The sequence below is a fragment of the Enterobacter sp. 118C5 genome, assembly GCF_034107645.1.
GTDB lineage: Bacteria > Pseudomonadota > Gammaproteobacteria > Enterobacterales > Enterobacteriaceae > Enterobacter > Enterobacter nematophilus.
On the sequence record NZ_JAWNEU010000001.1, the window covers coordinates 57,672 to 113,772 of the forward strand.

Annotated in this window: 56 protein-coding genes, 3 tRNA genes and 1 pseudogene (2 of these 60 only partly in view); 29 read left to right on the forward strand and 31 right to left on the reverse strand. The window is 55.1% G+C overall.

Going from position 1 to position 56,101, the window contains the following annotated elements; all coding sequences use genetic code 11:
- Both UTO39_RS00265 and UTO39_RS00270 read right to left on the reverse strand, forming a co-directional pair.
- Window positions 1-191, reverse strand: the start of a protein-coding gene (locus UTO39_RS00265) for an MFS transporter (RefSeq protein WP_151413380.1). 1,123 nt of this gene lie to the left of the window's left edge; the window shows 191 of its 1,314 coding nt (coding positions 1-191); it begins with the start codon at window positions 189-191; the stop codon falls past the left edge of the window.
- Between the two features lie 282 nt (window positions 192-473).
- Window positions 474-1,772 (reverse strand): serine hydrolase, encoded by a 1,299-nt coding sequence (locus UTO39_RS00270; protein WP_320726166.1) that lies wholly within the window; start codon window positions 1,770-1,772, stop codon window positions 474-476.
- 106 nt (window positions 1,773-1,878) lie between these two features.
- Here UTO39_RS00270 and UTO39_RS00275 point away from each other — a divergent pair, with 106 nt between their 5' ends.
- Window positions 1,879-2,772 carry a LysR family transcriptional regulator gene (locus UTO39_RS00275; protein ID WP_061097738.1) on the forward strand — a complete coding sequence of 298 codons (894 nt, stop codon included), beginning with the start codon at window positions 1,879-1,881 and terminating at the stop codon, window positions 2,770-2,772.
- Here the strand turns inward: UTO39_RS00275 and fumA are convergent.
- Both fumA and UTO39_RS00285 read right to left on the reverse strand, forming a co-directional pair.
- Window positions 2,761-4,410 (reverse strand): class I fumarate hydratase FumA, encoded by a 1,650-nt coding sequence (gene fumA / locus UTO39_RS00280; protein WP_320726167.1) that lies wholly within the window; start codon window positions 4,408-4,410, stop codon window positions 2,761-2,763. The two genes, UTO39_RS00275 and fumA, sit on opposite strands and share 12 nt — an antisense overlap.
- A 53-nt stretch (window positions 4,411-4,463) precedes the next feature.
- Window positions 4,464-5,972, reverse strand: a complete 1,509-nt coding sequence (locus UTO39_RS00285; protein ID WP_023312327.1) for an anion permease — start codon at window positions 5,970-5,972, stop codon at window positions 4,464-4,466.
- Between the two features lie 609 nt (window positions 5,973-6,581).
- Between UTO39_RS00285 and UTO39_RS00290 the strand changes: the two genes are divergently transcribed.
- Entirely contained in the window at window positions 6,582-9,362 is a 2,781-nt protein-coding gene (locus tag UTO39_RS00290) for a flavocytochrome c (RefSeq protein ID WP_320726168.1), read from the forward strand.
- A 58-nt stretch (window positions 9,363-9,420) separates the two neighbouring features.
- Complete coding sequence (locus UTO39_RS00295; RefSeq protein ID WP_320726169.1) at window positions 9,421-10,383, forward strand: FAD:protein FMN transferase; 963 nt, start codon at window positions 9,421-9,423, stop codon at window positions 10,381-10,383.
- Here UTO39_RS00295 and dcuR read toward each other — a convergent pair.
- Both dcuR and UTO39_RS00305 read right to left on the reverse strand, forming a co-directional pair.
- Window positions 10,364-11,083: a two-component system response regulator DcuR gene (gene dcuR / locus UTO39_RS00300; RefSeq protein WP_151413384.1), complete on the reverse strand. Its 720-nt coding sequence runs from the start codon at window positions 11,081-11,083 to the stop codon at window positions 10,364-10,366. The two genes, UTO39_RS00295 and dcuR, sit on opposite strands and share 20 nt — an antisense overlap.
- Complete coding sequence (locus tag UTO39_RS00305) at window positions 11,080-12,696, reverse strand: sensor histidine kinase (RefSeq protein WP_320726170.1); 1,617 nt, start codon at window positions 12,694-12,696, stop codon at window positions 11,080-11,082. Before UTO39_RS00305 ends, dcuR begins: the two co-directional genes overlap by 4 nt.
- A 165-nt stretch (window positions 12,697-12,861) precedes the next feature.
- Between UTO39_RS00305 and UTO39_RS00310 the strand changes: the two genes are divergently transcribed.
- On the forward strand, window positions 12,862-13,725 hold the full coding sequence (locus UTO39_RS00310) for an N-acetylmuramic acid 6-phosphate etherase (protein WP_320726171.1): 864 nt from the start codon (window positions 12,862-12,864) through the stop codon (window positions 13,723-13,725).
- A 55-nt stretch (window positions 13,726-13,780) separates the two neighbouring features.
- Here UTO39_RS00310 and ompC read toward each other — a convergent pair whose 3' ends face one another.
- On the reverse strand, window positions 13,781-14,941 hold the full coding sequence (ompC, locus tag UTO39_RS00315; RefSeq protein WP_320726172.1) for a porin OmpC: 1,161 nt from the start codon (window positions 14,939-14,941) through the stop codon (window positions 13,781-13,783).
- A gap of 285 nt (window positions 14,942-15,226) precedes the next feature.
- Between ompC and UTO39_RS00320 the strand changes: the two genes are divergently transcribed.
- The 3 genes from UTO39_RS00320 to UTO39_RS00330 all read left to right on the forward strand — a co-directional run bounded on the left by UTO39_RS00320 (window position 15,227) and on the right by UTO39_RS00330 (window position 17,877).
- On the forward strand, window positions 15,227-15,928 hold the full coding sequence (locus UTO39_RS00320) for a phosphohydrolase (RefSeq protein ID WP_320726645.1): 702 nt from the start codon (window positions 15,227-15,229) through the stop codon (window positions 15,926-15,928).
- Window positions 15,929-15,989: 61 nt separating this feature from the next.
- The gene (locus tag UTO39_RS00325) at window positions 15,990-17,405 is read left to right on the forward strand and encodes a DNA cytosine methyltransferase (protein WP_320726173.1); all 1,416 of its coding nucleotides are present in this window, start codon (window positions 15,990-15,992) and stop codon (window positions 17,403-17,405) included.
- On the forward strand, window positions 17,386-17,877 hold the full coding sequence (locus UTO39_RS00330; RefSeq protein WP_253542648.1) for a very short patch repair endonuclease: 492 nt from the start codon (window positions 17,386-17,388) through the stop codon (window positions 17,875-17,877). The genes UTO39_RS00325 and UTO39_RS00330 overlap by 20 nt, the downstream gene beginning before the upstream one ends.
- Here the strand turns inward: UTO39_RS00330 and yedA are convergent.
- Complete coding sequence (yedA, locus tag UTO39_RS00335) at window positions 17,849-18,763, reverse strand: drug/metabolite exporter YedA (protein ID WP_061097749.1); 915 nt, start codon at window positions 18,761-18,763, stop codon at window positions 17,849-17,851. The genes UTO39_RS00330 and yedA overlap by 29 nt on opposite strands.
- A gap of 174 nt (window positions 18,764-18,937) precedes the next feature.
- Between yedA and UTO39_RS00340 the strand changes: the two genes are divergently transcribed.
- The 3 genes from UTO39_RS00340 to dgcQ all read left to right on the forward strand — a co-directional run bounded on the left by UTO39_RS00340 (window position 18,938) and on the right by dgcQ (window position 21,887).
- On the forward strand, window positions 18,938-19,852 hold the full coding sequence (locus UTO39_RS00340) for a DUF808 domain-containing protein (RefSeq protein WP_320726646.1): 915 nt from the start codon (window positions 18,938-18,940) through the stop codon (window positions 19,850-19,852).
- A gap of 78 nt (window positions 19,853-19,930) precedes the next feature.
- Window positions 19,931-20,113, forward strand: a complete 183-nt coding sequence (locus tag UTO39_RS00345) for a YodC family protein (RefSeq protein WP_061097751.1) — start codon at window positions 19,931-19,933, stop codon at window positions 20,111-20,113.
- A gap of 73 nt (window positions 20,114-20,186) precedes the next feature.
- Window positions 20,187-21,887 carry a cellulose biosynthesis regulator diguanylate cyclase DgcQ gene (dgcQ, locus tag UTO39_RS00350; protein WP_320726174.1) on the forward strand — a complete coding sequence of 567 codons (1,701 nt, stop codon included), beginning with the start codon at window positions 20,187-20,189 and terminating at the stop codon, window positions 21,885-21,887.
- Here dgcQ and UTO39_RS00355 read toward each other — a convergent pair.
- Complete coding sequence (locus UTO39_RS00355; protein ID WP_320726175.1) at window positions 21,872-22,672, reverse strand: mannosyl-3-phosphoglycerate phosphatase-related protein; 801 nt, start codon at window positions 22,670-22,672, stop codon at window positions 21,872-21,874. The genes dgcQ and UTO39_RS00355 overlap by 16 nt on opposite strands.
- Before the next feature lie 301 nt (window positions 22,673-22,973).
- Window positions 22,974-23,201 (reverse strand): YodD family peroxide/acid resistance protein, encoded by a 228-nt coding sequence (yodD, locus tag UTO39_RS00360; protein ID WP_048959254.1) that lies wholly within the window; start codon window positions 23,199-23,201, stop codon window positions 22,974-22,976.
- Window positions 23,202-23,337: 136 nt separating this feature from the next.
- Here yodD and dsrB point away from each other — a divergent pair, with 136 nt between their 5' ends.
- Complete coding sequence (dsrB, locus tag UTO39_RS00365) at window positions 23,338-23,526, forward strand: protein DsrB (RefSeq protein WP_013097741.1); 189 nt, start codon at window positions 23,338-23,340, stop codon at window positions 23,524-23,526.
- Window positions 23,527-23,628: 102 nt separating this feature from the next.
- Here the strand turns inward: dsrB and rcsA are convergent, their stop codons facing one another.
- The 14 genes and pseudogenes from rcsA to fliF form a co-directional block, all read right to left on the reverse strand.
- Window positions 23,629-24,252: a transcriptional regulator RcsA gene (gene rcsA / locus UTO39_RS00370; RefSeq protein ID WP_013097740.1), complete on the reverse strand. Its 624-nt coding sequence runs from the start codon at window positions 24,250-24,252 to the stop codon at window positions 23,629-23,631.
- Between the two features lie 287 nt (window positions 24,253-24,539).
- Window positions 24,540-25,332, reverse strand: a pseudogene (gene fliR, locus UTO39_RS00375) (flagellar biosynthetic protein FliR); the annotation flags it as partial.
- A gap of 7 nt (window positions 25,333-25,339) precedes the next feature.
- Entirely contained in the window at window positions 25,340-25,609 is a 270-nt protein-coding gene (fliQ, locus tag UTO39_RS00380; protein ID WP_008500315.1) for a flagellar biosynthesis protein FliQ, read from the reverse strand.
- A 9-nt stretch (window positions 25,610-25,618) separates the two neighbouring features.
- The gene (gene fliP, locus UTO39_RS00385; protein WP_061097755.1) at window positions 25,619-26,356 is read right to left on the reverse strand and encodes a flagellar type III secretion system pore protein FliP; all 738 of its coding nucleotides are present in this window, start codon (window positions 26,354-26,356) and stop codon (window positions 25,619-25,621) included.
- Window positions 26,356-26,730, reverse strand: coding sequence for a flagellar biosynthetic protein FliO (gene fliO / locus UTO39_RS00390; protein WP_059355662.1), 375 nt, complete (start codon window positions 26,728-26,730; stop codon window positions 26,356-26,358). The genes fliP and fliO overlap by 1 nt, the downstream gene beginning before the upstream one ends.
- Before the next feature lie 2 nt (window positions 26,731-26,732).
- Window positions 26,733-27,146 (reverse strand): flagellar motor switch protein FliN, encoded by a 414-nt coding sequence (gene fliN, locus UTO39_RS00395; protein ID WP_003859592.1) that lies wholly within the window; start codon window positions 27,144-27,146, stop codon window positions 26,733-26,735.
- Entirely contained in the window at window positions 27,143-28,147 is a 1,005-nt protein-coding gene (gene fliM / locus UTO39_RS00400) for a flagellar motor switch protein FliM (protein WP_028013703.1), read from the reverse strand. Before fliM ends, fliN begins: the two co-directional genes overlap by 4 nt.
- Before the next feature lie 4 nt (window positions 28,148-28,151).
- Entirely contained in the window at window positions 28,152-28,622 is a 471-nt protein-coding gene (fliL, locus tag UTO39_RS00405) for a flagellar basal body-associated protein FliL (RefSeq protein ID WP_021241388.1), read from the reverse strand.
- 106 nt (window positions 28,623-28,728) lie between these two features.
- Window positions 28,729-29,958, reverse strand: coding sequence for a flagellar hook length control protein FliK (gene fliK, locus UTO39_RS00410; RefSeq protein WP_151412563.1), 1,230 nt, complete (start codon window positions 29,956-29,958; stop codon window positions 28,729-28,731).
- The gene (gene fliJ, locus UTO39_RS00415) at window positions 29,955-30,398 is read right to left on the reverse strand and encodes a flagellar export protein FliJ (protein ID WP_045631642.1); all 444 of its coding nucleotides are present in this window, start codon (window positions 30,396-30,398) and stop codon (window positions 29,955-29,957) included. The genes fliK and fliJ overlap by 4 nt, the downstream gene beginning before the upstream one ends.
- A gap of 21 nt (window positions 30,399-30,419) precedes the next feature.
- Entirely contained in the window at window positions 30,420-31,790 is a 1,371-nt protein-coding gene (gene fliI, locus UTO39_RS00420) for a flagellar protein export ATPase FliI (protein WP_023330814.1), read from the reverse strand.
- Complete coding sequence (gene fliH / locus UTO39_RS00425; protein WP_061097759.1) at window positions 31,790-32,497, reverse strand: flagellar assembly protein FliH; 708 nt, start codon at window positions 32,495-32,497, stop codon at window positions 31,790-31,792. The genes fliI and fliH overlap by 1 nt, the downstream gene beginning before the upstream one ends.
- Window positions 32,490-33,488, reverse strand: coding sequence for a flagellar motor switch protein FliG (gene fliG / locus UTO39_RS00430; RefSeq protein WP_008500327.1), 999 nt, complete (start codon window positions 33,486-33,488; stop codon window positions 32,490-32,492). Before fliG ends, fliH begins: the two co-directional genes overlap by 8 nt.
- On the reverse strand, window positions 33,481-35,160 hold the full coding sequence (gene fliF / locus UTO39_RS00435; RefSeq protein WP_151412564.1) for a flagellar basal-body MS-ring/collar protein FliF: 1,680 nt from the start codon (window positions 35,158-35,160) through the stop codon (window positions 33,481-33,483). Before fliF ends, fliG begins: the two co-directional genes overlap by 8 nt.
- A gap of 228 nt (window positions 35,161-35,388) precedes the next feature.
- Between fliF and fliE the strand changes: the two genes are divergently transcribed.
- From fliE to yedD, 3 genes are all read left to right on the forward strand, one after another.
- Complete coding sequence (gene fliE, locus UTO39_RS00440; protein ID WP_028013699.1) at window positions 35,389-35,703, forward strand: flagellar hook-basal body complex protein FliE; 315 nt, start codon at window positions 35,389-35,391, stop codon at window positions 35,701-35,703.
- A gap of 242 nt (window positions 35,704-35,945) precedes the next feature.
- On the forward strand, window positions 35,946-36,458 hold the full coding sequence (locus UTO39_RS00445; protein ID WP_320726176.1) for a DUF4823 domain-containing protein: 513 nt from the start codon (window positions 35,946-35,948) through the stop codon (window positions 36,456-36,458).
- A 154-nt stretch (window positions 36,459-36,612) separates the two neighbouring features.
- Complete coding sequence (gene yedD / locus UTO39_RS00450) at window positions 36,613-37,026, forward strand: lipoprotein YedD (RefSeq protein ID WP_320726177.1); 414 nt, start codon at window positions 36,613-36,615, stop codon at window positions 37,024-37,026.
- A 540-nt stretch (window positions 37,027-37,566) separates the two neighbouring features.
- Here yedD and amyA read toward each other — a convergent pair.
- From amyA to fliD, 4 genes are read right to left on the reverse strand one after another with little or no spacing between them, the layout of a single operon-like run.
- On the reverse strand, window positions 37,567-39,054 hold the full coding sequence (amyA, locus tag UTO39_RS00455; protein ID WP_320726178.1) for an alpha-amylase: 1,488 nt from the start codon (window positions 39,052-39,054) through the stop codon (window positions 37,567-37,569).
- 52 nt (window positions 39,055-39,106) lie between these two features.
- On the reverse strand, window positions 39,107-39,481 hold the full coding sequence (gene fliT, locus UTO39_RS00460) for a flagella biosynthesis regulatory protein FliT (RefSeq protein WP_045260347.1): 375 nt from the start codon (window positions 39,479-39,481) through the stop codon (window positions 39,107-39,109).
- Between the two features lie 5 nt (window positions 39,482-39,486).
- Window positions 39,487-39,891, reverse strand: coding sequence for a flagellar export chaperone FliS (gene fliS / locus UTO39_RS00465; RefSeq protein WP_045260346.1), 405 nt, complete (start codon window positions 39,889-39,891; stop codon window positions 39,487-39,489).
- A gap of 21 nt (window positions 39,892-39,912) precedes the next feature.
- The gene (gene fliD / locus UTO39_RS00470) at window positions 39,913-41,337 is read right to left on the reverse strand and encodes a flagellar filament capping protein FliD (RefSeq protein ID WP_320726179.1); all 1,425 of its coding nucleotides are present in this window, start codon (window positions 41,335-41,337) and stop codon (window positions 39,913-39,915) included.
- Window positions 41,338-41,735: 398 nt separating this feature from the next.
- Here fliD and UTO39_RS00475 point away from each other — a divergent pair, with 398 nt between their 5' ends.
- The 9 genes from UTO39_RS00475 (at window position 41,736) to sdiA (ending at window position 49,647) form a co-directional block, all read left to right on the forward strand.
- Window positions 41,736-42,560, forward strand: a complete 825-nt coding sequence (locus UTO39_RS00475; protein WP_151412571.1) for a flagellin — start codon at window positions 41,736-41,738, stop codon at window positions 42,558-42,560.
- Window positions 42,561-42,622: 62 nt separating this feature from the next.
- The gene (gene fliB / locus UTO39_RS00480; protein WP_320726180.1) at window positions 42,623-43,828 is read left to right on the forward strand and encodes a flagellin lysine-N-methylase; all 1,206 of its coding nucleotides are present in this window, start codon (window positions 42,623-42,625) and stop codon (window positions 43,826-43,828) included.
- 129 nt (window positions 43,829-43,957) lie between these two features.
- A complete protein-coding gene (locus tag UTO39_RS00485; protein ID WP_014170714.1) occupies window positions 43,958-44,677 on the forward strand; it encodes an RNA polymerase sigma factor FliA in 720 nt (239 codons plus the stop codon).
- Between the two features lie 54 nt (window positions 44,678-44,731).
- Entirely contained in the window at window positions 44,732-45,283 is a 552-nt protein-coding gene (fliZ, locus tag UTO39_RS00490) for a flagella biosynthesis regulatory protein FliZ (RefSeq protein WP_061097767.1), read from the forward strand.
- 86 nt (window positions 45,284-45,369) lie between these two features.
- Window positions 45,370-46,170: a cystine ABC transporter substrate-binding protein gene (gene tcyJ, locus UTO39_RS00495; RefSeq protein WP_047652374.1), complete on the forward strand. Its 801-nt coding sequence runs from the start codon at window positions 45,370-45,372 to the stop codon at window positions 46,168-46,170.
- Window positions 46,171-46,277: 107 nt separating this feature from the next.
- On the forward strand, window positions 46,278-47,264 hold the full coding sequence (gene dcyD, locus UTO39_RS00500) for a D-cysteine desulfhydrase (protein WP_320726181.1): 987 nt from the start codon (window positions 46,278-46,280) through the stop codon (window positions 47,262-47,264).
- 21 nt (window positions 47,265-47,285) lie between these two features.
- Window positions 47,286-47,954 (forward strand): cystine ABC transporter permease, encoded by a 669-nt coding sequence (tcyL, locus tag UTO39_RS00505; protein WP_028013677.1) that lies wholly within the window; start codon window positions 47,286-47,288, stop codon window positions 47,952-47,954.
- Window positions 47,951-48,703 (forward strand): L-cystine ABC transporter ATP-binding protein TcyN, encoded by a 753-nt coding sequence (gene tcyN, locus UTO39_RS00510; protein WP_041909387.1) that lies wholly within the window; start codon window positions 47,951-47,953, stop codon window positions 48,701-48,703. Before tcyL ends, tcyN begins: the two co-directional genes overlap by 4 nt.
- 221 nt (window positions 48,704-48,924) lie before the next feature.
- Entirely contained in the window at window positions 48,925-49,647 is a 723-nt protein-coding gene (gene sdiA, locus UTO39_RS00515; protein ID WP_320726182.1) for a transcriptional regulator SdiA, read from the forward strand.
- A gap of 66 nt (window positions 49,648-49,713) precedes the next feature.
- Here the strand turns inward: sdiA and UTO39_RS00520 are convergent, their stop codons facing one another.
- Window positions 49,714-49,938, reverse strand: coding sequence for a DUF2594 family protein (locus UTO39_RS00520; RefSeq protein ID WP_014832453.1), 225 nt, complete (start codon window positions 49,936-49,938; stop codon window positions 49,714-49,716).
- Window positions 49,939-50,403: 465 nt separating this feature from the next.
- Here UTO39_RS00520 and uvrY point away from each other — a divergent pair, with 465 nt between their 5' ends.
- The 6 genes from uvrY to UTO39_RS00550 all read left to right on the forward strand — a co-directional run bounded on the left by uvrY (window position 50,404) and on the right by UTO39_RS00550 (window position 53,941).
- Complete coding sequence (gene uvrY, locus UTO39_RS00525; protein WP_013096026.1) at window positions 50,404-51,060, forward strand: UvrY/SirA/GacA family response regulator transcription factor; 657 nt, start codon at window positions 50,404-50,406, stop codon at window positions 51,058-51,060.
- Window positions 51,057-52,889 (forward strand): excinuclease ABC subunit UvrC, encoded by a 1,833-nt coding sequence (gene uvrC, locus UTO39_RS00530; RefSeq protein WP_320726183.1) that lies wholly within the window; start codon window positions 51,057-51,059, stop codon window positions 52,887-52,889. The genes uvrY and uvrC overlap by 4 nt, the downstream gene beginning before the upstream one ends.
- 56 nt (window positions 52,890-52,945) lie before the next feature.
- Window positions 52,946-53,494 (forward strand): CDP-diacylglycerol--glycerol-3-phosphate 3-phosphatidyltransferase, encoded by a 549-nt coding sequence (pgsA, locus tag UTO39_RS00535; protein ID WP_041909393.1) that lies wholly within the window; start codon window positions 52,946-52,948, stop codon window positions 53,492-53,494.
- A 152-nt stretch (window positions 53,495-53,646) separates the two neighbouring features.
- Window positions 53,647-53,722 (forward strand) — tRNA-Gly (locus UTO39_RS00540).
- Window positions 53,723-53,768: 46 nt separating this feature from the next.
- A tRNA-Cys gene (locus tag UTO39_RS00545) sits at window positions 53,769-53,842 on the forward strand.
- A gap of 12 nt (window positions 53,843-53,854) precedes the next feature.
- A tRNA-Leu gene (locus UTO39_RS00550) sits at window positions 53,855-53,941 on the forward strand.
- Between the two features lie 212 nt (window positions 53,942-54,153).
- Here the strand turns inward: UTO39_RS00550 and UTO39_RS00555 are convergent.
- Complete coding sequence (locus UTO39_RS00555; RefSeq protein ID WP_320726184.1) at window positions 54,154-55,113, reverse strand: glycosyltransferase; 960 nt, start codon at window positions 55,111-55,113, stop codon at window positions 54,154-54,156.
- 285 nt (window positions 55,114-55,398) lie between these two features.
- Window positions 55,399-56,101: the 3' portion of an ABC transporter ATP-binding protein gene (locus UTO39_RS00560; protein WP_266178834.1), read on the reverse strand. 14 nt of this gene lie beyond the right edge of the window; 703 of the gene's 717 nt are visible here — the last part of the coding sequence; its start codon lies off the right edge, out of view; the stop codon is at window positions 55,399-55,401.

Below are 56,101 nucleotides of genomic sequence, written 5' to 3' on the forward strand. Positions count from 1 at the left end.
GCGCCGAAGACGGCGAAGGTCATCATCAGCGACGCAAATTCACTGCTCGCCGGGAAGAACGTGTGGGCGATATAGGTGGCGTAGAAGCCGAAAAGAAAGAAATCGAATTGCTCAAGAAAGTTGCCGGACGTCACGCGAAGTATTGCGCCCGCCTTAGAGCGTACGGTTGCAGGTGAGGTTGAGGAAAACATGGTTATCTCCAGTTTATTGTTGACGTTTTACGCGTCTGTTTCTGAAAACTGGATCAGGATGGCGAAATAGATAAGCGCAATTAACGCATTGATTGATGCGCGTTACGCATCAATAGTGAGGCGGTAATGATGAGCACTATAAGCAACAATAACTTAACAAAATATTGGCTTTTTATTCACCAATGTCATCTAAGTCTCTGATATTGCGATTTTGTGATGTGGCGCAGAGAGAGGTTCCTGAGAAAGGGCCGGGCAAGCGCTTCGTTACCCGGCGGGTGCAATTTAGCGTAGCGCCCTGGCAATCGCGCTAAACATCAGAGAGGCTTCCAGCGGCTGGGCGCTGAAGGATGGTTCCGCCTGCGGCCAGGTAGACCACTGGACGATGACCAGATTTTCCTTCGGGTTCACCATAATCATCTGCCCGAAAATGCCCAGCGCCCAGAGCGAACCTTTCAGCGAATCCTGTGACGTCGGCTCTACGCCCGTGGCGTTGGCGGGCACTTCGTTGTTCCACCACTGATAGCCGTACAGCCCCTCGGGATGGGCTTCTGAGACCGAGCCTTTGGCCTTCGTCCAGTCTGACGACTGCCGGATCCAGTTTTCAGGCAGGATGGTCTTACCGTTCGGCAGCGTACCGTTGTTCAGGATAAATTGCCCGAAGCGACCCCAGTCCTCCAGCGTGGCGTTAAAGCCGTGCGCGCCGACGTCGTGCTGCCCTTTGCTGTAGGCATGCCACACGCCGTCGCTTGCCATGCCGTAAGGCTGCCAGATGCTTTTCTCAAGATAGGCGGCGAGCGTCATGCCGGTGGCACGCTCCAGCACGTCACCCAGCAGCCAGGCGCCGCCGGAGGAGTAAGACCAGCTCTCTCCGGCCGGGTGAACCCTGCGTAATCCCTTCACCAGCTTGCGCACGCAGTCGTAGGTACCCGGCTTCGCCTCGCACTCGGTGAGCTGCGCGAAGTCGGAGATCGGGTTGGTGTAATCCTCGTTCCACGCCACGCCGGAGGTATGGGTGATAAGCTGTTTGAGCGTCACGCCGTCCCACGCGGTGCCTTTCAGGTCGGGTTCATACCGCGTGACCAGGTCGTCGAGCGAGTGAATTTTTCCCTCTTTGAGGGCCACGCCCACCAGCGCCGATACCACCGATTTCCCAACCGAGCGCGAGGTCCAGAGCGTGGAGTCGGTATTGCCCTGGGCGAGATATTTCCAGGCGATTTTGCCGTCCTTCAGCACCAGCATGCCGCTAACGTTCTGGCGTTTAAGGTACTCCTTAAGGCCGTAGCGCCTGCCGTTGACCTGATACCAGGCGTCAGTGAGCGGCTTATCCGATATTTCCAGCGCCACGGCGTTACCGTGGCGGAAAACATCCCCGTCGTAGTTGCGGTAGTCATTGCGAAAGCCCACCACGCGGTCGGCCTGACTCCAGGTGAGCATCTTATGGGTGTCCGGCAGCGCGGCGTCAAAGGGGGCAGGGCAGGCGCTAAGGTCGGTGCCTTTGCAGGCGGCCATTGCCGCAGGGGACAACAGGCTGCTGAAGACAAGGCCCGCCAGCAGGGCATGGTTTACTTTTCTGTTTTTCATATCCGTCTCTTTCAGGTTAAGAACGGCTTCAGTTTAAAAACCCCGGGGCTATAATAAAAAACGCGTAGTGGGGGAAAATCCCCCTGTAAAACAGAGGGAGCGTAGCGTGGCGGGACTGATTTACTCTTTTGCACAGCTCGAGGCATTTACCGCCGTGGCCGAGAACGGGGGCCTGAGTAAAGCCGCGGTGGCGCTGAAGAAGGACCGCACGACGCTACGCGATCTGGTTGATTTTCTTGAGGATGGCTTGGGCTACGCGCTGTTTATTCGCGACGGCCGCACCCTACGGCTCACGCCGGAAGGCGAGCAGCTTCAGCGCCAGGCGCACCTGCTGATGCGGCAGGTTAAAGCCTTTGAGGCGTTTGCCAGAGAGGTGCCGCACGGTGCCACGCAGGACCTGACGCTGGCCTACGATCCTTTTACGCCCAGAGCCTTTCTGCACGGGGTGATTGCTGAAATGGTGGCGCGAAAAGTCCGGCTGAGCCTTATCTGCACCTCTCGGGATGAATCGGAACGGCTGCTGGCGAACAACGACGCGGACCTGGCCATCTGCCAGGCGCGCAACCGCAGCGTGGGCAATGACATGGAGTGGCGCGCCCTCGGCGCCATTGATATGGATTTTTATGCCGCCAGCGGGCTGTTTGCTGACAGTGCTTCCCCTCTGTCGCTGCTCGATCTCTCCCTGGTGCCCCAGGTCGTCATGCACCCCGCCTCGGACGAGCCGGTGGCGCGCCGCCTGCAGATCTCCGGGCATACCCTCTTTACCAACGAACCTGAGATGCTGCGCGGTCTGCTGGAACGCGGCTGCGGCTGGGGATTCTTACCAACGCATTTTCATGCCGGTCAGTGGCAAAATGTAAAAAGGCTGCACACTGAAGTGGGCAGCCAGGGAATTGGTCAGACGATGGTCACCATCTGGAAGCCGGGGAGCGACAAGCGCAGCACGATCGCTGAAACGCTGTCGCTCTTGCCGGACGTATGGAAGCACTCAGCGCTGTGAACAGCCTTTGCACTGCTGGTTCTGGATCTGCTGGAAGAAATCGTTGCCTTTATCATCCACCAGAATAAACGCCGGGAAGTTTTCGACTTCGATTTTCCAGATGGCTTCCATTCCCAGCTCAGGATAGGCCACGCACTCCAGGCTCTTAATGCTGTTTTGCGCCAGCACCGCCGCCGGGCCGCCGATGCTGCCCAGGTAGAAGCCGCCGTGCTTATGGCAGGCGTCGGTCACCTGCTGGCTGCGGTTGCCTTTCGCCAGCATGATCATGCTCGCGCCGTGGGATTGCAGCAGGTCCACATAGGAGTCCATACGCCCCGCGGTGGTCGGGCCGAGTGAGCCAGACGCATAGCCCTCCGGGGTTTTGGCCGGACCCGCGTAGTAGATCGGGTGATCTTTGACGTACTGCGGCAACGCTTCGCCGTTATCCAGCAGCTCTTTTAGCTTCGCATGGGCGATGTCGCGCGCCACGATAATGGTGCCGTTCAGCGAAAGGCGGGTAGAGACCGGGTGCGCGGAAAGCTGCGCCAGGATCTCGTTCATCGGCTTGTTCAGGTTGATGCTTACCACGTCGCCTTCGCCCTGCTGGCGCAGTGATTCAGGAATATACTGGCCCGGGTTGTGCTCCAGCTTCTCAATCCAGATCCCGTCGCGGTTGATCTTCGCCTTGATGTTGCGGTCAGCGGAGCAGGAGACCCCCATGCCGATTGGGCAGGAGGCGCCGTGGCGCGGCAGGCGGATCACGCGGATGTCGTGGGCGAAGTATTTTCCGCCAAACTGCGCGCCGAGGCCGAGGTTCTGCGCTTCCTGGAGCAGCTCCTGTTCCAGCTGAACGTCGCGGAACGCCTGGCCGTGCTCGTTGCCTTCGGTTGGCAGCGCGTCGTAGTAGCGGGTGGAGGCCAGCTTCACGGTTTTCAGCGTGGCTTCCGCTGAGGTCCCGCCAATCACAAACGCGATATGGTACGGCGGGCAGGCCGCGGTACCCAGGGCGCGCATCTTCTCAACCAGGTAGTTTTTCAGCTTCGCCGGGGTGATTAGCGCTTTGGTTTCCTGATAGAGGTAGGTTTTGTTAGCAGAGCCGCCGCCTTTTGCCATGCACAGGAATTTGTATTCGTCCCCGTCCACGCTGTAGAGATCGATCTGCGCGGGCAGGTTGGTGCCGGTATTCACCTCTTTATACATGTCCAGCGCCGCATTCTGCGAGTAGCGCAGGTTATCTTCAATGTAGGTGTTATACACGCCCTGGCTCAGGGCCGCTTCGTCACCGCCGCCGGTCCAGACGCGCTGGCCTTTTTTGCCCATGATGATCGCCGTGCCGGTATCCTGGCAGGTTGGCAGCACGCCTTTTGCGGCAATTTCAGAGTTACGCAGAAACTGCAGGGCAACGTACTTATCGTTCTGGCTGGCTTCCGGGTCATTCAGGATCGCGGCAACCTGCTTCTGATGGGAAGGACGCAGCATAAACGCGGCGTCGTGGAAGGCCTGCTGCGCCAGCAGGGTCAGCGCTTCCGGCTCCACTTTCAGCACTTCCTGGCCGTCGAATTCGGCTACGGAGACGTGCTCTTTGGTCAGCAGGTAGTATTCGGTGTCGTCATGGGAAAGAGGGAAGGGGTTCTGATAAAAAAACGGTTTATTCGACATAGTATTGCTCCACAAAAATAAAACCGCCGGAGGAAACGTCCGGCGGTCAGGAATCAGAACATCATGGACATCCACGGATAGCCAATCAGCAGCAGGGCCGCCAGGAAGATGGCACCGAAGATGGTGCCGAGGCGCCAGTAGTCTTTGGTTGGCAGGTAGCCGCTACCGTAGTAAATCGGGCTTGGGCCAGTACCGTACGGGGTGATAATCCCCATCACGCCCAGGGAGGTCACCATCAGCAGGACGAACACTTCCATATTCATGCCCGGAATGGTGGAGGCGATGGTCAGCATCGCTGGCAGCAGCGCGGTAGTGTGCGCGGTGGTGCTGGCAAACAGATAGTGCAGCAGGTAGAACGCCAGCAGCAGGACGATGGTCGCGACGCCCGGAGAGATACCGCTCATCAGCAGGCCGCCTTCTTTACCCAGCCAGCTGATAAAGCCGGTAGAGGAGAGGCCGTCCGCCAGCGCCACCAGGGTGGCAAACCAGACGAAGGTATTCCACGCGGCTTTGTTGCCGGTAATATCGTTCCACTCCAGCACGCCGGTCCACAGCATCAGCCCGACGATGAGCAGGGCCGCCATTGCAGGCTCAATCCACGCGGCGGCGAAAATCCACATCAGCAGCGCGCAGCAGACGAAAACCAGCAGCAGAATTTCATTGCGGGACAGCTTGCCGAGTTTTTCCAGCTCACGGGTTGCCCACAGCGGCACTTCATTGTTCACCTTCACTTCTGGCGGGTAGAACCAGTAGGCCAGCAGCGGCATGGTCAGAATCAGCAGGATACCCAGCGGCAGGAAGGCGAGGAACCAGGTGCCCCAGGAGATATCAATCCCTACGGTGCTTTTCACCAGCGCCAGCGCCAGCAGGTTCGGCGCAAGGGCGGAGAGGAACATTGAGCTGGTGATACAGGCCGCGGTGATTGCCACCCACATCAGGTATGAACCAATTTTGCGCGCGCTTGGGTCGTTGGGTTTTGAACCGTACAGCGGCGGCAGGTTAGCGATGATCGGGTAGATGGTCCCACCGCTGCGCGCGGTATTGGACGGAGTGAACGGTGCCAGCAGCAGGTCTGCAAACGTAATGGCGTAACCTAGCGTCAGGCTGCGACGGCCGAGGTACTTCACCAGAATCAGCGCCAGACGGCGGCCGAAGCGGGTTTTGTCATAGCCTGCGGCGAACATAAAGGCACCGAAGATCAGCCAGACGGTGGAGTTACCAAACCCGCTCACCGCCCATTTAAAGGAGGCGCCCGCCAGCTTGAATTTCGGGTCAGCCAGCTGATCGGGGCTGAACAGCACCCACTGGCTGCACAGGGCAATGGCGACCACGCCGGTCAGGCCGATCACCGCGCCAGGCAGCGGTTCGAAGATCAAACCAACGATCACGCCGACAAAGATAGCGAAGTAGTGCCACGCGTAAGGCGGCAAGCCTTCAGGAACGGGAACAAACAGCAGCAGTACGGCGACGATGACGGGTAACGCCATCATCAGCAGTCGTTTTGCGTTTCCATTTGATGCCTGGTTCGCCACGGGGGGCGTTACAGCAGTTTTTGTATTCATAGTTTCACGTCTTAAGTTGTCAAAAATTCGGTCGCACTGAAAAACAAAATTGCTTTCTTAAGTTTCTTTGCTTTTTTTAGTTATTAAAGGTGCTTTCTTGTATTTTCAGTAATAGCGATTTAACGCTTTTTTTCCTGCGTTAAATTAAAAAATGATGATGTTTTTATATTGCGCTTTTGAATGCCATAACTATTGATCGAGATCAAAAAAACAGAATTGCAGCGTTATTTTTATGCTTTTATTAATAACCACTCTGGCGTATGTGGTTATTATCTTTTTTGCGGGTTTATTTTATCATTTTTGTAACAGGCTAAATTTTAATTTCAATCTATCTTATTGATTCATTTTGAACTTTTTGATTTTTGGTGAAATGGTTTTACCATTCTTTATTTAACGAATTTTAAAATATTGTAAATGCCTGAATGACAATCGCTAACACCAATGTATTATTAGTGTTATTGCAGGGATTAAATAGTTTTTTAACTAACGTAATAGCTTTAGAAACTAAAAAAATCATTATATTAATATCATGACATCGGCAAATAACGACGAAATAAAAAACCAATCCGATAACGAATTCTCAATTTTTAAAAGTTTGGAGTTTCTATTATGAGCACTAACGAACGCATTCTTAGCCCCTTCACATTACCGAATGGCACTGAACTGAAAAACCGTTTGTTAATGGCCCCGATGACAACCTGTACCGGCTACTATGACGGCACCGTCACCAGCGAGCTGGTGGAGTACTATCGGGCCCGTTCCGGCAGCATTGGTACCATCATCGTGGAGTGCTGCTTTGTCGACGATCTCGGTCTCGCCTTCCCGGGGGCGATCGGGATTGATAACGACGAGAAAATTGCCGGGCTGGCGAAAATCGCCGAGGCCATTAAGTCCAAAGGCTCTAAGGCGCTGCTGCAGATCTACCACGGCGGCCGCATGGTTGACCCGAAACTGATCGGTGGCCGTACTCCGGTGGGCCCAAGCGCCGTGGCCGCGCCGCGTGACGGTGCCGCGACGCCGGTTGCCCTGACCGCAGAAGAAGTGGAAGGCATGATCGGCAAGTTTGGTGAAGCCGTGCGCCGCGCCATCCAGGCCGGTTTCGACGGCGTGGAGATCCACGGGGCGAACACCTATCTGATTCAGCAGTTCTACTCCCCAAACTCCAACCAGCGCGACGACGAGTGGGGCGGCAGCCGCGACAACCGCGCGAAGTTCCCGCTGGCGGTGCTGGATATTACCCACAAAATGGTGCGCCAGTACGCCGATGACGCCTTCATCATCGGCTACCGCTTCTCCCCTGAAGAACTCGAAGTACCGGGCATCCGCTTTGAGGACACCATGTACCTGCTGGAGAAACTGGCGGCGCGCGGCGTGGACTATCTGCACTTCTCCGTGGGCGCCACCCTGCGTCCTTCCATTGTTGACACCCAGGACCCGACGCCGCTGATCGAAAAATACTGCGCGATGCGCTCTGAAACGCTGGCGCAGGTTCCGGTGATGGGCGTGGGCGGCGTGGTGAATGCGTCAGACGTGAATGAAGCGCTGGACCACGGTTACGACCTGATTGCCGTTGGCCGCGCCACCATTGCCTACCCGGACTGGACCGACCGCATCGCGGCGGGCGAAAGCCTTGAGCTATTTATGGACAGCACCAGACGCGAGGAACTGAGCATTCCTGAACCGCTGTGGCGCTTCTCGCTGGTGGAAGCGATGATCCGCGACATGAGCATGGGCGAGTCCAAATTCAAACCCGGCACCTTTGTTGAGAAAGTGCAGGACGACGCTAACGAACTGGTGATTAACGTCAGCCTCGAAACCGACCGCATTGCGGACATCGAGCTCGCCTCCGGCCCGAGTGAAGACGTTGAGTTTGTCACCAGCTTTGAAGAGATCCGCACCCGCATTCTGGATGCCAATACCCCGCACGTGGATGCCATTACCGGCGCAACCAGCCAGAGCGAGGCGGTGAAAAAAGCGGTCTCTAAAGCGATGCTGAAATCCAGCAAGGCGCTGGCTGCGGAAGAGGGCGTTGACCCGAACGAAACCCGCAGCGTGGACGTGGTGGTGGTCGGCAGCGGCGGCGCCGGTCTGGCGGCGGCCATTCAGGCTCACGACGAAGGCGCAAGCGTGCTGATCGTCGAGAAAATGCCAACCATCGGCGGGAACACCATTAAAGCCTCTGCCGGGATGAACGCCGCAGAAACCCGCTTCCAGCGCGTGAAGGGCATTCAGGACAGCAAAGAGCTGTTCTATCAGGAAAGCCTGAAAGGCGGCGGCAACAAGAACGACCCGGAACTGCTGCGTCGCTTTGTCGAGAACGCGCCGGAAGCGATTGAGTGGCTGGCAGCGCGCGGCATCATGCTGAACGACATCACCACCACCGGCGGGATGAGCATTGACCGTACGCACCGTCCAAAAGACGGCTCGGCGGTGGGCGGCTACCTGATCAGCGGCCTGGTGCGTAACGTCAACAAGCGCAACATTGAAGTGATGCTGGATACCTCCGTCAGCGACATCATCTTCGAGAACGGTGAAGTGACCGGCGTGTGCCTGACCACTGAAGAGAACGAAACCGTCACCGTGGCAGCTAAAAGCGTGATCGTGGCAACCGGCGGCTTCAGCGCCAACAGCCAGATGGTGGTGAAATACCGCCCGGATCTGGAAGGGTTCGTCACGACTAACCATAAAGGGGCGACCGGCGGCGGTATCGCGCTGCTGGAACGTATTGGCGCAGGCACCGTGGATATGGGGGAAATTCAGATCCACCCAACCGTTGAGCAGAAAACCTCGTACCTGATTTCCGAATCCATTCGCGGCGGCGGGGCGATTCTGGTCAATCAGCAGGGCAACCGCTTCTACAACGAAATGTCGACCCGCGATAAAGTCTCGGCGTCAATCATCGCGCTGCCGGAAAAATACGCGTACATCGTCTTTGACGAGCACGTTCGTGCTAAAAACAAAGCCGCGGATGAGTACATCGCAAAAGGCTTCGTGACCAGCGCCAGCTCGCCGAAAGCCCTGGCGGAAGCGCTGGGTATGGATTATCACCAGTTCCTGGCAACGCTTGAGCGCTACAACGGCTTTGTGGAAAAACAGCACGACGATGATTTTGGCCGCACCACCGCGCTGCGTGCGCCCATCAACGAAGGGCCGTTCTACGCCATTCAGATTGCGCCGGGCGTGCACCACACCATGGGCGGCGTGACCATCAACACCGAAACCTGCGTGCTGGACAGCAACCACAACGTGCTGCCGGGGGCATTCGCGGCGGGTGAAGTGGTCGGGGGCATTCACGGCGGCAACCGTATCGGCGGTAACGCGGTGGCAGATATCATTATTTTTGGTACCCTTGCCGGACATCAGGCGGCGATGCGCTCAAAAAGAACGTAAGGCTCCTGTTTCCCCGGCGGCACGGTGCCTGCCGGGGCTACATCTGAGGACTCATGCTATGCCTGATAGCCATCGCGTTTACAGCTACTCCGCCGTTCTGATGGGCTCGCCCATTCTCCTGAAGCTCTTCTCCCATGACGAAGCTCTCGCGTCCCGCGTTTTCCGCCTGATTAAACAGTACGAAGATCTCCTCACCGTTAACCGCGCGCATTCCCAGGTGATGGACATCAACCATGCGGCGGGCCAACATCCGGTTACCGTCAGCCGTCCGGTGTTTGAGCTCATCCGCTGTGCCAAAGCGGCAAGCCTGATTAAAAACAGCGCCTTTAACCTGGCGATCGGCCCGCTGGTGAAGTGCTGGAAGATTGGCTTTCAGGGAGACAGCGTTCCGCCTGCTGATGACATTGCGTCCCTGCTGGCGATAACCCGGCCCGAGGATGTCATCCTTGATGAGGCGCAGAGCAGCGTGTTTCTGGCCAGAGCGGGGATGGAGGTTGACCTGGGTGCCATCGCCAAAGGCTATATCGCCGACCGGGTGCGGGACTACCTGCGTAAAGAGGGCGCTGAGCTGGGGCTGATCAACCTCGGCGGAAACATCCAGACGTTAGGTTCGCCGGAAGGGGGCTGGAGCGTGGGGCTGAAAAAACCGTTCGCCGGTGGCGCGCTGATCGGTGCGATGACGGTGGAGAACCTCTCCGTGGTGACCTCGGGAACGTACGAGCGCTACTTCGAGCAGAACGGCAAGCGCTATCACCACATTCTCGACCCGCGTACCGGGTACCCGCTGGACAACGAGCTGGAGAGCGTCACCATCATTTCAAAAGATTCCATCGACGGTGATATCTGGACCACGCTGATGTACGGCATGGGGGTAGAGAAGGGCTGCGCCGCCCTGCGCGCGCGCGCCGATATAGAAGCTATCTTTGTGACCAAAACAAAAGAAGTGGTGTTCTCTTCAGCACACCACTTCCGTTTTACCCTTCTGGACGAGAGCTACCGCGTTACTGACAGTACTGTTTGAGCAGCCCGATCTGTTCCGGCTGTAAGCGGTAGCGATACACCGGGCGGCCTGTGGCACCGTAGTGAATGCTGGTGAACAGAATGTTGATCTGCGCAAGCCAAATCAGGTACTTACGGCAGGAGACGCGGGAGATATTGACTGCGTTAGCCAGATCGTCGGTGGAAAATTCCGTCTCCGGGTGGCCGTCAATCCACTGGCAAATCGTGCGCAGCGTTTGCGGCGTTAACCCCTTCGGCAATTTTTTACTGTCCGCCAGCTCCGGCGCGCCGCCGTGGATCAGCCGGTCGACGTCCGCCTGCTCGTAATACTGATGCGAGCCCATCAGGCTGTGCTTTGCCTTCCAGCCGTTCAGCGCCTCTTCAAAGCGCGGGAACTGGAACGGCTTTATCAGATAATCCACCACGCCGTAGTGGATGGAGGTCTGGATCGTGGCGGCATCGGCGGCCGAGGAGATCATAATCACATCAATCGGGCGGCCTGACGCGCGAATGTCGGGCAGCAGATCCAGCCCGTTATCCTGCTGCATATAGACGTCCAGCAGCACCAAATCGACAGGCTGGCTGGGGTTATTGATAATGGCCCTGGCCTGGCTGAGCGTGGAGGCGACGCCGCAGCAGCTAAAGCCTTCAACGCGGTTGACGTACAGACGGTTGAGGTCAGCCACCATGGCATCATCATCGACAATTAATACATTTATCACGCGATATTCCTCTCGCTATCCCAGGGGATGTGAACAAAAAATTGGGTAAATACGCCAGGCTCAGACTCGACGGTAATATCGCCGCCCAGGTTCTGGATCTGCTGGCGAGCAAGGAACAGCCCAACGCCGCGGTTTTCACCTTTTGTTGAGAACCCCTTAGTAAAAATAGCCTCCAGCTGAGTGGGATCAATGCCGGGGCCATCGTCGCTGACTTCACAGCTGAGCCAGCCATTCTGGTAATGCAGCAGCAGACCAATCTCGCCTTCCGGCTGTCCTGCCATCGCGTCGAGCGCGTTTTCGATTAGATTACCCAGTGCGGTAATCAGCACCGCAACCTGCTCTTCGCTGGCGGTATCCGGGATCAGGCATTCATCCGCCAGCGTCAGGGTAACGCCGGCCTCTTTCGCCCGGTTGATTTTGCCCAGCAGGAACCCGGCAACGACCGGGGACTTTACCTTGCTCTGGATCGTACCGATATCCGTCTGGTAGTTATGCGCCGTCTGGATGATGTACTCCTCCAGCTTGTCGTAGCGCTTCATGTGCAGCAGGCCCAGGATCACATGCAGTTTATTCATAAACTCGTGCGTGTGGCTGCGCAGGGCGTCGACGTAGTTGACCATGCCATCGATACGCTGCATCAGCTGGCTGATTTCCGTTTTATCGCGGAAGGTGGCTATCGCACCGATGACACGCTCCTGGCTTTTGACGGGCACCATGTTGCACAATAGCAGCCGACCGTTACAGCTGATCTCTCGATCCTGAAGCGCGACGCCCGTCGTTGAAACCTCCCGCAGGCTGGCCAGAAGGGGAGCGCTGGCGTTTTCCGTCTGCTTGCCCGAGGGCAGGAGTAAAATTTCTCTGGCGGTGTGGTTAATCATCGTCACGCGACCGTGAATGTCGACGGCCAGTACCCCTTCGCGAAGCGACTGCAGCATCGCCTGGCGCTGTTCGAACAGGGCGGAGATTTCATAGGGTTCGAGCCCGAAAAGAATGCGCTTCAGCACCCGTACCAGACCCCAAATCGCCATCGAACTCATAAAGATGCTGAACAAAATCGTCCAGAGCGCGTTAAGCCGCCCGCGGGCTATCTGGTCTTCCACCTTCTTCAGGGAGATGCCGACCACGACGACCCCGATCTGATCGTGCTGGCTGTCATAGACCGGCGTGAAAACGCGAAGCGCTTCGGCGAGGGCGCCGCGGTTAACCGAGACATTCTCTTTGCCCTCCAGCGCGGGCTCCAGATCGTTGCCGATGAAATGCAGGCCGATGAGCGCCTCGTTCGGGTGCGAGTAGCGTATTCCCCGCATGTCGGTCACCACGGTGAGCAGCAGATCGTTGCGTTGGGTGACGGCTTTGGCGATGGGCTGAATGATGTCGGCCTGCGGCGACTGCATCAGGCCGCGCTGGATCTCCGGGCTGTCGGCCAGCGTGCGGGCGATGCCCAGAGCGGTATCTTTTACATCATCGCGGGTCGCCCGGGTGATCTGCACGGAATAGAGCGCAAAAACTACCAGCAGCACAGAGGCGATAATCGCGGACACCATTAACGTGACCAGCGTGTACAGTTTCATGGGGCGCTTGCGCGTCAGAGGGAAAGGCTGCAAATCGCTCATCAACACTCCGCGATGATTAAGAAAGGGGGTGATTATCGCTGATGATGGGCTTTTCTTAAAGCCATGTAAAAGCGTCGATTTGCTCTTCTTTTCGTGACCCCACTCGCAGGTCATCTATATAAAACACTTTATAGTGTGTGGGTACTCATAATAAGGAGGCTGTTTATGAGCATTACGCTTACCGGTTCAGTCAAGGAAAGACGGCACGCCAGCACGATGAATATAGATAGATTGTCCACGCTGGACATGCTGAAGGTTATTCACCAGGAAGATGCACGCATTTCTGCTGCTATAACACCCTGCTTAACGACAATCTCCCGCGTGGTGGATAACGCCACCGCGGCGCTCAACCACGGTGGCCGTCTGGTCATCGTCGGGGCAGGACCGTCGGGCTGCACCGCACGGCAGGCTGCGGATGACTATGCGCCGGGTAAAACTCCGGTAATTGCCGTGACGGCAGGAGAGGGAGAAGGGAGCTACGAGCGCGGGGTCGCTGACCTGCAGGCCATCAAATTTGGTGAACACGATATGATGCTGGCGGTGACCGTCAGCGGAAAAACGCCGTGGGTCTGGGGAGCGATGCGGCATGCCTGGTCGCTGGGGGCACCGGTTGCGGTCATCACCGGTGATGCACAAAGTGAAGCGGCGCAGCTGGCAAGCATCGTAGTTGCCCCGGAACTGGGGGCCGATGTGGTTGCCGGGTATCTCAATACCAGGGCGGGGATCGCGCAAAAAATGATCCTCTCGATGATTACCACCGGGCTGGCCGTTCGCACCGGACGCGTTTACAGCAACCTGCGTGTGGATCTTGAGGCAAGCAACACTAAATGGGCCGAACGGCAAATCGCCATCGTGATGGAGGCGGGGGGATGCACCCGTGCGCAGGCAAAAGCCGCGCTGGAGAGCTGTAACCATCACTGTAAAACGGCGGTGCTGATGGTGCTGACCGGTCTGGATGCGTGGAAAGCCCACGAGCTGCTGGCGCAGAATAACGGGTTTATTCGCGTGGCGCTGCAGGAAGCGCCGTAAACGCGGCCTTGAAATGAAAAAAGCCCGCGAATGCGGGCTTTAATGTTTTTGGCGATTAGAACTGGTAGGTCATGCCTACGCCAACGATGTCATCGGTAGAGATGCCGTTTGCTTCATAGAAGCGTTCATCGTTGTCCAGCATGTTGATTTTATAGTCAACATAGGTAGAGAAGTTCTTGTTAAAGCTGTAGGTCATACCCAGGTCGATGTAGTTAACCAGGTCCATATCACCAGACTGACCCTGAGGGTTGCTGGCGTTGCCTGGGTAAGTCATGTCTTTACCCTTGGAGTAAACCCATGCCAGGGATGGACGCAGGCCGAAGTCGAACTGGTACTGTGCTACTGCTTCAAAGTTCTGGGTCTGATCCGCGATTCCATAATCACCATATGGAGTCATGTTGCGGGTTTCAGCGTACATCATTGCCAGATAGATGTTATTGGCATCATATTTCGCGCCAAGAGTCCATGCTTCTGCGGTTTTACCGCTGGCAAAGCGCGCGTTATTTACGCCCACAGCTTCTTGTGCGTTGGTACGGTCAGAAGAAGAGTATGCCGCACCCAGGCTCAGGCCGGACAGGTCGCCGGAGAAGTCATAGGAAGTAGACATGCCATAGCCGTCGCCGTTCTGGAAGCGTACGTCATCATGACCGTTTTTGGTGCCTTCCTGGTCTTCCTGAGCATACTGGCCCTCGTTCGCACCCTGATACTGCAGCGCGAAGTTCAGACCTTCAACCAGACCGAAGAAATCGGCGTTGCGGTAGGTTGCCAGACCGTTAGCACGACCGTTCATGAAGTTATCGGTCCAGGTATAAGAATCACCGCCAAATACCGGCAGCATATCGGTCCAGGCTTCAACGTCATACACGACGCCATAATTACGGCCGTAGTCAAATGAACCGTATTCGCCATATTTCAGGCCAGCATATGCCAGACGGTTAAATGATTTACCGGCGCCTTCGGTATCGTTAGCGTAAGTTTTATATTCCCACTGACCATAACCGGTCAGCTCGTTAGCGATCTGCGTTTCGCCTTTGAAACCAATCTGTACATAGGTTTCATCGCCATCGTCGCCAGGGTTGTCAGAGAAGGTATGACGCGCGTCAACTTTGCCGTACAGGTCAACTTTGTTGCCGTTTTTGTTGTACATTTCAGCCGCATGCGCTGCGCCAGCCATTAATAAAGCGGGTACAAGAATTGCCAGAACTTTTCTTTTCATTATATATTCCCTTTAAAGATAATTAATATGAATATATGTAATCACCCTCCGTAATTACGTGGTTGATACTATTCTACGGATTGTTAATTTGGTTCAAAAATAAATGTAATTAAATTAGTAAAAATATTGCAAAATATTTCTATTAATCTCTTTATTTTTCTGATGAATTAATGATTTGAAAGTATTGCGGGTAATTATTGTTAAGTATTTCGAATTTCTATTATTAAATTTATTTAATATGGCTATGTTATAATTCCTTCCCCATTTTCGTTACAGGAAAATATGATGGATATCACACAGTGGCAGCAGCGCTTTGAATCCTGGCTAAAAGAACATCACGCGACCGACGACACCGCGCACGATGTGTCACATTTCCGCCGCGTCTGGATAACGGCGCAGAAAATGATGGTTCATCATCAGGTCGACCCGCTAACGATCCTCACCGCCTGCTACTTTCACGACATCGTCAGCCTGCCGAAAAACCATCCTGAACGCGGACAGTCGTCGCGCCTGGCTGCGCGCAGGACGCGGGAGATTCTTCACCGCGATTTCCCTGACTTCCCGCCCGATCGCTACGCCGCCGTGGAGCACGCCATCGAGGCGCACAGTTTCAGCGCCGGCCTGACGCCGCACACGATTGAGGCCAAAATTGTCCAGGATGCAGATCGTCTCGAGGCGCTGGGGGCGATTGGCCTGGCGCGCGTGTTTGCCGTATCAGGCGCGCTGGGCGTACCGCTTTTCAACGCGGACGATCCGTTTGCCGACGCGCGACCGCTTGATGACCGCGCGTTTGCGCTCGATCATTTTCAGACTAAGCTGCTGCGCTTGCCTGATACAATGCAAACCGACGTCGGGCGCGAGCTCGCACAGCACAACGCCGATTTTCTGATTCAGTTTATGGCGAAACTCAGTGCCGAATTACAGGGCGACTGCATCGGGCTGGATAGCCAGATTCAACACCGCTTCCGTCGCAGTTTGCGAAAGTGAACTGTGGTAATCTGTTTTCAGTCTTTATTGCCCGGTTAAAAGAATGCAGGAAAATCGATCAGTGACAGAGCCCGCGCCTGAGCAGGCTGAGAAGTCAACGGCAACGGTGCAGGCATTGCTGCGCCAGCTGCTGGATATTTATGACGCTAAAACGCTGGCAAACCAGCTGGTGGCGCACGGCGAGAGCCACTGGAGCCCGGCCATCCTTAAGCGACTGCTGACCAGCGATCGGGCAGGGCGTCGCCTGAGCGAAGGCGAGTTTCGTTATCTGCAAAATCTGCTTCCGCAGCCGCCTGCCGCGCACCCGAACTATGCCTTCCGCTTTATCGATCTGTTTGCCGGCATCGGTGGCATCCGGCACGGCTTTGAAGCTATCGGCGGTCAGTGCGTGTTTACCAGCGAGTGGAACAAACATGCGGTACGCACCTATAAAGCGAACTGGTACTGCGATCCGCATGAACATCATTTCAACGCCGATATCCGCGACGTTACCCTGAGCCATAAAAGCGGCGTCACGGATGAACAGGCCGCCGAGCACATTCGTCAGACGATTCCGGCACATGACGTGCTGCTGGCGGGCTTCCCGTGCCAGCCTTTCTCGCTGGCCGGCGTTTCCAAAAAGAATGCCCTCGGGCGTGCCCACGGTTTCGCCTGCGATACGCAGGGAACGCTGTTTTTTGACGTGGCCCGAATCATTGACGCCCGTCGCCCGGCCATATTCGTGCTGGAAAACGTCAAGAACTTAAAGAGCCACGACGGTGGAAAGACCTTCCGCATTATCATGCAAACGCTGGACGAGCTGGGCTATGACGTGGCCGATTCCGCGGACATGGGCGCGGATGACCCGAAAATCATCGACGGGAAACACTTCCTGCCCCAGCATCGCGAACGCATTGTGCTGGTCGGTTTCCGCCGCGATCTCAATCTGAAGGGGGATTTCACCCTGCGGGATATTCCCTCCTTATACCCCGAGCGCCGTCCAACCATTGCCGACCTGCTGGAGCCGGTGGTCGACGCGAAATTTATCCTTACGCCGATCCTGTGGAAATACCTCTACCGCTATGCCAAAAAGCATCAGGCCAAAGGCAACGGCTTCGGGTTTGGCATGGTGAACCCAAACGATCCGCACAGCGTGACCCGCACGTTGTCCGCTCGCTACTACAAAGACGGCGCGGAAATCCTTATCGACAGAGGCTGGGATAAAGCGCTGGGCGAGAAAGATTTCGACGATCCGCAAAACCAGCGTCACCGTCCTCGGCGTCTTACGCCGCGGGAGTGCGCCCGGCTGATGGGCTTTGAAACGCCGCAGGGCTACCGTTTCCGTATTCCGGTTTCGGACACCCAGGCTTACCGTCAGTTTGGCAACTCGGTGGTGGTGCCCGCGTTTGCGGCGGTGGCAAAACTGCTGGCCTCGCGCATCAGACAGGCGGTGGCGCTCCGCCAGGGTGAGGCCGTCAATGACGGACGTTCACGATAAGGCCACGCGCAGCAAAAACATGCGTGCCATCGGCACGCGTGACACCGCGATTGAAAAGCGTCTGGCCGGGCTGCTGACGCAGGCGGGCTTTGACTTTCGCGTGCAGGATCCCGCGCTTGCGGGTCGCCCGGATTTCGTCATCGACGCGTATCGGTGCATTATCTTCACCCACGGCTGTTTCTGGCATCATCACGACTGCTACCTGTTTAAAGTCCCGGCGACGCGCACCGATTTCTGGCTGGAGAAGATTGGCAAGAACGTTGAGCGCGACGCCCGGGATCTCGCCACGCTTGTCGCGCAGGGCTGGAGAGTGCTGATCGTTTGGGAGTGTGCGCTAAGAGGACGGTTAAAGCTGAACGATGCCGATCTGAGCGAACGGCTGGAAGAGTGGATCTGCGGCGGCGGTGAAACCGCGCAGATCGACACCCAGGGAATTCACGCGCTTACGGTTTCTCCACCTCACAAGGCGTAACAACAGGCTTTGCCGGCAGCAAATATTTGCCTAAAGTCACCAGTACGACGGCAAAAACAATCACCCCTAAAGCTAACCACTCAACCGGAGAGAGCGTTTCACCGCCAAGCCCGGTGCCGAGCAGCACGGCCACGACCGGGTTGACGTAGGCATAGCTGGTGGCAACCGCCGGAGAGACGTTGCGGATCAGGAACATGTAGGCGTTGATGGCGATGAGAGAGCCAAACAGCGCCAGGTAGCCTACCGCCAGGAAGCCCGACAGCGGCGGCAGGGTAGTCAACTTCTCTCCCGTCAGGGCTGAGGCCAGCAGCAGCACAATCCCAGCCGCAAGCATCTCTATTGCCCCCGCCATCATGCCGGTCGGCAGTTCGATACGTGAACCGTATACGGAACCAAACGCCCAGCTCATCGAACCGATAAGGATAATCACAGCGCCCCACGGATTCCCGCTCAGGTTACCGCCGCTGTTGAGGAGAATAATGCCGGCAAGGCCGATGCCAATCCCCAGCCACTCCAGCTTGCGGGTGCGGATGCCGAAAAGACGGCTAAAGCAGAGGGTAAACAGCGGTACGGTAGCAACGACCACGGCGGCGATCCCAGACGGTACGTTCTGGTGCTCGGCAATGGTCACAAAGCCATTCCCGACCGCCAGCAGCAGCAGGCCGATCAGGGCGGCGTTCAGCATTGGGCGAAGCGGAGGAAGCTTATGCCCGCGCAGCAGCAGGAAGGCCAGCAGCAGCACGCCCGCCGAAAGGAAGCGAATGCCCGCCATCATCAGCGGCGGCCAGCTTTCCACGCCGATGCGAATGACAAAATAGGTTGAACCCCAGATGATATACAGCGAAAAAAGTGCCCCGATAAGCGGAAGCAGTTGCCGGAAACGCATAATCCCTCACGACGAAATAAAAAGGTCGCTGATAGTAAACGCGAAAACTATCGCGCTGGCGAGCCCTTTAATTGTGTAGATGATGTGAAATTTTTGTTGACGAAAGGTGCCTGTTTCCGCGATTGCGCTTTTGCTCCATACTATTCACTTAATTACCAAAAAAGAAGGATCACCATTTTGGCAGGAAGTAGCTTACTAACATTGCTGGATGATATTGCCACCCTACTGGATGATATTTCCGTGATGGGGAAACTGGCGGCGAAGAAAACCGCAGGGGTGCTGGGGGACGATCTCTCGCTTAACGCCCAACAGGTGAGCGGAGTACGGGCTAACCGCGAGCTGCCGGTGGTGTGGGGCGTGGCAAAAGGCTCGTTTCTGAATAAAGTGATCCTGGTGCCGCTGGCGCTGTTGATCAGCGCATTCATTCCCTGGGCCATCACGCCGCTGCTGATGATTGGCGGGGCGTTTTTATGTTTCGAAGGGGTGGAGAAGGTTCTGCACTCCTTGAGCTCGCGCAAGCAGAAGGATACCCCGGAGGCGCGGCAGCAGCGCCTTGAAGCGCTGGCCGCGCAGGATCCGAAAGTCTTCGAGCGCGATAAAATCAAAGGCGCCATTCGCACCGACTTTATTCTTTCAGCAGAGATCGTTGCCATTACGCTGGGCATTGTCTCCGATGCGCCGCTGCTGAATCAGGTGATGGTCCTCTCCGGGATCGCCATTCTGGTTACGGTAGGCGTCTACGGCCTGGTCGGGCTGATCGTTAAGCTCGATGATATCGGCTACTGGCTGGAGGAGAAATCCAGCGCGGTGGCAAAAGGCATCGGCAAAAGCTTGCTGACGCTGGCGCCGTGGCTGATGAAGAGCTTGTCCGTGGTGGGCACCCTCGCGATGTTCCTCGTGGGCGGCGGTATTGTGGTTCACGGCATTGCTCCGCTGCACCATGCTATCGAACATTTCGCCTCGGCGCAGGGGGGCGTGGTGGCAGCGATTCTGCCGACGTTGCTGAATCTTGTGCTGGGCTTTATCGTTGGCGCTATCGTGGTGGTGGCGGTGAAACTGGTCGAAAAAATGCGCGGTACGGCGCACTAATTGTTACCTGTTGCGGTGTGCAAAAAGACCATTCCTCGTCTAAATTGAAACAGTTTCACCCTGATACAGGAGGCAGGTATGGTCTTTTTGGTCAGTGATGAAGTTAAGCCTAAGAAGGGCGGCCCGCGTATGATTGTCACCGGGTATTCCAGCGGAATGGTGGAATGTCGGTGGCATGATGGCTATAGCATTAAGCGGGAAGCCTTTCGTGAAGATGAGCTTCAGCCCGGTGACGGACAGCGCAAGCACGATCAGGCTTAATCACATAACGCCCGGCATTGCCGGGCGTTTTTACCTGAAGTAGCGGGTGTAAAGCAGTAATCAGGGAGTGTGTGTGCAGCGCGATACCTTTGTTGTAAGACGATCTTTTCTGCAATGGCTGCATAAGCGTAGCAATCCGGGTTTGATTGTTAACCTCTGTTTTATCGTTGTTCTGGTCTTTTCCACCCTCCTGACCTGGCGTGAGGTGGTGGTCCTCGAAGAGGCGTATATCTCCAGCCAGCGTAATCATCTGGAAACCGTGGCCAGCTCGCTGGACAGGCAGCTGCAGTACAGCGTGGATAAAATGCTGTTATTTCGCCAGAGCATGCGCGATGCGCTACAGACGCCGCTGGCCTTCAATGTTTTGCATGATGCGGTGTCGCGCTTTAACGCTCTCCGCATGCGTCCCACCTGGCAGCTTGTTGTTGATAAAAATCGCACGCTTCCGATTAACGGCGTTTCGGATGCGTTTGTCGAAAAAACCTCGCTTCTGAACCGGGATGCTGAACGCATCAGCAATGAAATTTCAGCCGCGCTTGAGGTGGGATACCTGCTCAGGCTGGCGACGTCGAGCAGGCATAGCGAATCGCGAGTGATCTACGTTTCACGCGCCGGGTTTTATCTTTCGACGGACACGCTATCAGAGGCGACCAATATTATCCCCCGCTATTATCACCTGGTCACGCAGTCCTGGTTTACCCAGCAGTCGGAACGTAACAATCGCACCCGCGCGGTGCGCTGGTTTATCTCCACGCCGTCATCCTGGACCGGTGACGAGAGAACAATCACTGCCAGCGTCCCCATCTATTTCAATCGCTACTGGTATGGCGTGGTGGCGATGGATTTTTCGCTGAACACGATGCAACGCCTGCTGGCAGAGGCGACGGACGACCGGACGGAGGGGGAGTATCAGCTGTACGACTCCCGGCTCAATATGATTGCCTCCACTGAAAAGACTGATAAGCAGGTGAACCATTTCGATGAACGCGAAATCGCGCAGATTGCGCAGGCCATCGAGCACGATACTGGCGGTGGCATCCGCCTCGGCAGCCGGTTCATCAGCTGGCAGCGGCTCGATCACTTTGATGGCCTGGTTTTGCGTGTCCATACTCTGCAGGAAGGGGTACAGGGCGACTTCGGCAGCATCAGTATCGTGCTGGCATTACTGTGGGCGCTCTTCACCGCGATGCTGCTGATTTCATGGCTGGTGATCCGCCGGATGGTCAGCAACATGTACACGCTGCAGCACTCGCTCAAATGGCAGGCCTGGCACGATCCGCTAACCCGCCTGAATAATCGCGGCGCGCTGTTCGAACGCGCGAAGTTGCTGGCGGAGAAGTGTCATCAACAGGCGCTGCCGTTCTCGGTTATTCAGTTAGATCTCGACCATTTTAAAAGCGTCAACGATCGGTTCGGTCACCAGGCCGGTGATAAGGTGCTTTCCCACTCGGCAGGGCTGATTGCCAGCGCGTTGCGTAAAAACGACGTGGCAGGACGCGTGGGCGGGGAAGAGTTTTGCATCGTCCTGCCGGGGCTCGGTCTTGAGGAGGCGAGGGGCGTGGCGGAGCGTATTCGCTGCCGAATCAACAGCAAGGAGATTCTGGTGAAGAAGAGCACGACCCTGCGCATCAGCGCGTCACTCGGCGTCAGCAGCGCGCAGGAAAACCAAAACTACGATTTCGAACAGCTGCAGTCCGTCGCGGATGCCCGGTTATACAAAGCTAAGCAGGACGGACGTAACCGGGTTGTCTGGCACGATCATGACAAAAAGTGATCCAGCCCCTCCTGCCAGCCGAGCGGTCCCGCCTGCCGGGTGTGATAAACCCGGCTGGGGTTATCGTCCCGTAACGTAATACCCTCGCGGTTAATCCCCTTAATCACCACCGCGAAGTCCACGATGTCCAGCAGCGGCGCGTCGTTCGGCCCGTCGCCGAGCCCCAGGGTGGTGGGTTCAATATTTTCCCGTTCACGGTACTGCGCGATCAGCCAGTTAGCCGCAACGTCCTTACCGCAGCCGGCATCGAGAATATGCCAGAAACGGGCTCCCTGCAGGCATTTCAGCCCGCGTTGCGCCAGCGCCGCTTCAAACCGGGCCATGGCTTCGTCGGAATCACGCCAGATGAGGGTGACGGACGCGTCGTGCTTGCGGGCAAGCGCCGCCCGATAGCGGGTCATCCCCGTCCATTCGCTAATGACGCGTTCGTCCACGTCGTCAAAGGTGGTGAATTTGAAGCCTGCCTGCAGGCGGATTTGCTCAATAAGCGGATGAATCTCCCGGTGCGTCATGCCGTTGACGTGGCGCTGACCCATTTCCCAGCGCACGTCAGGCTGAATCACCGCGCCGTTCTCAGCGATAAAAGGTAACCCTTCCAGACCCAGATCCTGCTGAATATCCAGCATCTCTGCCGCGCTCTTGCTGCTGCAGAGGATCACAGGTACCTGGTTCTCCTGCAGTTTATCCAGCCACGGCATCGCGGGCTGCCACTCATAGGTATGAATATCCAGCAGCGATCCATCCAGATCGGAAAAAATCAGCAGGGGACTCCGGAGTGAAAGCATAGTAACTCCCGAAAACGAATAAGCCTTAATCTAAGAATAATCCTAAAAAATTATCCAATTCTAAACCGGATTAAGGAGAACCGATCCAGCCAAACCCGCATTCGGCGTATGTTGTTGCTCATAACCAAAACGATTATGTAAAAAATATTATATTCGCCGTAAGAATATATGCTTGTCATGCAAAATCGTTGGGGATAGTGTTGTTTGTACATCAGATTTCCTGGTGTAACGAATTTTCAAGTGCTTCTTGCATAAGCAAGTTTTGATCCCGGACATCCCCATGACCGGGATTTTTTTCGTCCTAACGATTTGCTTCAGACACGCTAAAGTCGTGAATATCAAGCTCGAAGGCCTCCGCCAGCTCGCGGTAGGTGTGATAATCCCTCCCGTTAACAATGACGTGGTCCGAACCATCGTCCGTGCGGCGGACTTCTGACTCACTGATCTCATTGATGGCGGCCAGCAGGGCATCGACATCCACCTCGACCTCGCGTTTGATGGTGTCGCTGTACTCTTTATCGGTCTTCATTACGGGACTCCTCTTTCAACCTACAAACGTGTCCAAGGTTAAGTATAGCTTGTGCATAAAAACGCCATTCACGCCGTGCGGCGATGTGTGTTTTTGCGTTTTGTTCTACACTGGCTCAAAACCAGAGGAGGAATGTATGAAGGTCAACGATCGGGTAACCGTTAAAACGGACGGTGGGCCGCGCCGCCCGGGGGTGGTGCTGGCAATTGAAGAGTTTAGTGAAGGCACAATGTACCTGGTCTCACTGGAAGACTACCCGCTCGGCATCTGGTTTTTTAACGAACTGGGGCATCCGGACGGCATTTTTGTTGAGAAAGCGGAGTAGTACGGCGTCGGGTGGCATTGCGCATGCCCGACAACGTCCGCAAAAGCAAAAATCTCTGGCCAGGCCAGAGATCAAAGGTAGGGTGCAAAGGGGTTTAAGCCACTAACGCATGTTGACGAAAATCCCGTTCGTCACATTATCGGTCAGACGTACCACGTGATAGATCACTTGCTTATTATGCGTTTTAATTTTCCTTTTAATATTTCCTTTGTGTGACGAAACGGTTTTCGCTTTAATATTCATCTGGTCAGAGATCTGAATAGTGCCTTGTCCCGCCATCCACATTCGCAGCATACTTGATTCAGTCCTGCTTAATGAAAGGGTGGGTAAGTTAACCGCTCCTACATTTTTAACTTCTTTATTCAAATAATCACCCAAAATGTCATCCAGCGACTCGGGTTTAATCGACTTAGAACTAATCAATAAATTTTTACGGACCAACAAATACTCATCGAAATGGATATTCGCGATCGCCATAAAAACAATAAACAGGGTTTTTGGATGCTGATTAATGATTTGCTTAATGTGCTGACTGTTGGCTGGATCGTGAATGAAACAGTCCTCATTAATAAACACCACGCCTGGTTTGAGTTCGTCACAAGCGGCTGCGAGTTCTTCAACGGTGTGTGCATCGTTGATGTCTCTCTTTCTTACCCCTCTGCTTGCCAGGTACCCGGTTAACCCTAGCCGGGTGTAGCTGCATAAATCCATAATGATCGTTGACATGGCATACCCTCACTCAATGCGTAACGATAATTCACCATCTGCCTGAGAGCTCAAAACAGCCATACGGGATGGAAAAAAATAATAAACCTGTGAGCATGACAAAGACTTTCAGGCGGACTCACTATCCCGTAAAGTTACGTATAATTTGCCAGGAATCTTCTTAAAGTAAAGTAAATATTAAGTATTGTGAGATGGTTAGAAACATTTAAACCGCGTCAGATATATCCTGGAAGATGTTTTTCGCGTTTTATTTTAGGAATATCCTCAGAAAGACAATAGCGACCGTGAGGACTATTATTTACGAGGCAATTCGCTGACAATATCCGCTAACAGATTGAATATCTCGCCGAATAAATGTTCACAGAAGGGGGCGATAAGGGGCATCAGTAATGACATTAATAAAATTCCGACCGTCAACGTCAGCGGAAAACCAATCACAAACACCGAGAGCTGCGGTGCCATTCTGTTCAGTAAGCCTAATGCCAGGTTGACGGTGAGCAGCAGCGTGATGATCGGCAGAGCCAGCATCAGACCGTTGAGGAAGATCAGCCCCGCCGCGCGGGTAAGCGCGAGGAAGGCGTTGCTGTTGACCGGGTTATCTCCGATCGGCAACGTATGGAAAGTATCCACCAGCATGGAGATGAGCCACAGATGACCGTTGAGCGACAGAAACAGCAGCATGGCGAGCAGATCGATGATGCGCGCCAGCACCGGCATGTTGAGGTGGCTGCCGGGATCGACAAACGTGGCGAACGATAGCCCCATCTGAAGGCCAATCAGCTCACCGGCCGTGCGCACGGCGGCGAAGGCGAGCTGCATGGTAAAGCCCACGGCGACGCCAATCATCACCTGCTGTAAAGCGACCCATATTGCGTTAGCCGAGAAGATGGGAATATTCACGGTTGGCAAGGAAGGGGCGACAATAATGGTGATGATAATGCCCAGCCCCACCTTAACGCGCTTGGGGATCGCTTTCTCGCTGAGAATGGGGGCGGTGGAGATCAGCGCCAGAATGCGCAGCATCGGCCAGAAATAGACGCCGAGCCACTGAACCCACTGGTCGCTGGTGAAGTGCAGCATCGTCAGGTCAGCCGATGATGTACGGCAGGTTGGTAAACAGGTTGCGCATATAGTCCAGCAGCAGGTTCAGCATCCACGGTCCGGCCACGATAATCGCCACGAACACGGCGATGATTTTCGGGATGAACGACAGCGTCATTTCGTTAATCTGCGTGGCGGCCTGAAGAATACTGATAATCAGGCCGGTAACCAGCGCTACAAGCAGCAGCGGCGCGGCAACGGCAATGGCGATTTTCATCGCTTCCGTGCCCATCATCATGACCGATTCGGGTGTCATTGCCGTTCCTTAACTGTAAAAACTCTGCGCCAGCGAGCTGACCAGCAGCTGCCAGCCGTCGACCAGCACAAAAAGCATGATCTTAAAGGGCAGGGCAATGGTGGCGGGCGGCACCATCATCATCCCGAGCGCCATCAGGACGCTGGCGATCACCAGATCGATAATCAGGAACGGAATAAAAATGGTAAAGCCAATCTGGAACGCGGTTTTCAGCTCGCTGGTGACATAGGCCGGCAGCAGAATGCGCATCGGTACCGCTTCCGGCCCCTGCAGCTCGCCGGTGTTGGACAGGCGGGCAAAGAGGGCCAGGTCCGCTTCGCGCGTCTGGCGCAGCATAAATTCCCGCAGCGGCTGCGCGCCTTTTTCCAGCGCCTCCTGCATCGAGATTTTATCTTCGCTGAACGGCTGGTAGGCGTCGGTATAAATCTTATCGATCACCGGCGACATGATGAAAAAGGTTAAAAACAGCGCCAGCCCCAGAAGCACCTGGTTTGGCGGCGCCGAAGGGGTGCCCAGCGCGTTACGCAGCAGACCAAAGACGATGATGATGCGGGTGAAGCTGGTCATCATCAGCAGGATGGCCGGAATAAAGGTCAGCGAGGTGATGAAGACCAGCGTCTGAACCGGGAGCGACCAGCTCTGGCCGCCACCCGCAATCGGCGTGGAGACCAGACCGGGCAGCTGCGCATAAACCGCAGGAGCAAACAGGCCAATGCCCGCAAGCGTAAGGGATAACAAACGGCGCATCAGGATCTCCCGGAACGCTTAAGCAAACTCTTCATGACGGACTGAAAATCCGCAGGGGCTTGTGCGCGCTCGTCCACCGTGACCGGGGCAGGCGGCAGTTTATGTAATACGTTGATGTTTGAGCCGGTTACGCCCAGAACCAGACGTGCATCTTCTACATCGACGATGACCACGCGTTCGCGCGGCCCAAGCGTGGTGCTGGCGCTGACCTTCAGGCCGCGGGTGCCGGCAGTTTTACCCGCCAGGCCAAAACGCTTTGCCAGCCAGGCGGCGATAAGAATAAAGGCAATAATACCGAACAACGCCCCGCTCACCTGGAGCAGCGGGGAGCCGGGTACGGCGGACGGCTGTGATATTGTTGCCTGGGTTTTCATACTTAACGGCTCAGACGACGCATGCGTTCAGACGGGGTAATGATGTCGGTGATGCGCACGCCGTATTTGTCGGCTACCACCACCACTTCACCCTGGGCAATCAGATAACCGTTGATCAGAATATCCAGCGGCTCGCCGGCCAGGCCGTCAAGGGCCACAACTGAACCCTGCGTGAGGCGCAGCAGCTCTTTAATGGTCATCCGGGTGCGTCCCAGTTCAACGGTCAGCTTAACCGGGATGTCCATAATCAGGTCGATGTCCTGCAGCGTGCCGCTGACGTCGCCGCCGCCGAGCTGCTGGAATACCGCGTCCGCCGCGCTTTTCGTCGGAGTCGTTTTTTGCTCGTTTAACGCGTCAGCCCACAGATCGTCCAGTGCTCCGCTGTTTTCATCGGACGGATTGTTCATGTCACTCATTTGGGCTGTTCCTCATTCAGCGAATTCAAAATCGGGTTGATCAAGTGCTCAACGCGTAACGCATACTGACCGTTAATCGTGCCGTACTGGCTTGTAAGTACCGGGACACCATCCACGTGGGCAATAATGCGGTCGGGTTTGTCTATCGGCAAAACGTCGCCGGGTTGTAATTTCAGGATCTGGGATAACCGCATCGAGATGTCGGCAAAGTTTGCCACCAGCTCCAGCTGCGAGTGCTGCACCTGGCGCACCAGGTTTTCACGCCAGTTCTGATCTTCGTTGCGTGAGTTCTCCAGCGGCGGGTTAACCAGCAGCTCGCGCAGCGGTTCAATCATGCTGAACGGCAGGCAGATGTTGAACTCACCGGTCAGGTTACCGATCTCCACGTGGAACGGCGTATTGACGACGATATCGTTCGGGGAGGTGGTGATATTGGTAAATTTCACCTGCATCTCGGAACGGACGTACTCCACTTCCAGCGGGTTAATCGCTTTCCACGCGTCGCTGTAGGACTCCAGCGCCAGCTTCAGCATGCGGTTAATGACGCGCTGCTCGGTGTGGGTAAATTCACGACCTTCCACTTTGGTCGGAAAACGCCCGTCGCCGCCGAACAGGTTATCCACCGCGATGAACACCAGGCTTGGGGAGAACACCACCAGACCGGTGCCGCGCAGCGGCTTCAGATGAATCAGGTTAAGGTTGGTTGGCACCGGCAGGTTGCGGGCAAACTCATGATACGGCTGAATGCGGATCGCACCGACCGTGATATCCGGGCTACGACGCAGCAGGTTAAACAGCCCCATACGGAACTGACGTGCAAAACGTTCGTTAATGATCTCCAGCGCCTGCAGACGTTCACGGACGACGCGACGCTGGGTATTGGGATCGTAAGGACGAATATTATCGTCGCCGGTGAGACCCGGTTGCGGGTCGTCACTCTTATCGCTGTCGCCGTTAAGCAGCGCGTCGATTTCTGCCTGAGAAAGAATACTGTCGCCCATGTCGTTACCGCAGAATAAAGGCTGTGTACAGAACGTCAGTGACTTCCTGCTTAGGTTGACCGTTTACCAGCGGGGTGGCCAGCGTCTGCTTGATGGCGTCGACCAGCTTTTGCTTACCCACGTCGGTAGCCAGCGCGGAGGCGTCCTGACGAGAAAACAGCAGGAGAAGGCGGCTACGCACTTCCGGCAGATAATCGTTCAGGCGCGCGCGGGTCGCTTCGTCCTTCAGGCGCAGCGTAATACCGACATACAGCACGCGATCCGCATCACCGAGGTTAACGGTGAAGGTGTCCAGAGGGAAAAAGACCGGCGCCGGCGGTGGGGCAGGTTCGGCTTTGGCCGCAGCGGTTGAAGGTTCCTGCTGCATACGCCAGTAACTATAGCCCGCGGTAGCGCAGGCGGCGAGCGTGATCAACACCAGCAGCGGGATCCAGATGGAACGCTTGCTTTTTTTGGTGATAGCGGAGTCTGTCATCTGATACGAGCTTCCTGTTTCGGTACAGCTTAATAAGGTGATTATCCCGTGTCCTGCCGTCGTCAAAGCGTGGAAAAGACGGGGATAATCACGCTACCTCTGGCGTTTAGGCGAAGATGTCTACGGCGCCGTTACCGCGCGCCGCGGATTGCAGGGCGGCGGGGGTCGGCAGGAGCTCATCGCTCTCTTCATTAAAACCGCCGTGCTGGCCGGAACGCGAGGCATGGTGCTGCTGGGATGAAGACTGCTGCTGCCCGGCAAAGCTCTCGCTGCTAACGCTGCTCTGAGAAAGCTGAATGCCGTTTTCCGCCAGCGAGGTCCGCAGGACCGGCAGCGCGGCTTCCAGCGCCGCGCGCACGTGGCTGTGCGCTGAGACCATCTGCAGCTGTGCCTGGTTATCGTCCAGCTTCAGCGAGATTTGTACCTGGCCCAGATCTTCCGGGTGCAGGCGCAGCTCCGCCGTCTGCTGGCCCTGCTTAGTGAACAGGGTGATGTGCTGGCTCAGGGACTGCTGCCATTCGTGGGTGCCCAGAGGCTGGCTTAACACCGGCGCGGTGGCAACGGTGGCGGCAGGCTGGCTGGCCGCATGGCTGGACATAATCGGTGCCAGGGTAGCGGTCGGCGAAGAGGACGAGGAAGAACTGGCGAACTCCTGCTTCTCTGCGGCTGCGGCCACGACCGGTGTGGCAGGCGCGTTGGCGGCGAGATCCGGGCCGTTGTTCTTCGCCTGGCTCTGATAGGACGCAGAAAGCTGCGCTTTATCATGGCTTCCCGCAGGCGCGTTCAGGTACGGCTGTCCCGCACCGTTTTGCGAAAGCGTTGCTGAACTCAGCGTCGAGGTTGCGGAAACGCCGTCGCTGCCAGCCGCACGAGAGGCGGTAGTCTGCTGGTGCGGCAGCATCGCCATCAGCGCGCTTAATCCGGCCAGCTCTTCTTCGCTCAGCTCGGTTTTACCGTCATCTTTGCCGCTGGCCGCGGTGAGCGTCTTCAGCGCGTCGCCCTTTGACAGCGGCACCAGCCCGGAAACCAGGGTTTCAAGGGGCGCGGACTCCGACGTTTCAACGCCATTCAGCGCAGGCTGACGCGCGAGCAGGTCGGCAATTTTGGCCTGCAGAGCGGTATCGCCTTTGGCCTCCTGCGCGACTTTCGACAGCTTGCTGCCGGCGGCTTTCAGGTCTGCCAGGGTGAGCGGCGCATCGTTGCCCTTGCCCGTTGCGTCCGTCAGGGCGCCCGCCAGCAGGGAGAGAAAGTCCTGTGCACCCTCGGTGCCTTTCCCTGTTTGCATCCCGCCTGACAGGTCGCTGTCGCTCATCAGCAGTTGTTGCAGTGTGATCATTCCGGTTTCCTCATTGATGCGCGCTGGGCAAACTCATCCATTTTTTTCTGATCCAGGCGGTTTTCCGCCAGGGTTGAGGCTGCAATCTGCCGGTCCTGTAAGGTCTGCCAGGCCTGCAGCCGCTGTTTTTTTTCGCGCCAGAAATTCAGCGCGGTATCGACTTTTTGGGTCCACTGGCTGAGCTGCTGGCGGTGCTGCTCTATCGCCTTCTCGAGCGTCTGGATAAACTGCTGATAGTTAATCCAGCGCTGGCTGCCAATGCCCTGCGTCATATCGGTATTGAGGTTGGTGCGATATTCATGCTGATAGTCGATTAACATCTTCAACTGTTCTTCAGCCTGCTGGCACCCGCGTCGCATTGCGCCAAGCTGCAATGCGGCATCATCAACTTCTTTCTCAGCCAGATCTTTCAGCGTTGATAACGCGCTGTTTTGCGCCATGACCTTCGCCCTCCACCTGTGTTACACCTGCGGGAAAATCAGCTCCAGCGCCTGGATTGAATCTTCCCAGTCGGCACGCTCAAAAATGCCCTGTTGTAAAAATGCCTCCAGCTGCGGCCACAGGCTAATCGCCTTGTCGAGCATCGGGTCGCTGCCTTTGGCATACGCCCCCACGCTGACCAGATCGCGGTTGCGCTGGAAGCTGGAAAGCAGTTGTTTAAAGTTACGCACGCGGGCGTAGTGCTTCTCGGTTATCAGCGCCGTCATTGCGCGGCTGATGGACGCTTCAATATCAATCGCCGGGTAGTGTCCGGCTTCGGCCAGGCGGCGCGACAGCACGATATGGCCGTCAAGGATCGCGCGTGCGGAGTCGGCAATCGGGTCCTGCTGGTCGTCGCCCTCGGTCAGTACCGTATAGAAGGCTGTGATAGAGCCGCCGCCGCTGATGCCGTTCCCCGCACGCTCGACCAGCGCCGGAAGTTTGGCGAAGACCGAAGGCGGGTAGCCTTTGGTGGCCGGCGGCTCGCCGATAGCCAGCGCGATTTCACGCTGCGCCATCGCGTAGCGGGTGAGGGAATCCATGATCAGCAGCACGTGCTTGCCGCGGTCACGAAAATCTTCGGCGATACGGGTGGCGTAGGCGGCACCCTGCATACGCAGCAGCGGCGAAACGTCCGCCGGCGCGGCGATAACCACCGAGCGGGCGCGGCCTTCCGCACCCAGAATGTTTTCAATAAAGTCTTTTACTTCGCGACCACGCTCGCCGATAAGCCCCACGACGATCACGTCGGCCTGGGTATAGCGCGCCATCATGCCGAGCAGGACGGATTTCCCCACGCCTGACCCGGCGAACAGGCCCATGCGCTGCCCGCGCCCCACGGTGAGCAGGGCGTTGATCGGGCGCACGCCGGTATCCAGCACGTGCTCAATAGGGGTACGCTGCAGGGGGTTGAACGGCTGGGTGATCAGCGCGCCGGTTTCGGTGGTGTCCGGCGCGGGCAGCCCGTCGAGCGGCTTCCCGCTACCGTCCAGAACGCGGCCGAGCAGGGCAGGGCCAAGCGGCAGCTGTTTCCCGCTTTGCAGCCCGTCGCCGCTGATGTTTTTCGCGTAGACGCGCGCGCCGGGCAGAATGCCTTCCACCTCTTCAAGCGGCATCAGGAACAGGCGCTGGCCGTTAAACCCGACCACTTCGCTTTCCACTTCACGCGTTTCCTGCCCATCCTGACGCTCAATGACGCAGGTTGCCCCCAGCGGAAGCTGCAGGCCGGTGGCCTCCAGTACCAGACCGGTGGCGCGCGTCAGACGCCCATAACGACGAACGGACGGCAGTTGCGCCATCTTCGTTTCAAAGTTGTCGAGCGTGGTGAGCCAGCGGGTGAGGCGCGCGGTCATCAGACGACTCCCGGTGCCGCCAGGCGGCACAGTTCCTGCCAGCGGGTGGCGACGCTGGCGTCCAGATCGCCTTCATCGGCAGAGACTTTGCATCCGCCGTGGTGTAACGACGGGTCGCCGCGCAGACGCCAGCCGTGCAGGCTAAGCGTTGCGCCCAGGCTCTCTTCAACGCGCTGCAGATCGTCCGGGTGGACGCGCAGCTGCGGTTTGCCGCTGAACAGCGGCTCCTGCTGAAGCAGACCCTGAATTTGTTTGATCAGCGCGGTGTTATCCACCACCGGCGTCTGGCCGATAACCTGACGCGCCGCCTCCAGCGCCATCTGCATCAGGCGCGAGGCAATCACGCTGTCCAGCGCGTCCAGCGTGTGCTGAAATTCGCTGACCAGCTGCTGCATGCGGGCATGGATCGGCGCCTGCTGCTGGCGCGCCTGATCGATGCCGTGCTCCAGCCCTTTCGCCAGACCTTCCTGATACCCGAGATCGTGACCCTTCTGGCGGCCCTCGTTCAGACCGGCGTTATAGCCCTGCTCGTGCGCCTGCATTTGCAGCTGCGCCAGCATCTGCGCCTGCTGCTCCTCTTCGCTCAGCTCGGGCTGTTCGGCTTCCGGGTCAAGCTCCTCGGCCGCTACTACGGCCGGGGTGAACTCTGAAAGGGGAGGGGCCAGATCGTCCGGCGTCCAGCGCTTCCACGACAGCTCGTTAGACATAGGTGTCGTCTCCGCTGCCAATCACCATCTCGCCGGTTTCCGCCAGACGACGAACAATAAGCAGGATCGCTTTCTGCTCGTTTTCCACCTGAGACAGACGCACCGGGCCGCGGTTGGCAAGGTCGTCGCGCAGGATATCCGCCGCACGCTGGGACATGTTGCGCAGGAACTTCTCGCGCAGCGGCTGCTCGGCGCCCTTGAGGGCGATAAGCAGCGACTCGGAGTCCACTTCCTGGAGCAGGCGCTGGATGCTGCGGTCGTCCACTTCGACCAGGTTTTCGAACAGGAACATCTCGTCGATGATTTTCTGCGCCAGCTCGCCGTCGAATTCGCGAACCGCCGTAATGACTGCCTCTTCCTGCTGCGTTTTCATCAGGTTGATGATCTCCGCCGCCGTTCTCACGCCGCCCATTTTGCTGCGCTTGAGGTTCTGACCGTCGAGAAGGTTGTTCAGCACTTCGGTCAGCTCCGCCAGCGCGGCCGGCTGGACGCCGCCGAAGGTCGCGATACGCAGCATCACGTCGTGACGCAGACGCTCCTCGAACAGGGCCAGAATATCCGCCGCCTGGCCACGTTTGAGGTGAACCAGGATGGTGGCGATAATCTGCGGGTGCTCGTCGCGAATAAGGTCGGCGGCACTCTGCGGCTCCATAAAGTTGAGCGTTTCGATCCCGCTGGCGGTATCGCGCGTTTCCAGAATATCTTCCAGCAGGCTGGCCGCGCGCTCTTCGCCCAGCGCCTTGACCAGCACGGAGCGCAGGTAGTCGTTGGCGTTGACGTTGAGCGCCGCAAACTGTTCGGCTTCCTGCTCAAATTCCGACAGCACTTCGGTCAGCTGCTTGTTGGAGATCTGACGCACGTTGGCCATGGCCGCGCTGAGAATTTGCACTTCGCGCTGGGAGAGGTGCTTGAACACCTCTGCCGCGCGGTCTTCGCCAATGGTCATCAGCAGGATGACGCTTTTATCGGTGCCCGTAAGCGTATTACTCATGTTCGTTACCCATCCACTGGCGGATGACCAGCGCCACGACGCGCGGATCGTTATCTGACATTTCGCGAATGCGCTGGCTCATTACCTCTGCGCCCATGCGCTGGTTAGCACGACGCTGCTGCATCTGTTCATCTTTACTGAGGCGTACTTCAACCGCTTCTTCCACTTCCTGACGCGCGCTCATCTGCTCGCGAGCCGCTTTTTCGGCTTCAGCACGGCGCTGAAGCTGCGGACGAACGCCCTTACGCCACAGCAGCCACGCGACAATCAGCACCAGCAGCCAGCGTCCTGCGGACATCAGCTGGTCGATAAACGCCTGCTGTTGCCAGAACGGCAGCTCGCCGCCGGTCTCTTCAACCGCGTTGAACGGCGAGTTGACCACGTTGAGGGTATCGCCGCGCTTCTCGGAGTAGCCCATCGCTTCGCGGGTCAGGTTTTCAATCTGCTTCATCTGCTCGGCGGTTAACGGCAACGGTTTGCCGTCCGGCAGGGTTTTGTAGTTCACCACCACCGCAACGGAAAGACGCTGAATATCGCCCACGTTCAGCTTAGTGTGGCGAATGGTCCGGTCCACTTCATAGTTCGTGGTTTCGTTACGGCTGCTGGAGCGCGGACCGGCGTTACTGGTCGTTGAGGTGGTCTGCTGATTGTTTTGCTGACCGTTCTGCTGATTGGCCGGCGGCGTGGAAATCGGCGCCGCGTTAGCCGGAGCAGGCTGGTTAGAGAGCGCGCCCGGCACCCCGCCAGGGTAGGCCCCGCCGACCTGTTCGCTGGAGTTGATCTGGCGTGAGCGCATTACCGCCTGAGCCGCATCGCCGTTCGGGCTGTATTGCTCTTCGGTTTGTTCTTTATTAGAGAAGTCAATCTGCGCGGTCACCTGGGCGTGAACGTTGCTGTTGCCCACCACCGGGCCGAGGATCGCTTCGATACGGCGCTGAAGACGGCTTTCCACGTCGGCGGCGTATTTCAGCTGCGCGTCGTTCAGGTCACGCCCGGCGGTATTGGATTGGGTCAGCAGGTGTCCGCTTTGGTCCACCAGCGTCACGTTACCCGGCGGCAGGCCGGCGACGGCGCTGGAGACGAGATGCGTCACCGCGCTGATTTGCCCTTCGTCCAGCGCGCGGCCAGGTTCGAGGTTCACGGTAACGGAAGCCGAAGGGGATTTCTGTTCACGAACGAATAAAGAGGGTTTAGGCATCGCCAGGTGCACGCGGGCACTCTTCACCGGGCCTAACGTTTCAATGGTGCGGGCCAGCTCGCCTTCCAGCGCACGCTGGTAGTTAACCTGCTCGCTGAACTGGCTGATGCCGAACTTTTCCTGGTCCAGCAGCTCAAAGCCGACCGCGCCGCCCTTTGGCAGGCCCTGCTGTGCCAGACGCAGACGCAGCTCGTGCACCTTATCCGCCGGTACCTCCAGCGCACCGCCATTATCGGCAAAGCGATACGGGATGTTCATCTGGGTAAGCTGGGTGACGATGGCGCCGCCATCCTGATCGGAAAGGTTGCTGTAGAGCGTGCGGTAATCAGGGCTTTTCGCCCATAAAACCATCGCTACAAGGATCGCAATTGCGGCAGCGCCTGCCACGATCAACGGGATTTTAGGATTCGCGCGAAGGCGGTTCATCCACTCAAGTGATTTATTTTGTGGCGCTGTCGATGCTGTTGCACTCATTGCGCACCTCTTAAATCCTGGTGGTTTACGTTATTCGTGTAGAGAAACAAAACTGACTCCCGGGTCGGCAAACACGACAAAAGTTCCATATTGATGGCCCTGCCATTATTTGACGATTCCGGATTTTCTATGCGTCAAATAACCTGGTTTTTTCACGCTATTTACCGCCATTATCTTATTGACAAGCTGTTAGTCTTGACCGCGTAAAAAACCATCCAGGGGAGAGTCATGGCTATACAGGGCATTGAAGGGGTAATCAGTCAGTTGCAGGCAACGGCGATGACGGCCCGTAATCAGAATGTGGCAGAACAACAGCCGACCATCAGCTTTGCGGGGCAACTGCACGCCGCTCTTGACCGTATCAGCGATACCCAGACCGCTGCGCGTACGCAGGCGGAGAAGTTCACCCTCGGCGAGCCGGGCGTGGCGCTGAATGATGTGATGACCGATTTGCAAAAAGCCTCGGTTTCTATCCAGATGGGGATCCAGGTGCGTAATAAGCTGGTGTCGGCTTATCAGGAAGTGATGGGGATGCAGGTTTAGGTAATCTAACTTGATGAAATTTATAGTTAATAGTTGCTCCCAAACATGTTATGGGACATGGGCGGGGCAAAGCTAATTACATTTCGTTCTGGACAGGCATCTCGTATGGTCAATTTCGCCTTCCAGAACTGTGCCTCCCCGACGCATTTCACCAGTTTTGTCACGTCTTCATGATGCAAACATATGTTTCACCTGGACCGGCCTGATAAAATGTAACTCCTTTATTTTACAGGGATAGAAAAGTGAAAAGTTTGTTTCTGTTTTTTTCTGCAATTTTACTGGCAGGTTGTTCCGCTAAATACAGCACAAATAATATTCAGGAGCGTACAGAGCCCCTGTTAAAAGATGCCCCAGTTGCTATCTCTCAGCCAACTGACGGGGTATATGAAACACACACTTATTCGGGGTCTGGCAAAGCTACGGCAGACGCTGCAAAAGCTGCATTTTTGCGACATTCAGATAATGTGACTGTTTTTGCCGACTGTGATGATCTTGCCTGTCTCGAAAGCCGCCATACAATTAGCCGCGGTTATTATGTGGTCCCACAGATATTGCACTGGGAAGATCGTGCAACTGAGTGGTCCGGCATTCCAGACAAGATTGAAGTGAAAATCACTGTATATAATAGTGAATCCAATAGTCGTGTTGCATCAACAATTATCAATGGCAAAAGCAAGTGGGCTACCTTCGGTGGCGATCACCCACAGGATCTGTTACCAGAACCTGTAAGCGCGTTTATATCGAGTCTGTATTAATTTCCAACATGCTGTCATACAGAACCCCGTTTAAACGGGGTTCTGTCAGATTTCAGTAAGCCTGTCCTTCTTATATTTAAGCCCCCTCGATCTTCGCTGGCAGCGTCAGCGCTTTAATGCCACAATATTTTTTTCTTCGAATGCAGGAAAGATGATGAAAAAAATAGCAATTGCTGGCGCGCTGCTGGCACTGACCGGGTGCGTTCAGGTAGATAACTATAATGACGTGATCAAGCATCCCGTCCCGGCACACCTGGCGGGATACTGGCAGTCGAAAGGGCCGCAGAGCAGTCTGGTCAGCCCTGAAGCGATTGCCACGCTGGTGGTGACGGAAGAGGGCGATACGCTGGACTGCCGCCAATGGCAGCGCGTGATTGCCGTGCCGGGTAAGATCATGCTGCGCTCAGAGAGCTATTACAACGTCACGCGCAAGCTGGATATCTATCAGATGGATCGCGACGGCGCTACGCTTGAGTATGACGGGATGGAGTTGCAAAAGGTTGACCGCCCAACGGTGGAATGTGCTGATTACCTGAGCAAAAACCCGCTGGAGAGTAAGCTGCCCTAAGGGTAAACGCAAAACGGCAACCTCGTTGCCGTTTTTGGTGTTTGCACCCTCTCCCTTTGGGCTGAGGAATCCCTGGTAATTTCTCTACCCGAAGCGATGAGCGTTGCTTCAGGAAAATGAATTGCTTGCAGCGACGCCCTGGTCCGGCTGTAAATCGCTGAGGCGTTTCCTGCAGGCCGGGGCGAGGCGCATGGATGCGCCGAGAGGGCGGGCTTTACATGGACGTTACCTCCGCCCGTCCCCGATAAGCCGAAAGGAATAAGCCGAGGGCACCGCGAAGCGGCGATTTACCGCCGGGAGCCCGGGTTGCCAGGGGGGTGGCGATTGAGCCGCCCTGGCACGTTCACTGGTCCTGTCGTAACAGAGTAGCAAGGAACGTAAAGTGAACGGAATGACCACTACCGCCGTATGTGCCCCTCACCCTAACCCTCTCCCCAAAGGGGCGAGGGGATTGTTCACTGCTCGCATTAATTTGTGAGGATCCCTCAGCCCTTTGGGAGAGGGACGGGGTGAGGGGACCAGGCCGCACCTTTTCCATTACTACAACGCATCCTCAATCACCCACACGCTTACGCTTCCCCCTTTACAGGTAAAGGTACCTTCGCCATCCGCCGCGGTGGTCACCGTTTCTTCACGATTGCCGAGGAAATCCCGCCACGTTTTGTTGCCGTAGTTTTCCCCCAGGCAAATCACCTTCTCGCCGTCGTCGCCGTTCGACATCACCACCACGCAGCCGGGATCGTCCTCCGTTCCGCTGCGGCTGAAGGCGATGCAGTTTGGATGGTCAAAAAACAGCGTCTGCACGCCGTGGGCAAAGCGCTGGCGGGCGAGAATAAGCTCGTGAAGCTGCTCAATTACCGGCATGTCGATGTGATAGGTCTCACCGTCGCCTCCCGTATCGTCATAGCTTGCGCCGAACAGATCCGGGTAGAAAACGCTTGGCACGCCGTTTTCCCGCAGCAGGATCAGCGCGTACGCCAGCGGTTTAAACCAGGCTTCGACCGGCGCTTCCAGCGCCTGCAGAGGCTGCGTGTCATGGTTAGCGACGAGAGTGACCGCATGGAACGGGTCGGCCTCCACCAGCGTGCCGGTGAAGATCTGGCTCATGTCGTAATCCCGACCCTGGCGTGACGCCTCGTGGAATTTCATCTGCAGCGGGGCATCAAACAGCATGGTTTTGCCCTCGACCTGGTCAATATAGGCCTGCAGTTTGTCCACCTCGTGGGACCAGTATTCCGCCACGATAAACAACGGCTGTTCGGCGACTTCCTGAACGTGCTCAATCCACTCTTTGTAAAACCAGGCGGGAATATGCTTGACGGCGTCCAGACGAAAACCGTCGCAGCGCGTCTGTTCCATGACCCAGCGGGCCCAGTATTTTATTTCCTCGGTGACGGCGTGATTGCGAAAGTCGATGTTTTCGCCCATCAGGTAATCGAAGTTACCCATCTCATCATCAACCTGGTCGTTCCAGCCTTCGCCGGTGTAGTCGTTGACGATTTTAAAGATCCCGTCTTCATCCGGGTTTTCAATATGGTCGACACCGCTGAAGCATTTGTAATCCCAGATGAACTGCGAATATTGCCCGGCGCGGGCAGGGAAGGTGTAGCGTGTCCACGCTTCACACTCTACGATCTCATCATTGATTTGCGTGCGATCCTGCTCGTTCACGCGCTGAACGCGGACGGGCTCTTTCTCATCAGCCCCCATTTTGTGGTTAACCACCACGTCCAGCAGTACGGCAATGTCGTTGCTTTTGAGGGCGTCGATAGCCTCCAGCAGCTGCGCTTTGTCGCCATATTTCGTGGCGATGCTGCCTTTCTGATCAAACTCGCCGAGGTCAAACAGATCGTAAGAGTCATAGCCAACCGAAAACCCGCCGGAAGCCCCTTTATACGCGGGCGGCAGCCAGATCATGTTGATGCCGATTTCATTAAGATTGGGGGCTAACGCCGTGACTTCTCGCCACAATTCACCGCCAGCGGGGTAATACCAGTGAAAGCATTGTAACAGGGTGGGGTTTTTCATCGTCCGTGCTCCAGAAGCCATATGGCAGACTTCTGGAGTATGGATGAAGAAATCATAATTGTGTGTCGCGGGTAACACTTTCTGGATAAAGAATATTCCCTGACAGCTTTCCATAGGTAGAGGTGATGGATTGCTGTTTGCCGGTCTGATCGATGAGATTACGCAGTTCGTCCATCCGCACTTTCAGCAGCGCCTTTAACGTATTCTCATTGTCGAGAATCATCTCCAGCAGCGCACGCGCTTGCTCAACCTGAGCCGGTGGGCATGACATGATGGGCGTTTGCGAAATCCTTTCCACCAGTTGAACGTAATGCATTTCCTGCTCAATAAGCGCATCCCATTGACCAGAATGTGCGAGATTTAGCATAGCAATGCTCTGAGCATGTAACGCCTGCCAGTGGCTAAGCGCTGCGCTGGGATTATTCATCAAAATTATCCTGAAATAGAGGACGCATTGGGGCCGATTTGCTTCCACGCATCCGCAATGTTGTTTAATAAACCCTCGACTTCAACAATTGCGTCTACGTCATTACTGACGTTCGCCAGTAATAAACGTCGAACCATATATTCGTACAAGGAGGCAAGATTGCTGGACAGCTCGCTCTCAACCTCCATGTTCAGTCCTGCTTTTAAACCGTTGTCGATGATGTTAATGGCTTTCGATAACGCTTCGCCTTTTTCACGAATTTGTCCGGCTTCCATGAACAAACGCGCGCGGACGAGGGCGCTATGCGCCCCGTCGAACAACATGACAATCAGCTGGTGTGGACTGGCATTCATAACTGCGCTTTCTACTCCTATCTGCTGATAGGATTGAACACCAGAGGTCTTATACATATCCACTCCTGAAGGCTACGACTATTTTTGTGAGAACTGTTGGGTCAGGTAGTTGGCCGTACTGGTCATTTTGGTGACTAATACGTCCAGGCTGGTGAACTGCGCTTTGTAACGCGCCATGGTGGCATCAATAGTGGCTTCCATAGAATCGTAACGTTCGCCCAGGGTTTTCAGCGTTTTGTTGATACCGTCTTTCGCATTCTGGATCACGCCCGCGCTGCCGGTGCTGGTGCTGAGCATGGTGGTCAGCGTGTTGTTCATCTGGGTCGCCAGACCGGTTTTCTTTCCGTCACCGATAAAGTACTGCTGTACGGCGGTCGGGTTGTCGGTCAGCGCTTTTTTCAGCTTATCGGTATCCACTTTGAGGTTACCGACCGTACCGTCTGCGCCTTTGACTGGATCCTGGGTAATCCCCAGCTGAGCCATGATCTGAACGGAGCCGGCCTGAACTTCGGTCAGCAGACCGCGCAGCTGGGACTGGATCCCGCGCACGTTTGCATCACCCACCAGCGCGCCGTTGCTGGTGGACTGACCGCCTGCACCCGCGTCGACCGCGACATATTTGGTCAGGCTGTTAATGGTGGACTGCAGCGAGTTATACGCGGTTACCCAGTCCGTTACGGCTTTTTGGTTTGCATCCGTGGCGCGCGTCACTTCCAGCATTTCATCCGCTTTACTTTCGGCCTTCACGGTGAAGGTCATCCCCGGCAGCGCATCAGAGATGGTGTTCGATTGACGCTCAATCTTGATGTCGTTCACAACGACAATCGCGTTCTGGGCCGCGGTATTTACCGCCAGCGCGCCGGTTTTGGCGGTTGAGTCGTAGCCGATTACGCTTTGCAGCTTGTCGTCCCCGGTGACGCTGATGGTCATCTCGCCATCCGTACCGGTGGTTTTCGAGGAGAGCATCAGGCGGTAATCGCCGTCTTTCGCCTTGATGACGCTGGCGGTGACGTTGCCGTTCGCTTTATTAATCGCGCTCGCGATCCCGGCAAGCGACGTATCGCCATCGGCCAGGTTCACCTCTAAAGGCGTTTTTGTCCCCGGCTGGGTAATCGTAATTTTACGCGTCGTGCCGGTCGTATCGCCCAGCAGTTCCGTGTTGGTGGCATACGAACCCGTCGTGAGCGCCTGTGCTTTTGCCACCTGGTTGACGTTAACCACATAAGAGCCGACGGATGCGTCTGCGGTCGTGGTTGCCGTAAAGGCCGTGTTGGTGCTGCTTACGGCGGTTGAGTTCCATGTGGTCGCTTTACCCAGCGCAGCGGTCGCAGTCTGCAGCGAGGTCATGGCACTCTGCAGCTTGCCGTACGCGCTTAACTGTGCGTTATACGTTGATTGCTGGGTAGTAATCGTCGTCAGCTTGGTTCGTTCTGCTGCGTCCAACTGATTATATAATTCCCCGAGTCCTGCAGAACCTATCCCGAGGTTACTGATAGTAGCCATGCATATTTTCCTTAAATACGAAAGTAGTTCAGGACTCTTATCGGCCTCGAATAGTAAAAGTTTACGATGGTGAGAAAAAAATAATCCAAAGAATAGGCATGTCCTGGCGCGTTAAATGAAACGATTGCGCTTAGGGACGATTTTTAGTGCGCCAATAACACAGATAAGTGTGTGCCTTTTTTGGCATATTCCGCGTAATAAAAAGCCGTAAATAATAACCTTATGACGAACCTTAATTGATTTTTTAAATTAAAATCATTAATAATCATGGAGTTGTAATTTTTTCGAAATTGATTCTAAAGTCTTTTCGGGACCCGTCGATAACCTTGTTGACGGTGAGAGACGCTGTGAGTGTTAGGCACCGGACCTAAAACCCAATTTTTGAAGGAAAGAAAATTATGGCAGTTATCAATACTAACCTGTTGTCCCTGACTACTCAGAACAACCTGAACAAATCTCAGTCTTCTCTGGGCACTGCTATTGAGCGTCTGTCTTCAGGTCTGCGTATCAACAGCGCGAAAGACGATGCCGCTGGCCAGGCGATTGCAAACCGCATGACCTCCCAGATCAAAGGTATGAATCAGGCAGCGCGTAACGCCAACGACGGTATCTCCATGGCGCAGACTGCTGAAGGTTCCCTGAACGAAATCAACAGCAACCTGCAGCGCATTCGTGAACTGGCTGTTCAGGCAACAAACGGTACTAATAGCCCGACTGACCTGGCCTCTCTGCAGGACGAAGTTAAAGCTCGTCTGGATGAAATCGGCCGCGTTGCCAGCAAAACTGACTTCAACGGCATCAAACTGCTTGACGGCACTGCAGGTACTGCTGGTGTGGTTAAAATTCAGGTTGGCGTAAACGATGGTGACACTATCAACCTGGATCTGACTACTGCTAAAGCAGACACGGCTACTCTGGGTGTTGCAGCTATCGACCTGAAAAACCTGGCTGGTACTGAATTGAAAACTATCGACGATGCTATCGCTAAAGTTGATACCGCTCGTTCCGGTCTGGGTGCTGTGCAGAACCGCTTCACTTCTGCAATCAACAACCTGAACAACACCTCTAACAACCTGTCTGCTGCTCAGTCCCGTATCCAGGACGCTGACTACGCAACTGAAGTTTCCAACATGTCCCGCGCGCAGATCCTGCAGCAGGCTGGTACTTCTGTTCTGGCTCAGGCAAACCAGGTTCCACAGACCGTTCTGTCTCTGCTGCGTTAATTTTACGCATCAAGCCCCGCTTCGGCGGGGTTTTTTTGTCTCTGAATTTTGAGGATCCGCCCGTGAAACAGATCGTTATTACCCAGCCTAAACTGGTCGCAGATTTTTCCTGTGTCGGTGGGGAATGCCGTGAACATTGTTGTCAGGGCTGGACCATCGCGTTTGATAAATCCTCCGTTAATCGCTATCTGAACAGTAAAAATGCCGCCATTCGTCACACGGCGAAAACGGCGATAAAAGTCACAAAAAAACAGTATGGCAACTGGGGCGAAGTGATTTTCCATACGGAAAGTAAAAATTGCCCGTTTATGGATACGGAAAAGCTCTGTTCTATTCATAGCGCCATGGGTGCCCAGGCGTTAAGCCCAACCTGTTCGACGTTCCCGCGGACAAACCGGGTCTATAAAAATGAAATTGAAAAATCACTTAATCTCTCGTGCCCGGAAGTGACTCGTCTGCTGCTAAACGATCGGGCGTCGATGTCGATGATGGAATCCATCAGCCTTCAGCAGGACGTGAATAATGCGCCAGCGATGGATTTGAAGATTAAGGTCATCAATCTCTTCTGCCAGAACCTATTTAGCGTTGAGGCAGTGAGCGTTGAAGAACAAGTTTATGCCGTGGTGAAATTCCTCATGGTGGCTGAAAAGCTCGAAAACCTGGAAGAGAATATCAGCACGCTCGAAACGGTTTATTTTTCGCTGGTGAACGAGCTGGTGAGCGGTAAAATCAAGACGGAGTTAGGCGGGTTTAATCAGAACTACAGCCTGAAATTCGCGTTAATCTCGCTCATCCAAAGCTACTTTACGAAGAAAGCGACGGCCCGCGGCGGCGCCGTATTAAACCGTTATTTTGACCAGCTTTATAAACAGTTTGAATCTGTCGATGACACCGTTTCGGCAGAAAAGGTCATGGAAAACATCGAGTCCGTCTGGCGCGATGTGGCGGGCGGTTACCTGACGGAAAACGATCACCTGTTTAAGAACTTTTTTAAATACAAGCTCTGGGAGCAGGGCTTCCCGCAGAGCAATGGCCGCAGCATGTTGAATAATCTCTATTTAATCGTTGCGGAGTTCTATTTCCTTAAATCGCTGCTTGCCGGTCAGGCCATCGCGGCGGGGAAAATTGAACAAGACAATATTATTGACGTTATTTACAGCTTCCACTCCCTGAGCCAGCATAACCAGGAAGCAGGAAAGCTCTTTCATCAACATATAGATAGCGTCAAATTGGGCGACGATATCTCATTGCTGCAACTGTTAATTTAGCCAGAAAAGTTGCCCCTCCTGCGGGCAACCTCAGAATAACCTCACTTTATCCCCCTTTTTCATCCAATTGAACGCCCTGCAGAATCGGATAATCATGCCGATAACTCAACTAACGCAGGGCTGTTTATCGTGAATTCACTCTATACCGCTGAAGGTGTAATGGATAAACACTCGCTGTGGCAGCGTTATGTCCCGCTGGTGCGTCACGAAGCATTGCGCCTCCAGGTGCGCTTGCCGGCGAGCGTGGAACTTGACGATCTGCTACAGGCGGGCGGTATCGGGTTATTGAATGCAGTTGACCGATACGACGCTCTGCAAGGAACGGCATTTACGACTTACGCAGTTCAGCGTATTCGTGGTGCGATGCTGGACGAGCTGCGCAGCCGCGACTGGGTGCCGCGCAGCGTTCGCCGCAACGCGCGCGAAGTGGCGCATGCGATGGGGCAGCTGGAACAGGAACTGGGACGCAACGCAACGGAAACCGAAGTGGCGGAACGTCTTGGCATTGCTGTTGAAGAGTATCGTCAGATGTTGCTCGATACCAATAATAGCCAACTCTTCTCCTATGACGAGTGGCGCGAAGAGCATGGCGATAGCATCGAGCTGGTGACGGACGAGCACCAGCAGGAAAACCCGTTACACCATTTAATGGAAGGGAATTTACGCCAGCGCGTAATGGAAGCGATTGAAGCTCTGCCTGAGCGCGAACAGCTGGTGTTGACCCTTTATTACCAGGAAGAGCTTAATCTCAAAGAGATTGGCGCGGTTCTGGAGGTGGGGGAGTCGCGGGTTAGCCAGCTGCACAGCCAGGCCATTAAACGCTTACGAACCAAGCTGGGTAAGTTATAGGTGATCCAATCACCCGAAAAATGCCGCACAACGTATTGACAACCAGGAGTTATCATGACGGTGCAGCAATCTAAAAGACGGCCTTTAAGCCGCTACCTGAAAGACTTTAAACACAGCCAGACGCATTGCGCCCACTGTAACAAATTACTCGATCGTATCACGCTGGTTCGCCGCGGCGAGATCGTGAATAAAATCGCAATCTCTCGCCTCGACACGTTAATGGATGAAGCCGCGTGGCTCGAAGAGCAAAAAGAGTGGGTGGCGCTTTGCCGTTTCTGTGGCGATCTCCACTGCAAAGAGCAAAGCGACTTCTTCGATATCATCGGCTTCAAACAATTCCTGTTTGAACAAACGGAGATGAGCCACGGCACCGTGCGCGAATATGTGGTTCGCCTGCGCCGCCTTGGGCAGCATCTGACCGTTAACAATATCTCTCGCGATCTGCTCAAGACCGGTTATCTGGATGAAAATCTGGAACCGTGGCTGCCTGCAACCAGCACCAACAACTACCGTATTGCGCTACGCAAGTATGCGCAATATAAGGTACAAATGCCGGGTTCCGTGAAGCAGAAAGCGCTCGCCGGAACAACTTCTGATATATATTAAAAAAGAATAAGATGTAGCGCAGTCGCCTTTGACGTTGCAGGCGATTTCTCTACACTACGTAAAAATTCCACTATATCGGGGTATTTATGAAATTTGCACTTCTGGGTCGTCAGGCGCTGATGGGAGTTATGGCCGTCGCGCTGGTTGCGGGCATGAGCGTAAAAACGTTCGCCGCAGAAAACCTGCTGAATAAAGTAAAAGAGCGCGGTACGCTGCTGGTCGGGCTGGAAGGAACCTATCCTCCGTTCAGCTTCCAGGGTGATGACGGCAAGCTGACCGGTTTTGAAGTGGAATTTGCAGAAGAACTGGCAAAACACCTCGGCGTTAAAGCCTCCCTGAAACCGACCAAATGGGACGGTATGCTGGCCTCGCTGGATTCAAAACGTATTGACGTGGTGATTAACCAGGTGACCATTTCTGACGAGCGTAAGAAGAAGTATGACTTCTCCACGCCGTACACCGTGTCCGGTATCCAGGCGCTGGTGAAGAAAGGTAACGAAGGCTCCATCAAAACGGCTGCCGATCTGAAAGGTAAAAAAGTCGGCGTCGGTCTGGGAACCAACTACGAAGAGTGGCTGCGCCAGAACGTTCAGGGCGTGGATATCCGCACCTATGATGATGACCCGACGAAATACCAGGATCTGCGCGTAGGCCGTATCGACGCCATTCTGGTTGACCGTCTGGCGGCGCTGGATCTGGTGAAGAAAACCAACAATACCCTCGCGGTAGCGGGTGATGCGTTCTCTCGTCAGGAATCCGGCGTGGCCGTCCGTAAAGGCAATGAGGATCTGGTGAAAGCCATTGACTCCGCGATCGCTGACATGCAGAAAGACGGCAGCCTGAAGGCGCTGTCTGAGAAGTGGTTCGGGGCGGACGTCACTAAGTAAGTTGGTGACGTGAAAAAAAGGCGCTTTTAAAAGCGCCTTTTTTATTTCTTACGCGTCTGCGTGCATAATGAAAAATATCACATTTTGTCTGAGTTACCGGAGAATCCATGTCACTACAGAATTTAACGCGCTTTCCCCGTCTGGAGTTTATCGGCGCGCCGACGCCGCTCGAGTACCTGCCGCGATTTTCTGATTATCTGGGACGCGATATTTTCATTAAGCGCGATGACGTGACGCCGATGGCGATGGGCGGCAATAAGCTGCGCAAGCTGGAGTTTCTGGCGGCTGACGCGCTGCGCGAAGGCGCGGATACGCTGATCACCGCCGGGGCCATTCAGTCCAACCACGTTCGTCAGACGGCGGCCGTGGCGGCAAAGCTCGGACTTCACTGCGTGGCCCTGCTGGAAAACCCGATTGGCACGCGGGCGGAAAACTATCTGTCCAACGGGAACCGTCTGCTGCTGGATCTGTTTAACGTGCAGGTGGAGATGGTTGATGCGTTGACCGACCCGACCGCACAGCTCGACGATCTGGCCACGCGGCTGGAAGCGCAGGGTTTCCGTCCCTACGTTATTCCCGTCGGCGGTTCGAATGCGCTGGGCGCGCTGGGCTATGTGGAAAGCGCGCTGGAAATCGCCCAGCAGTGCGAAGGGGCGGTGAGCCTCTCGTCTGTGGTGGTTGCCTCCGGAAGCGCGGGCACCCATGCAGGGCTGGCGGTGGGGCTGGAACAGCTGCTGCCGGAGGTCGAGCTGATTGGCGTAACGGTGTCCCGCAGCGTCGCGGACCAGAAGCCAAAAGTAGTGGCTCTGCAACAGGCGGTGGCAGAGCAACTGGAGCTGAAGGCCAGGGCCGGGATCCTGCTCTGGGATGACTATTTTGCGCCGGGTTACGGCACGCCTAATGAAGAGGGCATGGAAGCCGTTAAGCTGCTGGCGCGCCTTGAGGGTATATTGCTCGATCCGGTCTATACGGGTAAAGCGATGGCCGGCCTTATCGATGGCATTGCGCAGAAACGCTTTAAGGATGAAGGGCCGATTTTATTTGTGCACACCGGCGGGGCGCCCGCGCTGTTTGCTTATCATCCTCATGTCTAAAAATCAGGTCGAAAAATAATAATGCAAGAAAGTATTCAACTGGTTATTGATTCTCTGCCGTTCCTGCTGAAAGGTGCGGTATTTACGTTACAGCTGAGTATCGGCGGGATGTTCTTCGGGCTGGTGCTGGGATTTGTACTGGCCTTAATGCGCATGTCGCCCATTCTGCCGGTACGCTGGCTGGCGCGCTTTTATATCTCCGTGTTTCGCGGTACGCCGCTTATCGCTCAGCTCTTTATGATCTACTACGGCTTACCGCAGTTCGGCATCGAGCTGGATCCGATCCCGGCGGCGATGATTGGCCTGTCGCTTAACACGGCGGCCTATACCTCCGAAACCCTGCGCGCGGCGATCTCGTCGATTGATAAAGGCCAGTGGGAAGCGGCGGCCAGTATCGGGATGACGCCGTGGCAGACGCTGCGTCGCGCCATTCTGCCGCAGGCGGCGCGGGTGGCGCTGCCGCCGCTGAGCAACAGCTTCATCAGCCTGGTGAAAGATACCTCCCTGGCGGCAACCATTCAGGTGCCGGAGCTGTTCCGTCAGGCGCAGCTCATTACCTCGCGCACCCTTGAAGTTTTCACCATGTATCTGGCCGCCTCGCTGATTTACTGGGTGATGGCGACGGTGTTGTCCGCGCTGCAAAACTACTTTGAAAACCAGCTTAACCGCCAGGAGCGTGATCCAAAATGAGTGCTATCGACGTTAAAAACCTGGTGAAAAAATTCCACGGGCAAACGGTGCTCCACGGGATCGACCTCGAAGTCGAGCAGGGCGAAGTCGTGGCGATTATTGGCCCGAGCGGGTCGGGGAAAACCACGCTGCTGCGCAGTATCAACCTGCTTGAACAGCCGGAAGGGGGCACCATTCGGGTTGGGGAGATAACGATTGATACCGGTAAATCCATCAGCCAGCAGAAAGGATTGATTCGCCGCCTGCGTCAGCATGTTGGCTTTGTGTTCCAGAGCTTCAATCTTTTCCCGCACCGCACGGTGCTGGAAAATATTATTGAAGGGCCGGTCATCGTAAAGGGTGAGCCGAAAGAGGAAGCGACGGCTCGCGCGCGTGAACTGCTCGCTAAAGTTGGGCTGGCAGGGAAAGAGACCAGCTACCCGCGCCGCCTGTCGGGCGGGCAGCAGCAGCGCGTGGCCATCGCGCGGGCGCTGGCGATGCGTCCTGACGTGATCCTGTTTGATGAACCGACCTCCGCGCTCGATCCCGAGCTGGTGGGAGAGGTGCTGAATACCATCCGCCAGCTGGCGCAGGAAAAACGCACCATGGTCATCGTGACCCATGAAATGAGCTTTGCGCGCGACGTGGCGGACAGAGCCATCTTTATGGACCAGGGGCGGATTGTGGAGCAGGGACCGGCGAAAAGCTTATTTGCTAACCCTCAGCAGCCGCGAACGCGTCAGTTCCTGGAAAAATTCCTCATGCAGTAGCATTTTTGCACTAATTTGCTCCAGAAAGTTCTTCTGGAGCAAATTATTCTCGCTCTTCGCCTTAAACGATGTTCTTTTATTCCACCCGAACAGAATAAACCTTATCCATAGCACAGTTAATTGTGCTATTGCCGATATTTTGTAGTTGAAAATAAGTTTTATGTGTTAGGTTATATTCACCATAATAATGATTATCTTTTCAGAGGCTTCTTTTAGTAAGTATGAAGGATTCAGACTTTTTCACCTGGCGACGGGATTGCTCCCTCCGGTTTCAGGAATTGACCTGTGCCGCCGAGGTATATCATGAACTTCAGCGACAAACTCAGGCGCTGGAATTCGATTATTACGCACTCTGTGTGCGCCATCCGGTGCCGTTTACGCGGCCTAAAATTGCTGTGCATACCACTTATCCACAACAGTGGCAGGCGCAATATCAGTCAGAGAACTATTTCACCATCGATCCGGTGCTCAAGCCCGAGAATTTCATTCAGGGGCATTTACCCTGGACGGACGAATTATTTGCGGATGCTCAGGAATTATGGAGCAGCGCGCAGGGCTTCGGTTTACGTTCGGGAATAACCCAGTGTCTGATGCTGCCTAATCATGCGCTCGGCTTCCTTTCGGTTTCCCGTACTAGCGCACAGGAAGAACCGTTTTCCAGCGAGGAAATAGAGCTGCGGCTGCAGATGCTGGTGCAAATGGCATTAACCGCGCTGTTGCGTTTTGAAGATGAGATGGTTATGCCGCCTGAGATGAAATTCAGCAAACGCGAACGAGAAATTCTGAAATGGACTGCGGAAGGGAAGACGTCTGCGGAAATAGCGATCATTCTCTCTATTTCAGAGAATACGGTTAACTTCCATCAGAAGAATATGCAGAAAAAATTTAATGCGCCAAACAAGACGCAGATTGCCTGTTACGCGGCGGCTACAGGGCTGATCTGATTAGAGAGTACGTTCTGCGTGACAGACGAGTGGACGGCTGAATGCACTGCATCCAGCCGTTTTTTGTTACTGGCGGTACGCTTGTTTGATTTGCTTAACGGTGTTAGCAAATACGGCCGATTCCGCCTGGTCTTCCATCTGCGCGATTTGTTTTTCCATTTTAATGATCACACGACCAGCATCAGCCTGGCCCATCGCCTGCAGCATCAGCGTTAGCAGCGCTTTCAGGCAGTTTACTTCCTGTGCCAGTTCCTGGTTATTCTCCGCAGTGGCAAATTCAGGTGTGCTCATTTATTTTCCTCATTATTAAACGGCGCTAAAGCGCGACGACGAAAGTCAAGGCGGCGGAGTATACCACAAGCTGCAGCAAAAAATGCAGCGGTTGTTTTTCGTACTTTTACGCCGGTGTTTATTTGCGTAAACAGAGCCAGCCAGTAAACTGGCGCTCGGGTTCGGCTATTAATTGTTTGCGCCTGGTTTACTTGCCGTTAATTATTGTTACAAAAATTTGAGAACCGTTTTTTCGCGAGGAAAACGTGCAAGTTTTTTGTAACTTTTTGAATACAGATACTTAAAAAAAGCCGCAAAAGCTCTGATGGCAAGGGCTCTCTTTCCATGGACTGTACAGGCTAATTTCCAAAAACGAGAGCAAAATCGAATAGCCGATTTTTTAACGTTTTAATCTTGTCATGAAAACCGTTAATATAAACCAAATTATCACTCAGTAGCGTTATCCCTATTCTGGAGACATTTCCTTTGATCAACGTCCTTCTTGTTGATGACCACGAACTGGTGCGCGCAGGGATACGACGCATTCTTGAAGATATTAAAGGTATTAAAGTTGCCGGTGAGGCGTGCTGTGGGGAAGATGCCGTAAAATGGTGCCGCACAAACTCGGCCGATGTGGTGCTGATGGATATGAACATGCCCGGTATCGGTGGCCTTGAGGCAACGCGCAAAATCGCGCGTACCTTTGTTGATACGAAAGTCATCATGCTGACCGTGCATACTGAAAACCCGCTTCCCGCGAAGGTGATGCAGGCGGGAGCAGCCGGTTACCTGAGCAAAGGCGCCGCACCTCAGGAAGTCGTCAATGCTATCCGTTCTGTATTTGCCGGGCAGCGTTACATTGCCTCTGACATTGCGCAGCAGATGGCGCTGAGCCAGATCGAACCCGAGAAAACGGAATCACCGTTCGCAAGTTTGTCTGAGCGTGAATTGCAGATTATGCTGATGATCACCAAGGGTCAGAAGGTGAATGAGATCTCAGAGCAGCTGAATCTCAGCCCGAAAACGGTCAACAGCTATCGTTATCGTATGTTCAGTAAACTGAACATTCATGGTGATGTTGAACTGACTCATCTGGCCATCCGGCACGGTTTATGTAACGCGGAGACGTTGTTAAGTCAGTGAGTGATGTATTCGATTCAAAAGCATTTCTGAAAACCGTAACCAGCCAGCCAGGCGTCTATCGGATGTATGACGCTGGCGGTACGGTTATCTATGTGGGGAAGGCCAAAGATCTCAAAAAACGTCTTTCCAGCTATTTCCGCAGCAACCTTGCCTCCCGTAAGACCGAAGCGCTGGTCTCACTCATTCAAAATATTGATGTCACCGTGACGCATACCGAGACGGAAGCGCTGCTGCTTGAGCACAACTATATTAAGCTCTACCAGCCGCGCTATAACGTGCTGCTGCGTGACGACAAATCTTATCCGTTTATCTTTCTGAGTGGCGACACCCATCCGCGCCTCGCGATGCACCGCGGGGCAAAACATGCGAAGGGTGAATATTTCGGCCCCTTCCCGAATGGCTATGCCGTGCGGGAGACGCTGGCGCTGCTGCAAAAAATCTTCCCGATCCGCCAGTGTGAAAACAGCGTCTACCGCAACCGCTCGCGCCCGTGTCTGCAGTACCAGATTGGGCGCTGCCTTGGCCCCTGTGTTGCCGGGCTGGTCAGTGAAGACGAGTATGCGCAGCAGGTGGAGTATGTACGCCTGTTCTTGGCAGGCAAAGACGATCAGGTCTTAACCCAGCTGATCGCCCGGATGGAAAAAGCCAGCGCCGCGCTTGAGTTTGAAGAGGCTGCGCGGATCCGCGACCAAATCCAGGCGGTGCGCAGAGTCACTGAGAAACAGTTTGTCTCGAATACCGGCGACGATCTCGACGTTATCGGCGTGGCCTTCGACGCCGGCATGGCCTGCGTGCACGTGCTGTTTATTCGCCAGGGCAAAGTGCTCGGCAGCCGCAGCTATTTCCCGAAAGTGCCTGGCGGCACCGAGCTGGGTGAAGTGGTGGAAACCTTTGTTGGACAGTTTTATCTGCAGGGCAGCCAGATGCGCACGCTGCCCTCTGAGATCCTGCTCGATTTTAATCTTGACGATAAAACCCTGCTGGCCGACTCGCTTTCCGAACTGGCCGGGCGTCGGGTCAATGTTCAAACCAAACCGCGCGGCGACCGTGCACGTTACCTGAAGCTGGCGCGGACCAACGCGGCGACGGCACTCACCACTAAGCTGTCCCAGCAATCGACGGTCAGCCAGCGTTTAACCGCGCTGGCGACGCTCCTGAAGCTGCCGGAAGTGAAGCGTATGGAATGTTTTGATATCAGCCATACGATGGGTGAGCAGACGGTGGCGTCCTGCGTGGTGTTTGACGCCAACGGCCCGCTGCGCGCCGAGTATCGCCGCTATAACATCACCGGCATCACGCCGGGTGACGACTATGCCGCCATGAATCAGGTGCTGCGCCGCCGCTACGGTAAAGCGATTGAAGAGAGCAAGATCCCGGACGTGATTCTTATCGACGGCGGGAAAGGGCAGCTAGGCCAGGCGAAAGCGGTATTCGAGTCGCTCGACGTTGAGTGGGACAAAAACCATCCGCTTTTGTTAGGCGTGGCAAAAGGGGCCGATCGTAAGGCCGGTCTGGAAACGCTGTTTTTTGAGCCGGAAGGTGAGGGCTTCAGCCTGCCGCCGGACTCCCCGGCGCTGCACGTCATCCAGCATATTCGCGATGAGTCGCACGACCATGCCATCAGCGGCCATCGCAAAAAACGGGCGAAGGTCAAAAACACGAGCACGCTTGAAACAATTGAGGGCGTTGGGCCAAAACGCCGCCAGATGCTGCTGAAGTATATGGGTGGATTGCAAGGATTACTCAACGCCAGCGTGGAGGAAATTGCAAAAGTGCCGGGTATTTCGCAAGGGCTGGCAGAAAAGATCTACTACTCGTTGAAACATTGAGGGCTCTGTAGCAACATAGAGCTAAATTTTACTGACAACAAATAGTTACCGTCACTATGCAATATAATATCCCTACGTTGCTCACTCTCTTTCGTGTTGTACTCATTCCGTTCTTTGTGCTGGCGTTTTACCTGCCGGTCGTCTGGGCACCGTTCGCCTGCGCATTGATCTTCCTTATCGCAGCGGTAACTGACTGGTTTGATGGCTATCTGGCGCGCCGCTGGAACCAGAGCACCCGTTTCGGCGCCTTTCTCGATCCGGTAGCGGATAAAGTGATGGTCGCGATCGCGATGGTGCTGGTGGCTGAGCACTATCATACCTGGTGGGTGACGCTGCCCGCGGCAACGATGATTGGCCGGGAGATCATCATCTCTGCGCTGCGTGAGTGGATGGCGGAGCTGGGAAAACGCAGCAGCGTGGCGGTGTCCTGGATTGGTAAAGTGAAAACCACCGCGCAGATGGCCTCGCTGGTCTGGATGCTCTGGCGCCCGAACGCCTGGGTAGAGTGGGCTGGGATCGGTCTCCTGTGGGTGGCGGCAGTGCTGACGCTGTGGTCAATGCTGCAATATTTGAACGCTGCGCGCGGGGATTTGCTTGATCAGTGATCGTTTCGCCGTAATTTTCAGCAAACGATCCAGACAAGCAAAAAATAACGTTGACTCATAACGTCATATCAGTAGAATGCAACGCATCGAACGGCGGCACAGCAAGCCGGACGATAGTGAAATCAAGTGGTTAGCAGTTAACTTGATGACATGCGGGAATAGCTCAGTTGGTAGAGCACGACCTTGCCAAGGTCGGGGTCGCGAGTTCGAGTCTCGTTTCCCGCTCCAGATTAAAGACATGCGCAACAGCGGGTGTCAGTTTGAAAAGTTTTACGGCGCGTTAGCAAAGCGGTTATGTAGCGGATTGCAAATCCGTCTAGTCCGGTTCGACTCCGGAACGCGCCTCCACTTTCTTCCCGAGCCCGGATGGTGGAATCGGTAGACACAAGGGATTTAAAATCCCTCGGCGTTCGCGCTGTGTGGGTTCAAGTCCCACTCCGGGTACCATGGGAATCAAAGAATAATCAAAGCAATAAGCAGTGTCGTGAAACCACCGAAAGGTGGTTTTTTTGTGCCTGAAATTTGCTGTTTCTTCAGCTGGCTGCCTTCCGCTGCAGGGCTGGTTATGGCTTACCTGTCAGGTAATGGCAGTAAGTTCTGATAAGCAGGGTTGACCCAAACGAACCTGTATGGCCGCCAGGGCCAACCCAAAAAAATTTTTACTTCTTTCTAAACCTCACAATGGTGTTCAGATACAAAGGTAAAAATAATATCTGGACTTTTCGTGTTGATTTGAAATCACCAATAAAAGTTAGCAGGGCAAGACGCAGGGCCTTCTGTTCAGCCAGAGGAAGTTTTGCGCCTTTGTTTCTCACCAGCATGTATTTGATGAAGTTGAATATTCTTTGCACTGTTGGAAAGATAGCTCGCTTTACCTCTGCATCATCCTTTGCCAGCAGCGAAAGCGATTGCGCAGCGAAGACTAAATCAATCAAATCTTTTGGTCTGAAGGTCTGCGTTATACTTTTTTTATGATAGCGATACCAGATTAATGATTTATTTATTCCATAGATAACGTTGCTATGTAAATAGAGTGCGGGGATTGTACTCATATCTTCATAAAGCCGACCGGTAGGGAACGTGATGTCAAAATTTTGGAAGAGCGCTTTTTTGTAAACCCGTGCCCAGGGATACCACTTGCTTCTTCTGAATGCTGGCGTGAGATCAGAAACGGATGTGATCTCAACCCTCTCATGGAACACGGCGCAGTCAATATGTTCAACAATGTTGGACGTTTTACCGTCGAACTGATCGGCGTTAAATTCAACAATATCAATGGAAGAGTCAGCTATAACAGGCAACACCTCTTTCCAGAAATCAGGATGGAAGAAATCATCCGAATCTAATAGAGCAAGATACTCACCTTTTGCGGCGTTGATGCCTGCATTTCTGGCAGCGGAAATCCCTGCGTTAACCTGGTGAATAATCGTAACGCTTTTATCTTTGAAGCGATTGACGGTCTTCTCAATAACCGCTGAGCTATCATCTGTAGAACCATCATTGACGATAACGAGTTCTACCGTGTTTGACATGTATGGCAGAATTGACAGAAGGCATTCAGTAATGTAATCACGCGAGTTATAACAGGGTACGATAACGCTTAATTTGACCATACTCATTATCAAATTATACTCCAGTGTCAAATTGTTCAGCGGAGTAATCTCCGAAAACATAAAATTCAATAGCCGTATTCGGAACTTATTTTTTTCACAAATCACTATTAAGGCTGCTACTTCTCATTAGCTATCTGGGTTGACTTGCTGGAGGTATAATATCCCCTAAGATATTTGTGTCAAATGTATTGGATTTACTGTGGGCTATTGAATTGGGTTGAAAATGGGAACGAAAGATAAGTAATGTGGGGCGTAAATTATTTCGCATTCTGTTCTGTGGTCACCCGCCAGTTACACCCCACCCAAATACGCCTTCCTCACCTCCTGATTTCCCAGCAGCTCCTCGCCGCTGCCGCTCAACCTGATCTGCCCGTTAACCATCACATACCCGCGATCGGAAAGCTTCAGCGCGTGGTGCGCGTTCTGCTCCACCAGAAAGATGGTCATGCCGTTGCGGGCCAGCTCGCGCAGCGTCTGGAAGATCTGCTTCACCACTATCGGCGCTAAGCCCAGGCTCGGTTCATCCAGCAGCAGCAGCCTGGGACGGCTCATCAGCGCCCGGGCGATCGCCAGCATCTGCTGTTCTCCGCCGGACATGGTCATCGCGCGCTGCTTGCGCCGCTCCTTGAGACGAGGGAACAGGTCGAACATGGTTTGCATATCTTCAACCGCAAACTGGTTGCCAATGGGGATGGTCCCCATCAGCAGGTTCTCTTCAACGGTCATATCTGGAAAGACGCGCCGGCCTTCAGGCGCCTGCGCAATGCCGCTGGACGCGACGTAGTGGGTGGATTGATGGCTGATGTCGTCACCGCCGAACAAAATCTGACCGCTGCGGATGCGCGGCTGGCCAAAGATAGACATCAGCAATGTCGACTTACCCGCGCCGTTCGCGCCAATCAGCGCCACGGTTTCACCCTTATTGACCTCCAGGGAGACCTGCTTCAGCGCCTGAATGGCTCCGTAAAACACATCCACCTCGCGAAATGCCAGC

What these genes read in the sequence shown, in the direction of transcription:
- UTO39_RS00270 (WP_320726166.1), bottom strand. Translation starts at nt 1,772, where the DNA reads ATGAAAAACAGAAAAGTAAACCATGCCCTGCTGGCGGGCCTTGTCTTC.
- fumA (WP_320726167.1), bottom strand. Translation starts at nt 4,410, where the DNA reads ATGTCGAATAAACCGTTTTTTTATCAGAACCCCTTCCCTCTTTCCCAT.
- UTO39_RS00285 (WP_023312327.1), bottom strand. Translation starts at nt 5,972, where the DNA reads ATGAATACAAAAACTGCTGTAACGCCCCCCGTGGCGAACCAGGCATCA.
- UTO39_RS00290 (WP_320726168.1), top strand. Translation starts at nt 6,582, where the DNA reads ATGAGCACTAACGAACGCATTCTTAGCCCCTTCACATTACCGAATGGC.
- UTO39_RS00295 (WP_320726169.1), top strand. Translation starts at nt 9,421, where the DNA reads ATGCCTGATAGCCATCGCGTTTACAGCTACTCCGCCGTTCTGATGGGC.
- UTO39_RS00305 (WP_320726170.1), bottom strand. Translation starts at nt 12,696, where the DNA reads ATGAGCGATTTGCAGCCTTTCCCTCTGACGCGCAAGCGCCCCATGAAA.
- UTO39_RS00310 (WP_320726171.1), top strand. Translation starts at nt 12,862, where the DNA reads ATGAGCATTACGCTTACCGGTTCAGTCAAGGAAAGACGGCACGCCAGC.
- ompC (WP_320726172.1), bottom strand. Translation starts at nt 14,941, where the DNA reads ATGAAAAGAAAAGTTCTGGCAATTCTTGTACCCGCTTTATTAATGGCT.
- UTO39_RS00320 (WP_320726645.1), top strand. Translation starts at nt 15,227, where the DNA reads ATGGATATCACACAGTGGCAGCAGCGCTTTGAATCCTGGCTAAAAGAA.
- UTO39_RS00330 (WP_253542648.1), top strand. Translation starts at nt 17,386, where the DNA reads ATGACGGACGTTCACGATAAGGCCACGCGCAGCAAAAACATGCGTGCC.
- yedA (WP_061097749.1), bottom strand. Translation starts at nt 18,763, where the DNA reads ATGCGTTTCCGGCAACTGCTTCCGCTTATCGGGGCACTTTTTTCGCTG.
- UTO39_RS00345 (WP_061097751.1), top strand. Translation starts at nt 19,931, where the DNA reads ATGGTCTTTTTGGTCAGTGATGAAGTTAAGCCTAAGAAGGGCGGCCCG.
- UTO39_RS00355 (WP_320726175.1), bottom strand. Translation starts at nt 22,672, where the DNA reads ATGCTTTCACTCCGGAGTCCCCTGCTGATTTTTTCCGATCTGGATGGA.
- yodD (WP_048959254.1), bottom strand. Translation starts at nt 23,201, where the DNA reads ATGAAGACCGATAAAGAGTACAGCGACACCATCAAACGCGAGGTCGAG.
- dsrB (WP_013097741.1), top strand. Translation starts at nt 23,338, where the DNA reads ATGAAGGTCAACGATCGGGTAACCGTTAAAACGGACGGTGGGCCGCGC.
- rcsA (WP_013097740.1), bottom strand. Translation starts at nt 24,252, where the DNA reads ATGTCAACGATCATTATGGATTTATGCAGCTACACCCGGCTAGGGTTA.
- fliQ (WP_008500315.1), bottom strand. Translation starts at nt 25,609, where the DNA reads ATGACACCCGAATCGGTCATGATGATGGGCACGGAAGCGATGAAAATC.
- fliP (WP_061097755.1), bottom strand. Translation starts at nt 26,356, where the DNA reads ATGCGCCGTTTGTTATCCCTTACGCTTGCGGGCATTGGCCTGTTTGCT.
- fliO (WP_059355662.1), bottom strand. Translation starts at nt 26,730, where the DNA reads ATGAAAACCCAGGCAACAATATCACAGCCGTCCGCCGTACCCGGCTCC.
- fliN (WP_003859592.1), bottom strand. Translation starts at nt 27,146, where the DNA reads ATGAGTGACATGAACAATCCGTCCGATGAAAACAGCGGAGCACTGGAC.
- fliM (WP_028013703.1), bottom strand. Translation starts at nt 28,147, where the DNA reads ATGGGCGACAGTATTCTTTCTCAGGCAGAAATCGACGCGCTGCTTAAC.
- fliL (WP_021241388.1), bottom strand. Translation starts at nt 28,622, where the DNA reads ATGACAGACTCCGCTATCACCAAAAAAAGCAAGCGTTCCATCTGGATC.
- fliK (WP_151412563.1), bottom strand. Translation starts at nt 29,958, where the DNA reads ATGATCACACTGCAACAACTGCTGATGAGCGACAGCGACCTGTCAGGC.
- fliJ (WP_045631642.1), bottom strand. Translation starts at nt 30,398, where the DNA reads ATGGCGCAAAACAGCGCGTTATCAACGCTGAAAGATCTGGCTGAGAAA.
- fliI (WP_023330814.1), bottom strand. Translation starts at nt 31,790, where the DNA reads ATGACCGCGCGCCTCACCCGCTGGCTCACCACGCTCGACAACTTTGAA.
- fliH (WP_061097759.1), bottom strand. Translation starts at nt 32,497, where the DNA reads ATGTCTAACGAGCTGTCGTGGAAGCGCTGGACGCCGGACGATCTGGCC.
- fliG (WP_008500327.1), bottom strand. Translation starts at nt 33,488, where the DNA reads ATGAGTAATACGCTTACGGGCACCGATAAAAGCGTCATCCTGCTGATG.
- fliF (WP_151412564.1), bottom strand. Translation starts at nt 35,160, where the DNA reads ATGAGTGCAACAGCATCGACAGCGCCACAAAATAAATCACTTGAGTGG.
- fliE (WP_028013699.1), top strand. Translation starts at nt 35,389, where the DNA reads ATGGCTATACAGGGCATTGAAGGGGTAATCAGTCAGTTGCAGGCAACG.
- yedD (WP_320726177.1), top strand. Translation starts at nt 36,613, where the DNA reads ATGAAAAAAATAGCAATTGCTGGCGCGCTGCTGGCACTGACCGGGTGC.
- amyA (WP_320726178.1), bottom strand. Translation starts at nt 39,054, where the DNA reads ATGAAAAACCCCACCCTGTTACAATGCTTTCACTGGTATTACCCCGCT.
- fliT (WP_045260347.1), bottom strand. Translation starts at nt 39,481, where the DNA reads ATGAATAATCCCAGCGCAGCGCTTAGCCACTGGCAGGCGTTACATGCT.
- fliS (WP_045260346.1), bottom strand. Translation starts at nt 39,891, where the DNA reads ATGTATAAGACCTCTGGTGTTCAATCCTATCAGCAGATAGGAGTAGAA.
- fliD (WP_320726179.1), bottom strand. Translation starts at nt 41,337, where the DNA reads ATGGCTACTATCAGTAACCTCGGGATAGGTTCTGCAGGACTCGGGGAA.
- UTO39_RS00475 (WP_151412571.1), top strand. Translation starts at nt 41,736, where the DNA reads ATGGCAGTTATCAATACTAACCTGTTGTCCCTGACTACTCAGAACAAC.
- fliZ (WP_061097767.1), top strand. Translation starts at nt 44,732, where the DNA reads ATGACGGTGCAGCAATCTAAAAGACGGCCTTTAAGCCGCTACCTGAAA.
- tcyJ (WP_047652374.1), top strand. Translation starts at nt 45,370, where the DNA reads ATGAAATTTGCACTTCTGGGTCGTCAGGCGCTGATGGGAGTTATGGCC.
- dcyD (WP_320726181.1), top strand. Translation starts at nt 46,278, where the DNA reads ATGTCACTACAGAATTTAACGCGCTTTCCCCGTCTGGAGTTTATCGGC.
- tcyL (WP_028013677.1), top strand. Translation starts at nt 47,286, where the DNA reads ATGCAAGAAAGTATTCAACTGGTTATTGATTCTCTGCCGTTCCTGCTG.
- tcyN (WP_041909387.1), top strand. Translation starts at nt 47,951, where the DNA reads ATGAGTGCTATCGACGTTAAAAACCTGGTGAAAAAATTCCACGGGCAA.
- sdiA (WP_320726182.1), top strand. Translation starts at nt 48,925, where the DNA reads ATGAAGGATTCAGACTTTTTCACCTGGCGACGGGATTGCTCCCTCCGG.
- UTO39_RS00520 (WP_014832453.1), bottom strand. Translation starts at nt 49,938, where the DNA reads ATGAGCACACCTGAATTTGCCACTGCGGAGAATAACCAGGAACTGGCA.
- pgsA (WP_041909393.1), top strand. Translation starts at nt 52,946, where the DNA reads ATGCAATATAATATCCCTACGTTGCTCACTCTCTTTCGTGTTGTACTC.
- UTO39_RS00555 (WP_320726184.1), bottom strand. Translation starts at nt 55,113, where the DNA reads ATGAGTATGGTCAAATTAAGCGTTATCGTACCCTGTTATAACTCGCGT.